Genomic DNA, 45,935 nt, shown 5'->3' on the forward strand with positions numbered 1-45,935 from the left:
GCGGAGGAAGGAATTGTTATGATGAACGATAATATATGAATACATGAACAACTATTCATATATTATCTTTAAAATAAGAAATGGAGATGAAGAGATGTTAGATGTTATTGTGATTGGTGCTGGGCAAGCTGGATTAAGTATGGGGTATTACTTGCAACAAGGCGGATATAATTTTGTAATACTTGATGGAGAAAAAAGACTTGGAGACACATGGAGAAATAGGTATGATTCTTTGGTTCTATTTACACCTAAGTCATATAGTTCCCTGCCAGGGATGAAATTAGAAGGAGATAAAAACGCATTGCCTACAAAGGATGAAATCGCGGATTATCTTGAAGCATATGCTAACCGTTTTTTGTTACCAGTGAGAATGGAGACAACTGTACATAAAGTACAAAAAATAAAGAATACATTTGAAGTCACTACTGATAAGGGGATATTTCATTCCAAACATGTTATTATCGCATCTGGTGCTTTTCAGAAACCGTTCATTCCGTCAATTTCCCAAAGTCTTTCACAAGAGGTGTTTCAAATTCATTCTTCCCAGTATCAATCACCGGAGATGATTCCAGATGGTCCTGTTCTAGTGATTGGAGGAGGAAATTCTGGTACGCAAATTGCGACTGAACTTGCAGAAAATCGTGAAGTAACCATTGCTATTAGCCATTCATTTAAATTTTCACCACTTAGTATTATAGGCAAAAGCATTTTTTACTGGTTAGAAAAGATTGGTCTCTTATATGCAGGAACTGATACAAGGCGCGGATCATGGTTCCGAAAACAAAGTGATCCTATTTTTGGCCTTGAATTAAAGTATCTGATTCGTAAAGAGAAAATTAATATAAAACCAAGAGTCATTCAAACACAAGGAAGAGAAATAACTTTTAGCGATCATAGTAAAAGAAACGTGCAAAATATCATTTGGTCAACAGGATTTGTTCCTGACTACAAATGGATAGACATAGAGGGAATTTTAGATGCAAAAGGTTTTCCTCTTCACAAAAGAGGTGTGAGTCCAACACAAGGGTTATATTATATTGGGCTACCGTGGCAACATCAAAGAGGATCGGCACTTATTTGTGGAGTAGGAAAAGATGCTGAGTTTTTATATTCAGTTCTGAAAAAGATGATTTAAGTTTTTCAATTTCGATTGGCGTAATTGATAATTGCTTGTCCACTTTTATTAGCGTGTTATTAATTTCAGCTTGCGCAGGTATTTTTACAATCATTTTTGAAGTTGAAAAAATGAACGATTTGTTTGCTTTAGTGATCCATTTTTATCATGATGTTTCTAGTAGTCTTTTCTATATCTTTATATAACAAGTGGACTGATCATTTTCTAAGTGCAGATTTTCTTGGTGGTTTTTTATTACTCTATTTGTTTGCTTGGATCATAACACTTATTAAGACTAAAAAAGAGGCGAATGAACTTAATGCCTTACTAAAACAGATTAAATGGGATGCATTGGGTCACATTTAGTCTAGTGACCCTTTAATACCCTTGTATACATTATCTTGGTGAAAATTATCCTACAATTATAAAAATCAGAGTAACTTTTGATATACTCTTTACATATATCCACTTTAAATTACAGAGAATCAACTTTGAAAGGAATACATGTCTTAAATGAAGGTTAACATAAAAATTATTGAAAAACTTAAAGAAGAATCATGTACATTTAACATTCACAAAGTAACGTCTTTTATTCAAGATATAGTATCAACTCTTGAAAAAAGCTCTGACAACTATTTACTAGCAAAGTCTACATCAAAAAACGAACAAGAAAAAATTCCTTATTCCAATATATTTTATTTAGAATATCTTGAACGAAAAATATTCATTTATACAAATGATACTATTTTTGAAACAAAAAGCCCTTTATATAAATTGGAGCATGATCTTCCCAATAACTTCATCAGAATCTCAAAAACGATCATGATCAATATTCATTTTTTAAATAAATTTTCGGTTAAACCTAACGGTAATCTTGAAGCAATTCTATCGAATGAAGAGAAAGTAATTGTGTCAAGAAAATATGTATCTTCTTTGAAAAAGACACTAACAAGATATTCCAGAAGTCCACTTATGTATTGATTTTCACCACATATGTTTAGACGTATTTCTTTATTCCCTCTTTGATGCCATTATGAATAACATCAAAGGAGGCAATAAAGAATGAATAACATCATTAGAGAAGTAGTTTTAAGAACGCCATTGTCGGTATGGATATTATTATTTATTTTAATAAAAAGAGGTATCGCTATTTCCCAGGAAAGGCCAATCAATTTGTCTAAAATGTTTTTAGTTCCTTTCATATTTATGGTATGGGGATTTGAAAAAATAATCTCTCAATTTTCACACTTAGAATTTTGTTTAATTAGCTATTTCTTTTTCATATTTCCTGGGACTTTAATTGGTTATTTGTTATATAAAAAATATCAATTTTTTTTCAAACAGGAATCAGTAATCATCAGAAAGAAGTGCAATCTTCCGTTAATCATTATCCTAATAAATTTTTTAGTGAAGTATCTCTTAAATGTAGCTTTAGGCATCTCGCCATCATTTTATAATGACATTTCATTTAATATCATTTATTCTGCCATAAGTGGATTATCTATCGGACTTTTCTTCGGGGGAATTCTTTATACATTTTATGCACAAAAAGAATTAAACAAGCCTATCTTATTTTGAGAGGAAGACATTTCGTTGCAATTAAAAAATAGACTATTTTCAGGTTTAGGCACTGGTGCATTTATTTATATGATCGTTTTACTATCGAGAAAAAATATCATTTCTTCAAAAGCAGAGATTATTAGCGTGTTATTAATTTCAGCTTGTGCAGGTATTTTTACAATCATTTTTGAAGTTAAAAAAATCAACTATTTGTTTGCTTTATTAATCCATTTTATCATGATGTTTCTAGTAGTCTTTTCTATATCTTTATATAACAAGTGGACTGATCATTTTCTAAGTGCAGATTTTCTTGGTGGTTTTTTATTACTCTATTTGTTTGCTTGGATCATAACACTTATTAAGACTAAAAAAGAGGCGAATGAACTTAATGCCTTACTAAAACAGATAAGAAATTTTTAAAAAGGATGCATTGGTTCATACATGTAGAACAAAAGACTGAATCTTTAGGGTCACATTTATCTAGTGACCCTTTAATACTATCATCTTAAAGAATCTCGTAAACGAACTGAAATAAGTAGATAGTGCGTTCAATAAATGTGTCAGTAAATCTATTGAATATATTTCGTTGGTAGCCAAGTAAAATCAAATTTTTCATTTATTAGGTAAATCAAGCTTCATTAAAGCTTTCTTTAATGATTTTTTTCTTATTCGGAACTTTCACCCAATAAGTAAAGCATCGTAATAACAATTCAACGGGTCCCATATTAAAATACTTTAACCATACTATACTAAAAGTAATTAAAATGGCGTGGATTATGAAGCACACTATTAATGAATTAATAGGAGTCATACCAATTAGGAAGCTAAATACAATTAGTAAGGCACTTTGCGCAAGATAATTTGTTAAAGACATTTGGCCATAAAATTTTAAAGGAGATAATAGCATTTTTGCTCTATCCCATTGTAAAACAATAAGAAGACTGCTCATCATCATAAAAGGAACTATATAATCTTCTAGCATTTCAGTTCCTGCAGGAGTAATGTCAATTGACAGCTTTATATAAAATAAAGATACATAAGTACAAATATTAACTATTAAAAAAATCGAAATACACTTTAATTTCCCATGTATATTTTCAAAAAAATTAAATTGCCCCATCGTAAAACCTAGCATCATCGGTGCAAACCATTTACTTATGTTGGATAGTAAATCTAGCCATACTATTCTCTCACCATAATACGGTTGATAAAAAGCTGTAACAATAGATAAGGCTATTAGTGAAATCGTTATTATTAAGTTGTTCCATTTACTTCTTTTAAAAAATATTGCCATAAACAGGCCAAGTACTGCATACACCATTAATACATCGGTAATCCCTGGCGGTGCATATAATGTATGAATCAGTCCTAGTACAAATAAAAAACCTATTCTGCGGAAATACAAAAGGTATCTATTGTTTATTTTTTGTTTGGATCGATTCATAAAAAGATAACACCCAAATCCAAATAAGAAGAATAAAATAGGGTAAAATTCCCTGTTGAATATAGAATATAATACTTCGTGTAATTCATTATAGTTGGACGAATCCATAACCTGAAAGCTATTCACAAGAAGTACCCCCAGCAAGGCAAACCCTCGTAAGTAATCCATAGTGTCTATTCTTTCATACGTATTTAATTTATTCATTCAGAATCTCCTAATAGAAAACTATATTTTTTAGCATTAATACATAAAAAAGCTACTGTTTTTTTCATTTTGCCAGCTCCTTATTTTTTATACTTTAAACATAAACGTTATCTTTAGATAAATGAATGACTGTTCCCTTACAATATGAAATTTAATCTTACTAAATTGTAAAATTACAGATTTTCTGAACGACAAAGCCCACTCCTTCAGGTGGGGTAACCAAGCGATTAAAGACATTAAAAGTGTGTTTAAGAAAGTGAAGAAAAATAAATACAAGGTTGTTCCTGTGTTAAAGAAGCCAGTGTCTTTTCGGAATAACCAAAACTATTCTTTTGATTTCACGCACATTTCAATCAAAGATACCTAACATCTTAGTTTTAATCATAAATAAAAGGAGCTATTTAGTTAGCTCCTTTTTTTTCCCTATTAAAAAGTAAAAAAAGGACCATTTCAGCCCTTTCTATTATAAATCTTCTATATCATATTCAGTATATCCCTCATAATAGTAGCTAATATCAATACCCTTCATGAAAACTTCACGGCTATTAATTTCATCTAATAATGCTTGTTGGAGCAATTGCTTAATTTCAACATCTCTAATCGGACTACGTTCCATCGCCAACAAGTAATCTTCCTTAGCAATCTTATTCCATTCAACAACCCTGTGAAGTTCTTTTTTAAAGATTAAATCTAGCCAAATTCTAGTAGCTCTACCGTTCTCCTCTCTGAAAGGGTGAGCGATATTCATTTCAACATACTTTTCAACGATTTCATCAAAAGTTGTTTGTGGCATCGTATCGATATGCTCTAAAGATGCTCTAAGATACATGATTGGAGCAAATCGGAAATTCCCTTTTGCTATATTGACCTCTCGAACCTTTCCAGCAAAGAAATAAATATCCTCTAATAGATAGTGATGAATTTCAGAAAGACCCTTGAAAGTGCCCACTTCTAGGCTATTTATTTTCCCTGAATCGTATAACTCTTTAGCTTTCTTCTTTGAAAGCCATTCTTCTGTTCGATTCAATTCAAGTTGGTTTGTGATACCTAATATATTTTCAAGCATCGTCATACTCCCCTTAAGTCTTTTTTAATTTTCGCACTTTCTAGAAAAAAGTATAAGTAAATCATGACTGCCTACAATATAGCAATCATAAAAGATATTTCTTAGTGTGATTGATTTGACTATATCATAAATAGCATAGATACCGGCTATAGCACTAAAAACGAAAACTACCCATTACTCATTCATTCTAAAATTTTATGAAGGTAATTGTAAATTTTGTATAGGCATTTTTCTCACTTTCAACTTTTATCAAGGCTTGATGCGCTTCAATAATTGCTTTTGTTAAAGCCAAGCCAATCCCTGTCGAATCATGTTTTTTAGAACTACTTGCTTTGTAGAATCGATTAAAGATATGTGGCAATTCCTCAGCTGCAATCCCCTCTCCAAAGTCTTGAATCACAAGTTCCGTAAAAATGGGTGTATCTTTGAGTTGAAGTGTAATTTTATCACCATGTTTGGAATGCTCAATCGCATTCTTTAGCAAGTTCACCAAAGCTTCTTGCATCCATAATCTATCGTGGAAAACTACTATTTCCTCCGGCTCGTCCCAGTCAATTGACAGATCCTTTTCATTGATCATCGTTTCCAAACGATTCAAAACTTCATTTATGGTCTCCACAAAGTTTAAAGGTTCTTTATCAAATGAAATAGCTCTAGCATCAATTTTCGCTACTTTTAATAAGTTTTGAATCAAGACATTCATTCTGCTGATTTGAACTTCATTATTTTGCAATAATTGAACTTGCTGCTGACGGGGCAAGTCTTCATTCAATAACAATTCATTGTAGATGGATATAGTCGAAAGTGGTGTTTTTAATTGATGGGATATGTCTTGTAATACTTGACCTAAAAACTTCTTTTCTTCAAGCAAATCACTCATGCTTTTTCTAATAATATCTTTCATGGAACGCAAAGAAATTACTAGTTTGGCAATATCGCCTTCTTTATTTTCATTTATTGTAGCCGAGTAATCCCCTTCGATTATTTTTTTGGCAGTCGAAGTAAGTTGTTTGATTTTATTGAAGAAAATAGTGTATTGTATGTAGTTTGCCAAAAACAATAGACCTCCGAAAATAATCAACCCCCAAAAGACTAATTGATTATGGCTAAAAATTTGGTTATTTAAAAGTGGAAAAAGCTCTGTCTCCAAATCTTCATATAATCCATATTGTTTAAAGATTTCTCTTCCTTTTTCCTGATACTCATTGGAATCAGAAGAATTGCTTGTTAAGACTTTCATAATTTCTGCTTCATTCTCAGGATTTTGTTCAACCAATCTGGCGGTAATTTCCCCCCAGGCTGTAATAGAATCACTTTTTAAATGATCGTAAAATAGTTGATGTGTCATATACTGATAGATTATAAATAGAAAAAATAAAGCGAACATTACGATCATATAGCCTTTTATCTCAGTATTTTTTATCATGTTACTGTCTGCACACATCCTTATCCCAACGATATCCTAATCCTCTTTGGGTGATGATAAACTGTGGATTTTTTGGGTTATCTTCGATTTTGTCTCTTAAACGCATAATATATACAGATAACGTATTTTCATCAAAAAATACTTCATCACCTTCCGTAATTTCCAGAAGAATTTCATCTCTTTTTAATACTTTGTAAGCATTCTTCATAAAAGTTAACAGAAGCTTATATTCTAAATTCGTTACTGGGACAATTTCTTGATTTTTATAAACCTTGACTTGGTTCATATCAATTTTTATATTCTCAGATGTTAAAATCAATGAAGCTTCTTCTAACTTAGTTTGTTTACGCAATTGCACTCTTACTCTCGACATAAGTTCTCTAACTCGAAAAGGTTTTGTTATATAATCGTCCCCACCAATATCTAGTCCCATTACTACATTCGCTTCTTCGTCAAGGGCGGTTAAGAAAATAATAGACATGGCATCGTTTTGTTTTTTAAAGTGCATGCATAGATCATAGCCATTTCCATCTGGAAGGTTGATATCTAATATAGCCAACTTAAAAATAGTATGATCAAACTGGTTTCTCGCTTCTTTTACACTAGAGGCTCTAATCACCTCATACCCTTCATTTCTTAATGAAAACTCGATGGCTAAACCAAGAGCCTCATCATCTTCAACCAGTAATATTTTATTCAAATATACCCTCTCCTTCCCCTCACTCCATATTAGCAGTTACTGCCAAATCAGAATAGCCTGACTATAAATAGCCAGGCCTTTCGTATTATTCTTCCCTTATCGTATCTATAATATTATCCTGCTGAATTCTTCGGAGCGGTAGCAAAACAGATAAATAACTAATTAACAAAGCGGCAGCAAACGTAATGAAACAAGCCTCATAGGGAATCGTCCATGCAACCTTCAAGACACCGGAAGCAGCCAAATAAATAATATATGAAAGTATGCAACCGAAGAAAATGCCTTGCAAGCTTCCAGAAAAACCGTAAATCAGTGCTTCATAGATAATCATTTTTTTCAAATCCCTTTGAGACATGCCTATGGATTTTAGTGCAGCCAGTTCTTTTCGTCTAATCATGATACTTATAGTAATCGTATTGAGGATATTTAAACTCCCAATTAAAGCAATGACCACAATAAAAGCATAGACAAGAATTTTGGTCACGAGAACGGTTTCCTTCTTGTCTTTATTCTCTTCAAAGTGATTAACCACTGTAATGGAGTGTTTATTTCCAAAAGTCTTCCGGATGTCCTCAACAGTCGCGACAGATTGAGCTGGATCCTTCAATACAATTTTAAAAATTAAGTTCTGTTCGTAAACTTCGGATACATTCTGAATTAACTTTAACTGATCCATAATTTGCAGGTTCTCAGAAGATGCTTGATTGTCATTTGGCAGATAGATTGTAAGATCCGATTTAGTGGAAGGATCGTTCATAAATTTGGATGAAAATGCGATATCCATCAACGATGAAAAAGTAATAAACAATACACTGCTTATAATAATTGATAAAATGGTAACCATATAACGATTTTTATTTCTTTTTACATTTTTCAAAGCCATGCTTAAGGGAAAAGATAAAGGCTTTTTCAGAACGGTATTCTTTTGTTTTCTGATTGCCTCTTTTTTAATTGACAGTCTGCTGCTGATTGCCAGCAATGGAGATATTTTGCCTGCAAAAAAAGCAGGGTAATAACTAGACGCTAAAACAGCTGTCAGGGTAAGAATCGAACTGATTAATATTATCTTCCAATCGACATTGAATATCGAAATATTCTGACCATCTTCTAATAAAATCAAGAACATAGTTTGGAGAATAGCAAGTGCCAATAAGCTACATACAATCCCAATTGGTATAGCGATGACAGCCAGCACAACAGCTTCTTTCATAACAATTTGTCTAATTTGCTTTCGCGTAGCGCCGATGCTTCTCAACAAGCCAAACTGCTTCATCCGCTCTACGACACTGATTTGAAATGCGTTATAAATGACAACAATTGTAGAAATGACAACTATACTGACAACAATAACAAGAATGGCCAGAACCGATTGATCCGATTCCGGTTTCAAAGCTCGAATCAATTGAGTATTAATATCAATGTTATTGCCTTCAGTCATTGATTTTAGTTCGTCTATAACCTCGTTAAAGTCTGCTTTCTCGTTAATTTCAATTAATATCCTTCCTTCTCCAATAGCAAACTCACTTTTATATGTTAATAATCGGCCCTCTTTACTTTTCTGTGTAAACTCACTATTATTCAGTAAACCAACCAGTTGATATGTTTTTCCATCCAGTTCAAATGAATCACCGATTTGAAGATCTTTTTTTATATAAGGAAGTACCCAGGAATCTACAGCTGCCTCATGGTCATTGGTTGGTAATTTGCCATCAAGAAGGCTATAGGTTAAAAATTTCAAGGCGTGATGATCCGAGAAATTCATTTTCACAGAAACATCTCCAACAGGAACGATGTCTCCCTGAGACATTAAACCAAACGATTCAATTTTGGGATTAAATTTGATTTTATTTAATAGCTCTTCATCATAATCTGAAATACCTACATGAAAAGAAACTCCGCTTAACTTCTTGGTATTCTCAATATGGGTAAGTTGTGATCCTTTCATAAAGAGGCCAATCGTTGAAATTAACGCTACAGAGAGTATGATGCCAACCAAGGTCAAAATGGTTCGTTTCATATTCTTCTTTAAATACCTGGTACCTAATTGCTGATAACTATGAATCAAAATCATTGTCCTCCAGTCTGTAACTTTTTCTCAGTCAGTCGCTGATCAGAAATGATTTTACCGTCTTGTATTGTGATGATCCGATCAGTAGCCGATGCTATCGTTAAATCGTGAGTAATCATGACAATGGTTTGATTGTATTTTTTTGCCGTGAATCTTAATAAATCCATAACTTCTTTCGTATTTCGAGTATCCAAATTACCAGTTGGCTCATCTGCAAGAATCAAATGCGGACGATTAATAAGCGCCCTACCAATTGAAACCCGTTGCTGTTGCCCTCCAGATAGTTCGGAAGGCAAGTGATTCATGCGTTCTTGTAGCCCAAGGATATTAATAATTTCATTTAGATACTCCATATCTATAGATTCACTATCTAATAACGTAGGCAACGCAATATTTTCCTGAACATTTAATACTGGTATCAAATTAAAGAATTGAAAAATAAATCCGACTTTTCTTCTTCTAAATATGGAAAGCTCATTATCTGTATATTTATAAATATCATTGTCCCCAATGAATACCTTTCCCGAACTAGGGTGATCCAATCCACCTAAAATATGTAGCAGTGTACTTTTTCCAGAACCAGAAGCACCGACAATTGAGACAAACTCGCCTTGCTGAATAGAAAGATCGATCCCCTTTAATGCATTTACCCTGTTATTACCTTCTCCATAACTTTTCACTACATTTTCCATTCGTACAACTTCCATATAATCCATCCTCTCCTCAATCAATTATGCCTCGGCATAATTGCGTCCAGAATCGGCTTTGTGCTTAGGCCTGCACGAGGGCCGACACGATGTCGGTCATTTCGGTAATGCCACAGGACGTGGCGCTTTTACCGATGCAGGTCAGTTAGCCGTTATCGCATGGATGCGATGATTTTAGGCTAACATCCTTTATTAACTCCTTTCCGATTCTGTGACATCCGCCGGAGGCTTTAACTTCTTTCAGTAGCTGACGCTTTGCTTTCGCTACCAAAACATTTGTAGCTGACGCTTCGCTTTCGCTACCAAAACATTTGCTGAAAGAAGTTAATCTTGTATGTCTACAAAATTTACTTTGTCTTCGCTATCTGGATAGACGCTCTCTATTTCTTTGAAAACTTGGTTTATCTTTTCTTTATCTTTATAATCGAATTTACTACCACTATTTAACTGAAACAATGTGAGCATAGACTCAGAATCAGTTAATTCATCATAAGTTTGGTCATTTAGAATAACAAGATCCTTGGGAATATATCCGATCCACGCTTGATGTTTAAGATAATGTACAGGTATCATCTGTCCATTCAAGTCTATTTGGTGAAATTCCATATCCCCATCGCTAAAAGAATAGAACAAATTCAGTGAACCGGGTAATTCTTTAATTTCATGAACAGGTTCTGAGATGATAGACGCACTGTTTGGATCTTTTCTTGCCCTAATAATTCCTTTCTTAACTAATTGTTCAGCAGTAGTTTTGTTAATAACTGCATACTTTAAATTTGATTCACCTTTTTTTGTTACTATGAACTTCATTTTGTAGTCAACTGTTTGTTTAGTTATATTTTTATACAACTGCTTAACTTTATTGACATCCTTTTCTGTGCCGATCACTAAAATTCCATTGACTGATTGTGGTGGACCTTCAATAAGACGTTTTACTCCAAATCCTATACCAATAAAAATGGCGATAACTAAAACTAAGCCTATAATTTTTTTCATTTTATTTCTCCTTATTTACTTGATGTCTAAATTATAGACTAGATATTCTTTATAATTGAATAACTGTTGTCTAACTATTTATCCACTACTCTTACTCATTTGTAAGAATACACATTTTCTATATATATATTAGTGTTTATTTACTTTTTGCAGGAGGAATTAAGATTGAAAGTGCTTTGTAGATACTAACACCTTAAGCAGCTAAAAAGTATTACTATTAACGGAACGGCAAATGGAAAAACTCCATTTTAATTTTAATCAAAATGGAGTTTTTATAAGATTTTTATAAGCAGACTTTATTTTCAATTCATGGGATTTTTAAAATGTCCTCAATGATTTATAGCATTCTAATTAGAATTCGTTAATGGTAAAAAGCTACGGCAATTTCAAGTGCTTTTAGTGGCTCTTTGATTGAATCAAGTGTATAGACAAGCTTTTCGTCCTGCCAAACAATTAAATTTCCTGATTTATAAACATCTAAGCGCGCAAAACCATTTTGTTTTGGAATAGGAAGCATATTTGTTTCTAAAAACTGGACTACCTGTTTAGCAAGCTTCACACCTGCTTCTGGATTATCTGTTCGTGTATGTGTCGCTAATGCCCATCTTCCCTCATTCCAACCAGTCCATAACGAACCAGCTCCAGCATCCTGATAACCTTTAATGTTATAGCCAAGATCAACCTTTTGACCAACATTTTGACTAAATTTCTCAAATGAAATTTGCTCATTTGCTTCTTTAGCATTCGGATATTGCTTTACTACTAGTCTTGCAATAATCGTAGCTGTCTGTGAATTTTTAAGCTTCCTATCATTGATTGGCAAATACTCTTTACTTTCAAAAAATAGTACTTCAACTTGGTTAGCTTTTGCCTGCGTTGTTGCAGTTAAAAATGTACCTTTTGTTATCGGAAGCCCTTTTGGTAAAATTATAGGTAAATTCGTTTTAAGCTGGTCCTTAATATTTTTTAGTGCCCCAGCCTGTGTATTAGATGCTACTGTGTTTCCCTTATTTGTTTTGGGCGGTTCCTGTTGATTTTCATGTGATTGACGTTCTTCTTCTTTTGGCTTGTTTGTCATGTTAGGTTGTTGTTGTTCTTCTTGTGACTTGTTCGGCACAGGTTCATCTTTATCAGAGCATGCACTTATTAAACTGAAACTTAAAAGCATGAAAGTGAACAGTATCTTTTTCATGGCATTAGCCCCCTTCAATTTTTCCCTATCCTTAATCAACTAAAACTTTTTGTTATTTTAAACTTTTGGCCAAGCATATCGTAATACTTATCCTTTGCGGTAAGAAAACTAAGCTTACCTTTTATTTTCAAGCCACGAAAAGCAGCTTTGTCATCAATTAATCTATTAAACACTGAAGTTGTTAGATTTTTTTAATTCACATTTTTACCTCCTAAAATTATGATTCGGTTAGTAGACGCGAATTATTACAATAAGTTTCATCGTTTTTCAAAATAATCCAATTTAAGGATAATCACTGATACCTCGGCATATTGCGTCCGGAATCGGCTTTGTACTTAAGCCAGCAAATGTTTTTTGTGCGAAAGCGTAGTGCTAACGTAGCGACAGCAACAGAAGTTTTTTGTGCGGAAGCGAAGCCTCAGCAACAACACGATGCAGATCAGTTAGTTAAAACTAAATCTATAATTTTTTTCATTTGATTTCTCTTCTAATACTTTGATGTCTGAATTATAGACAAGTTTTCCTTTACAGGTGAATGACTATTGTCTAACTATTTATTATTCTATTCTAACTATTTCGTAAGAGTAGAGATTTACGGCTTACCTTTAGATTTAACTGAATTTCCCCATGATAATCAGCGAGCAGTTGAAGTCGTTAGGTAAATAAACAAGGTTGTAAAAAAATTTAGAAAAAGTCGATCCTTGCTCCATGTAAACAATTGATATTGAACTATTCAAATAGCCATTAAGATTGAATGACTATACCCTGTTACGATATCTCCTTCACCCAAACAAAAAGGTCGCAACCGTGTAGGGAATGTCTCCCTTCACCATGTTGCGACCTTGCAAGAAATTTATTTAGTCAATGAAAATGGAAATACGTTCGCCCTTTGACAATATTGTACTAGGTTTAATGATTTGATTATTTAATTGAATCGTTCCATTTTCAATTTTCTTTATGATCTGTGATCGACTCCAATCCTCAATTTGGATTGCAAGCACTTTATCAATTCGATGTTTTCCAATCACAACATCTAATACAATGTGTATCACCTTTATTCCTCGTTCTACTAAGCTGATTATCGGAATCGTTGATAATATTGAAGATTCTTCTTTCTGCTCCTCAACTTCAGCAACATGCTCTGAGAACGTTTTATAAATAGCTAACTTTTTATTCCACGTATGATTTTTTTCGCATTTATATATTGCAAATTGGTATATATTTTTTCCGTTTGCGTTATGCCTTCGTACATTTGTATCCATAAAAACAGATAATTTCCCACACATTTTGCAGTGCTTCTTGACAGTTCGTTCTGGTATTTGAGAAAGCCTCCAACGGAATGTAATATTTAACATTAATCCTTCACCTCTTAAGATAAAGGTACGCAAGCATCTATTTGGATATCTCGCAGTACAATGTAAAATTTATTGTATAAATAAAAAAGGAGATCCTACACAAGGACCTCCTGACGCATTGAGACTACAGGGTTGCTCGGTTCCTTTGTAATGAGAAAAATGGGCACACTACCCCCTTGAAAAAAACATTGTTTTTTTGAGGGCAATGCTATCCAGTTTATTGATCATCACAAAGTAAATGTTGGCATACGTGTTCTCCTGTATCCTTTCCATCCAAATAGATTTATCCTATATTACCATATAATTACATAAAAATACAAATGGAATACCCTATTTCATTATCAATTACTTAAGGCTTTAACAAAATTCGCCCAACCGAGTTTCTATCTTCCATTTTAGAATGTGCCTTAGCTACATCTTTTAAGGCATACACATGGTCTATTTTTATTGAAAAATCGTCATTTGCTACCCACTTTTGGAAATTCTCCATATATTCGGGCCAATATTTCATATACGGAAGTCCATTTGTTCTTGTTAAAAACAGAGATCCTTTTTCTTGAAGTTTCATTATATCAAGTGGCGGAACATATCCACTTGACTGACCATACATCACTAGATAACCTCCTAAACCAAGACTGTTCAAATTTGATTCAAAGGTATCCTTTCCAACCCCATCATAAACTACACGGACACCCTCTCCATTTGTTATTTCTCTTACTCTCTCAGGAATGTTCTCTTTTGAGGAAATCAAAACGATATCTGCACCAGCTTCAAGCACAAATTTCGCCTTTTCTTCTTTTGATGTTACACCAATTACTTTTCCTCCTCGAAGCTTCGCCATTTGACATATTAAACTTCCAAGTCCGCCAGCTGCTGCTTGAATTAAACACCATTCTCCTTCTTGAATAGGATAAGCTTTATGTGTAAAGGCATAGGCCAAAAATCCCTGTGTCAGTCCGGCTGCTGCTTGTTGATCAGGAATATCTATATTTATTGGAATCATTCTCTTTGCTGAAGAAATTACATGGGTTGCATAGGTTCCCGCGCCTCCACAGATTACCCTATCTCCAGGTTTTAAATGGTCAACATTTTCACCTACCGCTTCAACAACACCCATACATTGACTACCAATTGTAATCGGCAGGTTACTATTGAAACCTGCTTCCTTTCCGTAAAATTTTTGCTTTATCAGGTCACCCCGTCGCATCTGAATATCAAGGAAATTCACAGAGGCAAACTTTACTTTGACGAGCGCCTCATCTTTACCTATTTCAGGGATATCAAGCCATTCTAATTGCATTTTTTCGGGACCGCCATATTCATAAATACGAACAACTTGCATCTTTTCTTGATCTCTCATTTTATCCTCTCCCCCCATATTGTTTCCTAGAAACTATATTACCACTTTATGAATTAATGTCAATATTGTTTCCAGGAAACTTTGTGAGATTGCTTTTTTCTTGTATACTATAGAAACAGGCTTATTTCTTAATAAATTTATGAAAAGGTGAATAAACGATGTACGATAACACAGAAAAGGATGCTCTTGTTTTTCAAATCATTAAATTAACAGAGCAAATTTCGAAAAGATTTGCAGACGGAGATGACGAGGAAAAACAATGGATGGCCCAAAAGATTAAAAATCCAATTTTAAGACAACTTTTGCCGAATATAACTATAATGATGTTACATGTTTTAGAAGCAGTTGGAAAATTCGGGCCTGTCAATGGCATTACGATCTCCAAAGAAATGGAAATTCCAAAAGGAACCGTTTCAAAAATTACGCGCAAGTTAGAGAGTTTGAACCTCATAAAAAAAGAGCAGTTGCCCGATAATAAAAAGGAAATTCTCTTTTCTATTACGCCACTCGGATATGAATTGTTTGAGGTTCACAAGGACCTCCATGAGCATATAGAAAAGAATGTATTTCATTTTTTAAATAAATACCAATCTAATGAATTGGATTTTTTAACTAGAGTATTAGAAGATATCTTAAAACAGTCATTGGTTCAAATAGAGGAGTAAACTCCCCTGACTTCCCTTCCTTATGGCTACCAGAAACGATTAAGCGGCTTGAGTCCTTTAGAATTAGGACTCAAGCCGTTTAAAACATTTTTATTATTCTCGTTGTCTAATGAAACAGTTCAGTGCCTGGTTATGTTGATAGAAAATTCCTCTATTTACGTTTTAATCTTTACAATCGTAATAAGGTATATGAACTAAAAATTGAACGCCATTTTCTATATTACTTACTGAATAGGTAACAGATATGGATTCAAAAATTTGTTTTACAATATATAGACCTAGCCCACTTCCACCTGTATTTCGATTTCTTGATTTTTCGATTCGATAAAATGGCTCGAATAATTGTTGGATTTCTTCTTCTTTAATTTTAACACCTGTATTAATCACTTTTATTTCAATCTGACTTTCTTTTGGAAGCTCAGTTACCTCGATAAATACTGTTTCTCCTTGTGGTGAATACATAATCGCATTATGTATTATGTTTTTAAAGGCTTTTTCTAATAAGTCACGATCTGAACGTACATTCATGAAAGAAGAAATTTGTTTTATTATCTGAATATCTTTTTTAGAAGCAAAAAAACCGAGATCTTTCGTTATTGTATCAATTAATTCTGAAAGATCAACATCTTCCAATTGCTGTTTAAAGGTATCTTGTTCTAGTTTAGACATACTCAAAATTTCTCGAACCAATTGCTCCATTCTTTCGATTATTTCGTGGTTTTTTTCTAAATAGAAGTCACGATTTTGATAAGGGCCGATATTATAAATCATCCCTTCTAAATATCCCTTCATCACAGTGAGAGGAGTTTTCAATTCATGTGCAACAGTTGCGAAAAACTCTCTACGTTTTGTTTCGATTTTTCTTTCTCTTTCAATATCATCTTTTAATTGCTCATTTGCTATTTGTAAATCGATCATTGTTTGTTGCAAATTATTCGACATCTCATTCAAGCTATTGGATAGTTCCTCTAATTCGTCATTTGAACGAACTACGATGTTTTCGGAAAAATCTAGGTTTGCCATCTTTTGCGCACCCTCATTTATATAAATGAGCGGTTTTGTAATGAACCTTGAATAAAAATAGGCACTACCCAATCCAATACACACTACAATAATACTTATATAAGGAAGAAAACGTACTAAAACCTGTGACGCTTCATCAATAGGTTGAAATGTCGCGAATACAGTAACCGTTAAATTACCTTCATCTAGAAATTGGATCGGCAAAGTAACAAAAAATGCATTCCTAGGAGTTTCTTCATTCTGTATTAATGCTGTTTTTGCCGTAACATTTGGTGGTTGCGTAATTCCCTGCATCATAAAATTAGGCGAATATATAATAGTTCCTTCTTTAGTTTGTAGGTAAATGAAGGCATTGTTATTTTTGATGTAATCGTCAAAAAGCGGTATCGCATTTGTTAATGTTAAATTCTTAGAATTATGGATTATTTCCTCTATTCCCGATTGGAGCTGATTGGTTTTATATTGTTCATAAAATGTTGGAAGGAAGAAGTATAAAGTTAAATAAATCAAGACGGCAAAAGATAACAATATGAGAGACGTGATCATAAAGAGCTTATAGGTTATTTTTTTCATCTTCATAATGTTGACAATCCTATTCATCGATTTTGTATCCAATACCCTTCACTGTTTTAATGTAAGGTATATTTAATTTTTTTCTTAAATTTTTTATATGTGTATCAATCATTCGTGTTTCTCCTGCATAATCATATCCCCAAATTTTTTCAATGATGATTTCTCTAGTAAGCACTTTTTTTTGATTATGAAGTAGTAGCTGTAGAATTTCGAATTCTTTTGTTGTTAATGGTATTTCAATCTCATTTACATAAGCTTTATATCCATCACGATCGACATTTAATTCATTAAAACTTAAATGATTCTCCTTATTATTACAATAACTTCTTCTTAGAACGGCTTGTACTCGCCTAATTAACACATGAAATGAAAATGGTTTTGTTATATAATCGTCAATACCGAGATCAAAGCCTTTCATTTGATCTTGTTCTTCTTCTAAAGCGGTTAACATAATAATTGGTATACTTGACTGACTACGGATCATTTTAGCAACTTCAAACCCGTTAAGGTTCGGCATCATTACATCAAGAAGAATTAGATCAAAGGCTTGTGTATTAAATCGCTTCATTCCCTCTAATCCATCTGATGCAACCTCTATCGTATAATTTTGTGTCATCAAAAACTGTTTAATTAATTCTTGAATTTCTAAATCGTCTTCTACTACAAGAATATGATAGTTCATCGATATATCCCCCTCGTAGCCATTATAACCGTTCAATTTGTAGTTTATGTGAAGATACCTCATATTCCCTTTAAAGCCTCTACTATCCTCACATTCATAAAGAAAATTTTCATTCTCACATGGAATCGAAATAACTATATTTCCTTTTATAAAAGGAATTTTACAAATGTTTTGTTTGGTAACCCCAATGAGAGCACAATACTGGAAGGAAAGCTTTTGGGTTCAACTTCTCTACATAAACACCTCAATATCTCCACACAGATACCATATTGGTCATATACATTAGTTGTTAGGAAGAAAATTAATTCTATTATATGTGTCCTTTCAATAGAATGAAGCGTCTAGATTTATATGTCTATACAGCAGTTTTCTTTCAACTTACTCAACTAAGGAGAAGCTTTTATGTATAAAATTAATCTACGTCCATTGTTGTTATTGGTCGTATTTACGTTGATATTGTGTTCGTGTTTAACATACGTATCGCTTAAAGCATTAGGAGCAGAGGATATCTTCTTTAAGTGTATGAAGTCACTTGTTAATATGGCAATGATTAAAATTTCTTAGAAATATTTTTCAATATGATTAATAATAAGAATCCATTTTGAAAAAAAGATGGATTCTTATTTTGTCGTTTAAAGATTTATTTGTAAAATTAGTATTTTCTACTTATGATGGATAACAATTTCATCCTTTAGCATAAGATTTTTATACATCCTCCTTCATTACTTTCCTATCAATAAGGATATAGTCTTTTTAAGAGCTTCAATTCTAAAAATTTCTACTGATATTTTTTACATAAAATTTTAATTAAGACACAAAGCTCCCCCTAAGATAAACATGTTGTAATTTTCACCTGTTTATCCTAAGGGGAACGTATGTTATTCATAACTAATATTTAGGGTATAGTTCATTTCTGCTTGAAGGTAAATTTGTCGAGCAATAGTATCATAGAATTTATTTAATGCATGAAAGAATTTCAATTAGGAGATGTAGAACCTTGTATCATATCTTCTTCTGAATTAGATGAGTAAGGATCCCACTGTTCTGGTGTCCGTTCACCTGGTTTTGATGTGAATTCCTCCCACTGCTCTGGCGTCATTTCTCCTCTTGGATTTGGAGATTCCCACTGCTGCTGGTCGGGAATCTTTTCTTCTGAATACGTATTATTATCTTGGTCCATATTGGTTTCACTTTGATCCAGGTTTCCACCTAAATTAATCAAATTCGCAAATAAACCAATTGCTATTCCGATAGATACTAAGCCGATGGATGCTGCTATTTTCGTCCACATCTTTTTCACTCCAATTTTACATTTTTATAAAAGAGTTTCGATAAAATTTTATTCCCGTTTCTTCTTCAAATGTTTACAAACCAAATTTCGTTCTTCAAGATAAACTACCTTATCAGACTGTTTAGCGACTTCCTGGGAATGAGTGACAACGATGATACATTTATTTTCTTTATGAGCTAGTTCTTTGAACAATTTTACAATTTCATCCGAAGTTTTCTCGTCTAGATTACCAGTTGGTTCATCCGCAATTAATAAATCTACTTCACAAGATAATGCACGAGCTATGGCTACACGCTGTTGTTGACCGCCACTAAGCTGTAAAACCTTTCTTTTTGCTTCGATTTCCGACAAACCAACCATTTCTAATAAATCAAGAGCTCTTCTCTTTTTATCTTTTATGTTAACCCCTGTAATTTCCATTGCAGTGACGACATTTTGAAGAGCCGTCATATACGTAATGAGATTATAAGATTGAAAGATTATCGAAACATATTTATTTCTATATTTATCTAAACCAATTTTTCGTATATCATTTCCTTTGTAGAGCACATGTCCTTCTTTTGGGTTATCTAATCCACTTGCTAAACTAAGTGCTGTTGTTTTTCCTGATCCTGAAGGACCTAAAATGCTATAGAAACAACCTGTTTCAAAGGTAAAGTTAACATTCTCTAATAAAGTATTCTTCCCATTATTACTTTGATAATAGTAATTTAGATTTTTAAATTGTAATATGATGTCCATATGACTCCTCCTACTCATCTTTTAATAGTATTTCTTTTGGATTTAAGCGAAGTATTGATATTGCTGGAAGAAGTGTTGATAAAATCGCAATTAATAACCCTAGCCCGCCTAAATTCAACACATCTTGGCTTGATATACTTACATCAATATTGTCGATAGGTTCCACATCTTTATCTTGTTTATTCATCATTCCAAACGAGAATCCTAAAGTATTTGATTCTTGTTGTTGATCTTCGGCAGCAATAACTTCTTGCTGTAATAAACTGTCTCCCATTTTTTGAGACACTGTTTTACCTGTAATGATAGAAATGCCAAATGCTAATACAGCTATACATAGTACTTCTACTAACAGTTGTCCTATTAATTTCCTCTTTTTTTCACCGATGGCCAGTAGAATACCTAATTCCTTCCGTCGTTCTTTTATGGTCAACATAATAATAAGACCTAATATAACTGATCCTGCAATGGATACTAAATAGACAATCCATTTGGAAGTAGCGGCAATATTCTCGATAGGGCCAACCATTTTTTGATATAATGCATCATGCGCATCTAACTTAAATGAATCGAAATCAATATTTGTTTTCTTTGCCTCTGCTTTAAAATCCTCAATACTTTCTGGATCATTTAAATAGTAAATTGCTTCGTTAATAGATACACCCTTGTCATCACTTTCTTCATACATTTCTTTCGTTGAATCATAAGTAGTGTATATTTTGTTAGACGGATGCATCATAGCTGGTAAGTTTTCCTCGAAGTCAGTTATCCCGGAATTTTTGTATATCCCTATTATTTCTAACTCAACCTTCGATGTTTCATCAGTTGATTTAATCTTTAACTTATCACCAACTTGAAGCTCGTTTTGTTCGGCTAGCCGTTTTTCAATCAGAGCTACTTTCTTATTCGCGTCCTCTGATGTAATTGGACGACCATCAATAATTTCATTCGTTCCATCTGTAAAATCTTGCAATAAATCAGAACTTCTTACACCTTGGATAAATGTATTAGGCATTTTCATATTTCCAGGGTTACTACCACCTACTGTTCCAATTACCCCTTCATCATCTTTTTCACTATTAATAGGTGCAAAATCATCTGCTACAAGCATGTCACTTTTTAGATAGTTATAGTCTATTACATAGGGTGATTTAGCTAACTGGTCTGCTTCTTCTACCAAAAGTTCCGGATGTTTTATTTTTCCATTTGGATTCTCTTCTCGCTGTTTCGCCACATTTTCCATAAGCTTCTCTTCATCGATTCTAAGACTCACGTCTACACCTAATGTTTGTCTAGCATGATCATTCGCCTTTTGTGCGACATTTTGGATTGCAAACCCCGCTAATACTAAATTGGAAACTACTAAAAATACAGTAAATAATATTAGCGATTTTCCCTTCCTTGCTTTAACACTTAAAAATGCACGTTTGATAAAATTCATTTTTATTACCTCCTTGATAGTTCAACTATAGAAGGATAATCTGTAGTTTATATGGAGATACTGCGAAGTTTATCTAGAGAAATACGGGAGTTTACGTGAATCAATTTCCGAGCTATATTTTGGGAGAAACGATTATATATAATAAAAAAGTAGCAATTCGATTTTATTAAAAGTCAATAGTTAACGTATTATCTATACACCAGTATTCTTCATAAAATGTGTAACATTATAATAGGTATTTTTAGGCTGAATTAATTCAAACAAATTAGTTCAGCTTTTTTATGAGCAAAAATGAAAATTGGAATATTGTTTATAATAAAGATTGATAATTTTAATAAAGTTTGATAAAAATTACCTCTTTAGTTGTTCTCAGAGGTGATTCATTACTGGATATTTATGTTAAAGTTAATGTAAATATCGTGAAGAAATGTACTTAAACTAACGGCGCAGTTTAGTTGAACACGGAGGTAATACTTTTGCTGTTTTGAACATCTCTTAATATGGAGGGATATTTAAAAGATGGAGGTTGTTGTGATTTTGAAACTGTTTCAATTTAACTGGCAAGTTCAGATGATTGGTTTACATGGTGCTAAGACATACCTGATGAAGAACTATTAAAGTGTCGGTGGGTTCGGTGAGGTCGACTAAATATTAATACATATCGAAGTCTTTTATAATCGAGGGAGTGGTTTGTACTGAAACCTTTAACAGAATCAAAAAGTACATTAACAAATCTAAAAGGAATTTTAAAATCCCATCCATTAACTTCATTCTTTGTTATGGCATATTTGTTCTCGTGGATTGTATTAATTCCATATATCTTATCTCAATGGAATATCATCCCCAAAACTAAAATTTTTGATGTTTTCTTTGCACTTAATGCTTTCGTTGGTCCTATGTTATCTGCATATATTATGATTCGGACTCTCGAAGGAAAAGAAGCATGGAAAGGTTTCAGAAAAGGAATATGGAAACTTAAAGTAGGTTTAAAATGGTACTTATTTGCACTTATCGTCATTCCTACTGTGATCTATTTGGGATTTGTAATTTTAAACGGAGGGATTCCAACTTTTAAAGGTCTTACAACTCAATTTTACGTGACATACCCTATTTATCTTGTTGTAGTCTTCTTTGGTGGTGGTCCGTTTCCAGAAGAAATCGGTTGGCGTGGTTTTGCTTTACCTCGAATGCAATCTAAGTTTGGGTCATTAAAGGCAACGCTATTGCTTGGAATTCTTTGGGCCCTTTGGCATTTACCTCATTTTTTAACCGCAGCACAAAGAGGTGGTCCAGATTCAAACATTTCTCTTCTTTATTATAATCTACCTATTTTTATAGTGCTATGCCTAGCTGTTTCTATCATTTTAACTTGGGTGTTCAACTCTAAACAAGGAAATTTGTTTATTGTTATGTTGGTTCACGCTAGTTTGAATACTTTTGGTTTAATACAACCTTATCTTACTAACCCTGCTTTGAAAGAATCTGATTTATCTGTTGGTATAGGATTAGGTCTTTTCGCTTTGATAATTCTGATTTTTACAAAGGGTAATTTGGGATATAAGCAATCTTCTCTTGAAGTGGAATTAGATAACTAAGGGAATCTTAAACAAACGGTCGCGATTGTTTAATAAACTTCACTTTCCTTCTTCAACTTACGGGTAGCTTTACTTCAATAAGGAGTAGTGCCTTTTTCTACTTAAACTAAAGAAGCAGTATAGCTCAAGAAGGTTTTACAAAAGAGAAAGGCGAAATAGTTTTATCTAAGAAGTGAGGAGATGATTAAATAGAAATTGTTTGGAAAAGAGAAGATTTTATCTTTGACACTATTAGAGAATCTGAAGTATGGGCAGACTCTATTTCGAACGAAATGTTCGGACGAACAATATCGGGATACATTACACCTGATTATAAAATAGCTTATTCTCTAGCGTTTTTCTTAGCTCAAATAGATGAATTTCAAGTTCATACAAAAAATTTTTATGAAAAGGAATCTGGATTAGATTTATATAAGATTTGGGTATCATATAAAACGTGAAAACTTATCAATTAATAGTTTTCACATTAAATAGCTAAAAGGTGCTTTACTTGAAGAACATTGAGCTGTTTAGACAGCTCTTATTTTTTTAAACTAAACTCCGTTAGCACAACAAGAAAAAAGATGCTGCCGCTGCAACACCTTGTTTAACTCTTGCACCCCGTTAGTTAAGTAAGAAATAATGAAATGGATACAAAAAATAGAACCCTACTAAAAGAAAAGGAACAAATGCCTTTCTTATTTCTTCTGAGTTTTCAGCTTTTTTAATCTTCTTTCTGTAATCCGGATTCGGCTTTGTGCTTTGACCTGCAGGAGGGTCGACACGATGTCGGTCATTTCGGTAAAGCCACAAGACGTGGCGTTTTTTACCGATGACAGGTCAAGTTAGCAGTTATCGCAATCAATGCGAATGCCTTTACAGCAGGCGTTAACAGACCTACGTGTTATCGTGAATATAGGTGTTGTTGCGTAAGTGAATGTAACGACGTAATCTGCCTCAGGATTGATTAATTGTATTGTTTGTGCGGGCTGGTCTGGAGGGAACAATGTCCATAGCGTACCATTGATGTCCGTAAACGTTTCAAACGGCGGAATGATTACCGTGGCACCAATAAAACTGTTAATAATGGTTGAATGTATCACATGGGCGGGGTTATTGAACTCTACAAAGTTTACTGTTACGATTTTCACCGGCTTAACATAGTTGATGTCGTAATTGTTATAAGCATTTAGAAAAGACCATACCAACGGTGGCGGCGTCTGATTTGGGATGAAAGTGCTGAAATGCTCTGTAAATATATGCGTCTTATATATATCGCTGTCACCCCCGCTTGTGATAGCCCAATACGCATATGTTTGCGCAAGGTTTCCACTGAATATAACGGAGGCAAATACCGTTACATTGGCGAGCTCATCCGTAAATATACCTCCGCCGTCCCCACCGGCGGTATTATTTGTTATTTCAGCGCCGGCAATTGAAACGAGCGAACCCATGGCAATGATGCCGCCGCCATCCGTTAATGCGGTGTTATTCGTAATTATGCCGCCGGTTATCGTTAAGGTAGGTGTGAATCCTGGAACGGCGCCCATGGAGATGCCACCGCCAAAATTTGCTGTATTATTTTCAATCGTCCCGCCCGTAATGGTAACAGTTGAGATGGGAGTGAATGTCGGAAAAGTCCAAATTGCTCCGCCGTAGCTTAAAGATGAGTTGCCGCTGAAGGTCGCATTCGCATTTACCGTAAGTGTCGACGCAAAAAGCGCAATCCCTCCGCCGCCACGGGTAGCATTTTGGGGATCCCCGTTGCTGTTTGCGTGGTTATTGATAACTCTTGCGTTTCCTTCGATGGTAACGGAAGAGCCGGAAAATGCATCAATGCCGCCACCTTCAAGGCCCGCCTGGTTTCCGCTTACCTCAGCGATCCCTGTAAGGACAAGGATAGAGCCATCATTTACAAAAATCCCGCCTCCTCCTGTTCCCGCTGTGTTTCCGGTCACCTGGCCGTCGCTCAGGGTAAGGGTGGAACCACTGGAGAAGTAAATGCCACCGCCTTGATTTGAGCCGGCTATAACACTGACTGCCTTATTTTCAGTAATTAAGCAGTTTGTAATTGAAAATTCGCCTAGAACACCCTGTACCCTAATACCTCCGCCGAAATTTCTTATACTGTTGCCAATTATTGTGCTGTTCATGATAACAAGCGCATTTGCATTGCTACCCAAAGATTGTGGCATTGAATAGATGCCGCCGCCATTGCCGTCGGCCGAATTGTTGCTTATTTCACTGTTTTGAATTGTAACGATGGTGTCAAACGCGTTTATACCTCCTGCGTCACCGAAAGCCACCACGGTAGAATTAGCGCTGATTATTCCTCCGTTAATGGTAAGGGTGGAACCCAGACTGTTCCCTCCCGCTATTGTGGTAATACCGCCACCGCTGTTGTTCGCACGGTTGCCTGTTATTTCCCCACCGTTCATCACGATGTCACAGTCAGTACCAAAGACGCCGGCACCACTACCAGCAAAACAGTTTTCTATGAGCGCGGCGTTCATGATCAAACTACTTCTACTGATATTGCCCTGAACCAGGAGACCGCCACCGTTGCCACTACTCCTGCAATTGGTAATTGTGCTGCCATCAAGCGTTAGGGAACAATTGGAACCGAAAATTAATATACCTCCGCCCGTCCCTCCGCCATCAAGGATGATACCTACACCTACATTCATCGACACTCCGGTTAAACTGCCGTTTGTTAACGTTGAAAAGTGACGAAAGCTTCCTCCACTTGTAATCGCAAGTGTAACACTACTACTGCCGCTGCTATTTATCAGGTTAATTGTGATATTTTTTTGTATCAAAACAACACTACTGAAATTGATATCATTTATTATAAAAAAATTGAATACATCTCCGTCTTGTGCGCTCACTAATGCTGCTGTAATATCTGTAAAGTTGAAAACATTAACATCTACAATCATATATATATATATCCCCTTTATATTGTTTTTTATAAAATAACCTTATTAAAATTATATGCCAGAGTGGAAAAACGTGGCTGGGTTAAGGGGACGGTTCTTGTCGTTGGGGTTGGAACAAGGGGCTCTAGCGATTTACTTTGTATAATCCGCCTTGGGGTACAATGTCCCTCCGGAAATTAACTTCTCTTATTAAGCTAATGGGTGCTTTACTTAAAGATGGGATTCCATAGAGATCCCATCTTTTTCTAATTCAACTAACAATGCAGGATAGTTAAAGAACATTTAGGGTACGTTACTTTTAAAAAGGAGTAACCTAAATGAAAAATCCATTCTTAATTAGTTTGTATATGTTTATTTTTTCGTGCAGTCTTTCCATGTTATTAGGAAATCCTGTTTATTCACAAACTACACCTTCAGATAAAATTGAATATTTATATCCTGCAAATAAGGAAAAAGATTTTGATGAAACTGTAGATGAATTTTACCAGGCATTAAGAGACCTAAAGTATCCTGTACATCAGGAGCTTTATCAAAGACATAAGCAGGAGCAAAGACAATTGGATACTGTTCTTTTTAAAGAAATGTCTGATGCATCTGTAAATATTAGAAAAAAGTTATTGTTTAATGAGGTAGAAGGATTAAATTATGTAACTTTTGATGGAAATATTCTTCGTCCCTACCCAGATATAGATATTAACTACCATCAGACTGTTAGCCCTAATAGGCAAGTTTATTTCTTTTATTCCTTTAAAGACACAGAAAAAGAATTTAGAGGTAGATATGCAATTTATGATGTTGAAACAAAAGAAACGGTAGCAGGCGGATATACTTATATGCCAAAGTCTCCTACTTTCAAGGAACACTTACTTCCTAATGGGCCTATCCAGGCAAAAATGCCTCTGAACCAGCAGCCATTGCCAATTGCATTATTAACAGATTAGTCTAAGATTTGGTAGCTAACTCAAAGTACCAAAGCAAATAAAAAGCCCAGCAAATTATGCTAGGCAGCCACCATTTATTCTTCCGCTTCAAGTAAAATAACACTTTCCAGATTATTTACAAATCTTCTTAATTCTTTTGCTAATTCATTATTTATATCACCAGCCTGATACCATTCATTTATAAGATTTCTTTGTGCTTCAATGGCTATAAAGGCTAAGTCTTCTTTTTGTTCTTCCTGTTCTGAAGAATCCATTTTATAAGATGAATATTGTAAGTGACGATAGTACATTTCCACTTTTTGCGCAATATCTAAAGAATATTCATTCGTTTCTTGAACATGCTTGATAATTGATGATGTCACATAATCTTTTAAATCTTTTTTTACTTTATTAATTTGTTCTACAACATTGGCTGGTAGTTTGCTCATCTTCCGTTCACGTAAAAAATGACGTAAACGACGTTTTAGCAATGTAAATGTTCGATTATTTAACATATCTTTTCTTTCTTTAAGAATATAATCAATTTCCTGTTGTATTGATTCGTTTAATCCAAGTTCAGTCATATATTGCTTCGTATAAATTATTTCTAATTCCATCCCAATTTTTCTAGCTTCCAACATTTGTTGCCTATATGCTTGAAATGATTCTTCTGACTGTTTTCGCTCAACATTCATTAACATTGCGTTATATTGATTCATTAACTTTAGAGCTATAGCAGCATTTTTTTCAACTGTTTCACGTTGAATACTACGAATCGCATGTTTTAACATTTCTCTTTTTTCATTCATTATATTTGGCTGTTGGGCTTTTTCTTGATCATTTAATAAAGGTAAAAATATGGTTGCCATTATCAAGGTGAATAAAATAACACCTGCAGCTAAAAAGATAAGTAATTGACGATCCGGAAATAATTCTCCTAGATCAGTTACTAGAGGTAATGATAATATACCTACCATCGTGATCGTACCTCGAACGCCAACAAGCGTTGTCACAATATGATCTTTCATTGTCACTGTATCTTCGTTCTTAAATATTTTTTTATCTACTACATTAAAGAACATCACCCAAATAAAACGGATGACTAACACCAACAAGCCAATTGCTAGCACATATAAAATAAGGATACTATTGTGAATTTCCTCGCTTACTAGTATAGAATTTGTGGCAGAAGGTAGCATTAGCCCAAGCAGGAGGAAAATAACCCCATTTAATGTAAAAGTCACAATTGACCAAACATGTTCTGTTACCACCTGTTCCTGTGCAATGAAACTTTCGGTCTTTTCTTTAACAATTGCCGCTATAATTCCACCTGTTACAACTGTAATTACCCCTGATGCATGAAATACTTCTTCTGCTATCAAATATAAAATAAATGGTGTTAGAACTTGTAGCAAGACGTAAAATGTTGAATCCACTATTCCTATACGGCGAAGATGAAGTCGAATCCAATATATTGCTAATGCACCTAAAATCCCTATAAGTAAACCAACAAAAAACATATAAAGAAAATCACTTGTTGCTGTTTTCAATGAAAAATAACCGGTTACAATCGCCGCTACTGAATATTTAAACGCGATTAACCCCGATGCATCATTGATTAAAGATTCCCCGCGAACTAAATTCATTATACGATCTGGAATATGAACTCTTTTGGCGATGCCATTTACCGCCACTGGGTCAGTAGGTGATAAAATAGCCATTAAAGCAAAGGCAGCCGCTAAAGGAATCGACGGAATCATCCAGTGCACAAACAGACCACCAACAATAGTCGTTAATAATACTAATACAATAGCGTTGCCTAAAATCGGTAATCGCATTTTCCATAATTGTTCACGAGGAAAATGTGCGCCATCATAATAAAGTAACGGTGCAATGAACAATAGCAAAAACCATTCCGCTTCAATTTCAATGGTAAAATTCTTTGCTACTAAAGCAACTATAATTCCAACTGCAATTTGAATTAAAGCAATCGGGATGAAAGAAATATAATGTGCCAGTACATTTGTCACTAATAATAATACAAGTAGAATTAATATCGATATTAAGAGCCCCATGTACGACCTCCTTTTCTAAGAAATATTGTTTCTTAAGGTCAACCAAATTTTACTCTACTAATTGTAAATAAATAAGGTTTGCTGTTCAATAAAATACAGCCTTTTCACAGTTAGTATTTGTTCACTGACTCAATTTACCCCTTATTTCATCAACAAGTGAAAGATTACATGGGTGGGACGCTAACAGGCGCCGGTTTTATATGGCTGGGTTTAAGCCTGCTGATTTCCTACAAGTGTTTTGAAGCAACTAGAAATACTGCTGTCTATCAAAGATAAAATTATTCCTATAGAATAATCTCCTTCCAAACAGACCTTGTTTTTATTGGATAACGGAAAGAAATTATTTTCACATGGGGTATCCCATTACCCCTCCCTATCCAGTGCTTATTATTACAAAATAGAGAGCGCTTGTTTTGTCTGTTATTTTGACGAAGTGTGCACTTTAAATAAAATACGGGTACCACTATTTTGAATTTTCACAAAAATCCGTTTATTGTGTTATACTTTTCCTTAGTAAAAAAAGGAGGTACAGTCCAATGGTAAAAAAGTAAAATGAGAAAATCTTAAATTATGTTTTAGTTTTTTACAACAAACATGTAGATTTTCTCTTTCATAGAATTAATATCTAACGTAGAGGAGAAATAACATGTTAAATAAATTAAGTGATACTATTTATTATTTACCAAATCAAGATGATAACGAACGACCAACATTAGGATTGGTATGTGGTGACCAATGTAGTCTAATTATAGATTCTGGAAATTCAACTCAACATGCTAAAGATTTTTTACTAGAAATCGAGAAACTAAATGTACCACCTATTAAATATTTGGTAATTACACATGCTCATTGGGATCACTTCCTTGGTATGAATGAATTTGAAGCAACTGTTATAGTTAATAGTCGAACAAACGAAATGCTAAAAGAATGGCAAAGTTATAGGTTTGATGATAATTCACTGCAAAAGTATGTGAAAACTAATCAGATGAGCGCTAAGTGTATAGAGATTATAAAAGCTGATATACCTAACAGAGGTAGTTTTAAATTGAATTCTCCAGATGTAATTTTTGAAAATACATTAACTATTGATTTAGGTAATAAAGTTTGCCTAATTGAAAGAATCAGAAGTACTCATACAGACGACTCTACAATTATTAATATTCCTGACGAAAAAGTTGTTTTTTTAGGTGATTCTGCATATTGTACAACTACAAATTCCCTATTTCATTTCAAGCAATCATTGTTATTACCTATGATTAATGACATTAAAAAATATGATGCTGAAATGTTCTTACTTGGTCATGAATCGATCTGTGATTCCAATGAAATGACTATATATTGGGAAGAGTTAACAACAGCAAGTCGAGCTGTAAAATCCACCTCACTAGAAAATGCTATTAAGTGCTTTAAAGTAGAAAATAAAAGAGACCCCAATGATAATGAATTATTTTTCTTAAAAGCATTTGTCAATGATCGTATAATTCAATCACAATAATTGATTAATAGCCACTTCCTTCAGCCTTTTGGTATACCAGTTTCCTCACCATACTAAATTGTTGCTGATTTGATACCTTTGTCACCAATTCTTTTTATTGTTGCTTTAAAATAAAGTTTGTTCAAAAAACCTCATAATCCAGTATTTTACGATAAATAAAAGAATCCATTTTGAAAAAAGATTGATCAAAATGGATTCTTCTCTATATATTTATGTTTAGGTCTTCACAAAGAAGTTGATTATTTTATCTACGTTCTTCAACTAATGCACCATAGTTTAATGCCTGATTAACTGATTATATCTTCAGTTCTTCACCTACATAGAAATAGTTTTGGTTGCGATTGTTTGTTGAAATACCTGATCATGCTCAACAATCACCATTGTGGGATTAAATCTTTGAATAAGCTCTTCTATCTGCATGCGCGAATAAATATCAATAAAATTTAATGGTTCATCCCAAATATATAGATGGGCTTTTTCACATAAACTTTTGGCTATAAGCAGTTTTTTCTTTTGTCCACCAGAATAATGAGCTATATCTTTCTCAAATTGAATTCGGTCAAAATCCATCTTACGTAGAATGGATTTAAATAACGTTTCATCAATCTGATGCTCTTCAATAAAGTCAGATAACAGTCCCTTCAAATGAGAAGTATCTTGTTGAACATAGGAAATAATAAGGCCTGAACCTAAATTCATTGAGCCAGTATGCAGTATCGAATTTCCTAGAATTAGTTTTAGGATACTACTTTTTCCACTTCCATTCTTTCCATCAAGTACAATTCGGTCACCTTGTTCCACTTTAAAGCTTATTGGTTTATTCACTATTTGGCCATCGTACTTAACCGATACATCAGCCAAAACAATCAATTCCTTTGACTGAAATTCCAATGGTTGTAATTTTAACGACTCCGTTTTTTCCACATTTTTTAGCAATTTTGACTTTTCCTCAATAGCTTTTTGCTGCCTTGATTCAAGGTTCTTTGCTCTCTTCATCATCTTAGCCGCTTTATGCCCTACAAAACCCTTATCCAACTTAGAACCCGAATTCGTCGTCCCATTTTTGGAAGCTTCCACTTGATTAGACCAACCTGTTGAACGCTTTGAAGACTGTTTTAATCTCCCTATGTCTTTTTGTAGACGCTGATTTGTTGCCTCTTCATGTCCCTGCTGTCTATCAAAATTTAACTTCCAAGAAGAATAGTTACCACTTTGAACTTCAATATTTGCTCTATTTATAGATAAAATATGGTCAACGCATCCATCTAAAAAGATTCTGTCATGTGAAATTAAAATAAACCCTTTTTTCTTCCTTAAATAATCAGAGACAATCTTTCGTGCATCAGTGTCTAGATGATTGGTTGGCTCATCAATTAATAGAAATTGACCCTCAGTCAAAAAAAGTGCAGCAAGTAACACCTTTGTTTGTTCTCCATTTGATAATGTTGTAAATGGTCGGTACATGACCTCGGCATCTACATTTAAGTAGGATATTTCACGAAGGTATTCCCAATCTTCTGCTTGAGGACAAATTTCTTCAAAAATTTCATAAGTATACTTGTTTTTATCCGCAACTGGATAAGGGAAATAATTAAATTCTACTGAAGAAATAATTTTTCCACTATACTCATAATTCCCTAATAATAAATTAAAGAATGTTGTTTTACCTCGCCCATTTCTACCGATAAATCCAAGTTTCCAATCCGTATCTATTTGAAAGTCAACACCTTCAAAAATATTGTCAAAGCTACCTGGATAAGAAAAAGTTAAATCTTGAACTTTTATCATTGACATAATAATTCCTCCTTTGTATACCTACACTTTTTACTTTTCATACAAAGTCGGCACATCCATCTATTCTAAATTTCTCCGCATAAGTTTGATGGATATTAACGACTTATCCGGAGTATTACATGCGTAACAATAGTGTCTGAATCGCTCATTTTTCACTCTCCTATATTTTATTAGATTGAAGTTACGGAAAAAAATTTTAACCATGAGAGAATAAAAAACCCTCCCAATTTGTAAATTGGAAGGATTAGTCTTTCACTTATATTAAATAAGCTCTTTATTTGTCATTGGAACCATGACAAATAAAGTGTAAACTGATTTATAAAAATGGACAGACTAATCCTATATTTTGTAGTTTGAAGTTTTTCATTTCAAATAAAAATACAGATTAGTTAATCATTGTCCATCCATCAGTCCTCTCATCATTGTAATTTTATATTAACAAATTTTTTCCTGGAATACAATTCAAGCATCATCTTCACTTCAAATTAAAAAAATTATAGTATAAATTCGATAGTTTTAGCTGTTCGTTTAGCTGCAGATTCCTCCATAATTTTCTCAACAAGATATAAAGCCATATTAATACCTGGAGAAACCCCCTTAGAAGTTATAAGATTGAAACTTCGTTGCTAAATCTTGAGGCAACAATTTTACTATACAATTTGCCCTTTTCTCTTATCAACTTCAAATTTTCTATTACGAAACATAAAAGCGACTAAACTACAGAGCAAAATAATTGGTACACTCACTTTATATAAATCAGTAAAACTTTTTGCCATCTCTTTTTCAGCGTAATGACTAATATCATCCGAGAATGTATTAATTTCTCTATTTATGTTCTCTATTTTTTCTTCAACCGCTTTCGTTACTTGATTTGTTATTTCTACCCGTTTTATTTCTCTGTATTCTACAGGAACTTCATTTAAAGCATTGTTTACTTTCTCTTTAATCATGCTTTCCTTTTGTTGTTGACTTATGCCAATATAATTAGTTCCCTGTTTCTTTTCTATATTCGACTCTAAGCCTTTGTTTTGTATTTTTTCCTTTGTTACTATTAATATTTGCTCTTGCTCCGCTGGATCAACATGAAGATCATGCACTTTTTTTTCCGCATAGTGATAAACATTTTCTTTATTTATGGATAAATTATGAGTCAAGGAGCGAGACAGACGAGACCCCGCACGAAGCGAAGCGTAGGAGGAGGCTCGGCGCTCGCCCACGGAAAGCGAGCGGAATGCTTCGGAAAACAACAGTAGAGTCACAGTGCCAAATGAAAAAAGCGAGGTATTCAACGATTTAATCGTTGAATACCTCGCAATGTGAGAAGATATGGACTTTTTCAGTGCCCTTACCAATATTCAGTCTTTTTTTACTTCATTAAAATGTGTAATCATTTTATAATCTTATTGCATGAACAATCATAGATTAACTATTGCCTTTTAATAAAATGGATTTTAGTAATGATTTCATATGTCACATATAACCAAAAACAGCAGAACTTCCTTGACACAGAGAAAACATACGGTATTTTGAATAATGATCAAATTTGAACTTTGGTGCCTAAAATTTATTCAATATGCCAAACGGCGGTTTTGATTAGTCAATATCGTCGTTTTTCTTTTTTAATTATGAGAAGGAGAATATCTCATTAAAATAAACTAAATTTTATTCAACAAGATTTGGGGTGAATTCTTATGTTTGCAATACTGCTAGCTATAAGCATTGGAGCGGTTTTTGCTATGCAAACAGCGATCAATGCTCAATTACGAAAATTCGTGATTTCCCCTTTTTTAGCTTCAATGATCTCATTCACTGTGGGGGTAATCTTTTTAGCGATTACAATATTAGTTAGTGGTTTACCATTAGGTATTCCATTAGATTTATTCTTAAGCCAACCTATTTTTATATGGCTAGGGGGAATTTGTGGTGCAGTTGCCGTAACCACCAATATACTTTTATTCCCTAAATTAGGAAGTGTACAAACGGCGATAATGCCAATCTTGGGAATGACTTTGATGAGTATGCTAATAGACAATTATGGTTGGATTAATTCTATACAATATTCTTTCGGTTTGAACCGAGTTTTTGGAGTATTACTAGTCATCATAGGTGTTTTTTTAGCTGTGGCTATACCGAGTATGAAAACTAACCAATATCCTTCCGAAGCAACTAAAAAAAACATGTTAAATCAATGGATTTGGCGTTTAGTAGGAATAATGTCAGGAATATTACTGGCTACACAAATTGCTATCAATGGTCAGTTAGGAAAAGTTCTGAATTCTTCTTCTCACGCAGCCTTTGTTTCATTTTTTGTAGGTACCATTACGTTAATTATCGTTGTTGGAGTAATAGATCGTTCTTATACAAATATTAAGGAGCCTATTAAGCAGTCAGCTCCTTGGTGGGTATGGATTGGAGGTATTTTAGGGGGGTCTTATGTTCTAATAAATGTATTTCTCGTTGATCAAATCGGAAATGGGCAAACTGTAGTCCTTGTTTTATTTGGTCAAATCACTGGTAGCCTGATGGTAGAGAAATTCGGTTTATTTAACTCTTTAAAAAATCAAATTAAACCAATACAAATATTTGGCTTAATTGTTATGATAGTTGGCGTTTTTTTAATCAGGGTATTTTAAGTCGCCTATCAATATGTACTTGTGGGAAACAACGAATAAGTTCAGAATTTCCACATAAAAATGTCTGCTTTCCCTCATAAGCAGACATTTTTTATATTAATCAATTAATAATACTTTGTTTGAGATATTTATATCCTCTATAGGAAATGGTTTCATTTCACTTCGAAGCAAGTCCTTAAAGACAGCGGTTACTTTTTAACTTATTCCAAATGTTGTTGTTTAGTTTCCCTCCCGCAAAAATGTATATATTCTCCAATCCCATCGCCCTCTCCCACTCCGCTCATTTACTTTATTGAATTTATAAAACAAACAACAAATACAGAACAATCAGTATATTCATTTTACTAGAATGTTTTTGTTTAGTAATATTGAACTGTGAGGAGTCATTAGTTAATGTGTTTTTTAAAAAAGTGGAAAGTAAGAAAGGTATGTGATGTTAATGTTGGAGTCAATTATTATCGCAATTATACTGATTTTATTAATATTTGCTATTTATTTATCAATTAAATTCATAATAACTAAAATAAGAGATATAGAGCAATTAAAACGAAAAGTAGAGAACTTGGAAAGAAAAGATACTAATCATAACGAGTGAAAATTTCTTTATCCTTATTATAGTTATAACTATTAATGAGCCCTTTATCCTGCACTTGACTTAGCAGATTCTGGATATTATCATAAAATAAAATCAAAACGGTAACCTGATAAAATGTAAAAAAGGATTGTATATGGAGGTGTTATCAGGATAAATAAACCTTTTTAGTCGTGTTTCATTTGCAAGTTTATACAGAGCTCGAGTATAACTGAAATAATTTGAATTTTCGTGGGTGATAATATGAAAATTTCAATAGAAGAAATAAGCCAGAAATTAGAAGAAGAGATCCTAATTAGGTGTCATGAGGTTGATGACGAAATATATGAAATTATAAACAAGCTGAAAACTGAAAACCTTATTTTACTCGGACATCAAAATGATTGTATTCACCGCATTAAGCTTAGTGATATCTATTATTTCGAGGCAGTCGAGGGAAAAGTTTTTATGTACTGCAGGGACAACGTTTTTGAGGTAAAACAAAAACTATACGAGTTAGAGGAATTATGTAAAGGGAAAAATTGTTTACGCGCATCGAAATCAACTATTTTGAACATCACCAAAATTTCATCTGTTTATCCGACTATAAGTGGTCGATTCGAAGCTGTCCTGGATAACGGAGAACGTACTGTTATATCAAGGCAGTATGTACCTGTCCTTAAAAATATGCTTGGTTTGTAAAGAGGGATACGTATGAATTTTTTTGAACTTGTACAAAAGATAATAAAAAATTTCTTCATCATCTTCGCATCCATAATCATGATGATTACTATGTTGCGACAAATATATAATCCTGACATAGTCTTTGATTTGAAATCGATTTATATCATTATGGCATTTTCATTTTTAAGTGCCTTAACGGGATTTATTTTATGTTCTCTTAATGATCTAAGTGAGAAGAGTATGCGTAAAAGGATTATTATTCATTTCTTCACTTTGGAGGTTTTATTGATTGTCCTTGGCAGAGCTATTAATCTTGTAAATGATGCAACAGGTGTAATCATGCTAGCACTGCAAATTGCGGTAATCTATATCATTGTTCGTCTACTGTCATGGCAAAATGATAAAAAAGATGCAAAAAAAATCAATGAAAAACTAAAGACATTTAAGAAAGACCTTGGTGAGTAGTCAAGAAAATTAATAAGCAGTAGTTATCTTCAACAGATGATTTTACGGTAAGCATTAGAGCTTACCGTTTTTTTGCATCTTATTTGCTTGTGAATACAACTTACCGTTTTTCCATATACATCCTTCCATCCGTTTATTATGATAATTTCATAAAAATTTTTCCAATGAGGTGGAGGAACGACTATGGGAATTTTACTATTATTAATGGCTTTGAATTTCGAGATTGTTTTTGCAATCTACTGCATGGCAACTAAGCAAAACCATAAAAAAATAAAGAATTGGATTAGAATTGCTGTATTTATTGTATTTGTAATACTTACTGTTTCATCGGTGATTGTCTGGAGTTTTCGCTGGGTAATGCTTGCTATACTACTTTTCTTATTAGCCGTAAATGGGACAGTTTCTCTTATCCTTAAAAAAACGAATATCAAACAATACAAAACTTCTAACATTGTGTGGAAGTCCATTATGATGATATTGACATTTGTTTTTGTACTTTCACCTGTTATTATTTTTCCACAGCATCAATCACCAAAAGTGACAGGAGAATATGAAGTCGCAACCGCTACTGACACATATATTGACAAGAATCGTATTGAAGAATTTACTGACAAGGGGGACAACAGAATTGTTAATGTGGAATTTTGGTATCCCAAAAACGCAGATGGACCATACCCTCTATTAGTGTTCTCACATGGGGCATATGGTATCAAGACAAGCAACAGATCTACTTATACTGAGCTGGCAAGCCACGGTTATGTAGTCGTTTCCATCGATCATCCTTATCATTCCTTCTATACTCGTTCAGAGGATGGAACAGTAGCTATGATCAATTCAGATTTTAGAAATGAATTCGAAAATACGAATAAAGGTGTTTACTCAAATGAAGAACGGTACAATATCATACAAAAATGGATGAAACTGCGAACAGATGATATGAATTTTGTCATTGATACAATACTTACAAAAGCCAAAAGTGACAATGACCCTATTTATCAACATATCAATACAGAGAAAATTGGTGTGTTTGGGCACTCAATGGGAGGTGCTGCAAGTGTGTGGCTAGGCAGAGCGCGCGATGATGTAAGTGCAGTAGTAAATATCGATGCCCCTTTCTTTAGTGAACTTGTTTATAACAAAGCAGATGATAATTTTGTGGCAAGCAGCAAAGCCTACACAACCCCACTTTTTAACATTTATTCGGACGATGTTTGGGACCAACTGGATAGTACTCCTATTTATGTAGCGAACAAACTCAACAATAAACAGTTCGAAGGAGCATATACAACTCATTTTAAAGGGGCAAAACATTTAAGCTTGACCGATTTATCGCTTTTTTCTCCTATACTGGCAAATATTCTACAAGGAGGAAAAGCCGATATTGATAAATATTACTGCATTGAAACTGAAAATGAACTAATTCTTAAATTTTTTGACTTTGCATTAAAGGGAATCGGCCATTTCACTCCCAAAGAAACATATTGAACACAAAGCTTTTTGTCGTCGTTATTTAGGATACGGCCCCCTATCAAATACTTGTATAAATTTTAATAGAGGAAGCCCATTAACTTTAAAAACAAAGACTTATTGAGCATCCTCTATTAAATAACTTTTCTTTCATTGAAACATCTAAAACCCTAAGCCTTCAATCTTTCTATTGTGTAATGCTTGATTTGAAATCGTCTAAAGTTGGTAAAGTAGTTATCAATCCTTATTTCAATCTGTCGAGTTAGTTATTTCTTTTGTTGCTTTATCAGATAATACTCTTTTACAAGACTTAGAAGAAACTGCAAATTTTAAACCTATTTCTTACCGATGTCCCTTTTTTGAATCAAGAATAAACATAGAAGCATCTTGTCCCATAAATATTTTATTTCCTGTATAAAAAGTTTTGAATTGAATATCTCTATACCCTATTTTTGTCATAATGTCGGTTAGCTCTTCTGGATTAAATCCGTTATGAACAATATCTGAAACTATTTTTTCATTTTTATTAAAATCTACGATCAGTAGATGTCCTCCTTCATTAAGAACATCAAATAATCTTGATAAAACTAATTCAACATCATGAATATGAAGTAGAACCTGTGCCATAAAAATATAGTCGGCATGTAAATCCGTTATACTTTCCTTTTCAATATCAAAGCATAATGTATCTACTCTCTGAATATTAAAATTAGTTACTTTTTGTTTTATTTGATTAACCATGTTTTGTGATGTATCCAGAAAAAGCATAGAATTAAACTCGTTTAACAAGTTCATTCCAACAAGACCCGTTCCACACCCAAAATCAATAGCATTCTTGCTTTTAGCGTCAACTAAATAATTTCTGATCGCATCTGATGATACCTTTGCGATTTGGATTCTTTCAGGAGTGTCATATATATTAGCAATCATTTCAAACTTATCAGTATTTCCCATTATTATCTCTCCAATCAGGCGGCTTAATTAACAAACTTAAATACTAAAAAAACGTGTCATTATTTAAGATACGATTCTGCAAATAATAATTCAACTAATTGCTTCGTTATTAACAGTCGTAAACTTTAAAATTCGACGCCTTTACATGCGGAGCCAATCATTCTTTTGGGATTATAAAGATGAGACTCATTAAAATAACCCACCTATCAGTTATTAGTATTGGCCATAATTGTTATAAGTCCTTAGCACATTGTTAATCTTCTACTTTTTTAGTTTATTACGGAATACATGGACATAAATACCATAATGTTCACGTTTATGTCTGGATTACCATTTAAATACTTTTTGATAAAGTAGTTAAAGAACTAGAAATCATCTCAATTGCATTTAGAGAGCTGTATAATAAGGCTCGTTCGATGGTGGGACGTTGTATATCGATCAAAAAATAAAATTCGCCATTAAATTATGATTGTTGATTACGACTTCATTTCTACGAATAATAAAGCATCTTCTGTACAGACTAATTTCAGGAGGTGAAATCCATGAATAACAACAACCAAAATTTTAACCAAAAAAACCCAAATGCAATGAACTCAATGAACGAAGAATTCGGGAATGAGACTGATGTTAATCAAATTAGACAACAAATCCAACAAGCAGAAGCTAACAAAAAACAAGCTTCTGGTCAATTTGCAAACAAAAACAGTACAAAATAAGTTGATTATCCCCAACCGGCTACCTTTTTTCTTCCCTCAAAAAAAGGCTGGGATAAAACTGGTCAAAACCTTAAAAAGCGCGAGAAATCAATTTTAGATACATTGATTTCTCGCGCTTTTCTGATGTGGAATTTTCCAATTTCACTTGAAAAATTTACTTATCTTTGGAGTAATTATACTTAGAACGATCAACTGGAGTATAACCTGTTGGCGTATAGAATCTCAATAAGTCACCATTCACGACTTTATCAGATAATTCCAATTTACGATCTACTTTATTTTTCATAGTTTTCGCAAACTCTAATTGACTATCATCTAGTAGTAAACCTGTTTCATTATCATAAAATTTCCCATTAATTGAATAAATCGTTGGACTGACAAAACCGCCATTTCTAAATGGTACAATTTCATCATGCTCTTTTGATAATAAGTCTGAACCAAATTGAACAAATTTTTGCGTATCAATCCCCAGTAAATGTAATAGTGTTGGGAGAAGGTCTGTTTGGCCACCATAAGTATGGTTCGTTCCACCTTGCATTCCTGGAACATGTATAAATAATGGTACGCGTTGTAAATTAGCACTTTCATATGGTGTAATTTCTTTTCCTATGACTTGTTCCATCGCTGCATTATGATTATCTGAAATACCGTAATGGTCACCATAAAGAACAATCATCGAATTATCATATAAGCCTAATTCTTTTAATTGATTGAAGACTTGTTCGATTGCTTCATCTGCATAACGTGCTGTTTGGAAATAATTATCTACACTTGCATCTCCAGTATCAGCTTTATTAATTGTTACTAAGTTTTGATCCATTTTATATGGAAAGTGGTTCCCTACCGTAATCAATTTCGTATAGAAAGGTTGTGGTAACGAACTTAAAAGACTTTCAGATTGTTTAAAGAATGGTTTATCTAACAAACCATATTCAGCCATGTTTTCTGAAGAACCAGTGTCATAATAACTAGCATCAAAGAAATGCTCGAATCCAAATGATTTATAAATCTCATTTCGATTCCAGAAGCTTCCGTTGTTACCATGGAATACAGCCGATGTATAACCATAATCTTTTAAAATACTAGGAGCTGCTTGGTACGTATTTTGTGCTTTTGTAATATAAGCAGATCCTTGTGGTAACCCAAATAAAGAATTTTCCAGCATAAATTCTGCATCGGAAGTTTTACCTTGACCTGTTTGATGGAAGAAATTATCAAAATACATTGTATTCTTATCTTTTGTTAATGAATTTAAAAATGGTGTAACTTCTTCACCGTTTAATTTATAGTTGATCAGGAAGTTTTGGAATGATTCTAAATGTAAATAGATGACGTTCATTCCTTTTGCTTTACCAAAATATTCTGCATTAGGTTTGGCGTAGTTGGATTTTGTATAGTTCATTACTTCTGTAATATCACTACTATCCGCCAAAGCTCTCTGTGAAGATGCTTTCATCGTTTCTACTGAATCATAAATCGTATAGTTATACATTCCTAGATATTTCACAATATAGTTTCTATCAAAACCTCGAGATAATAGTTGCGGACGATCAGCTTCAGCTAGTCCTAAATTTAGGATTGATACTGCTAATGCAAAAGTAATGATTGCCGTTGCTTTTTTATATCCAAAACGATTGGTCTCTTTTTGTATTTTTCTTGAGAATCGTAGGTAAAACATTACAAATACATCCACAAAGAACAAGAGATCATAAGGCTTTAGTAAAGAAAGAACACTACCACCTAAATCTCCGAAGTTCTGCGTTTGGGTAACTGTAGGTAATGTAATGAAATCACTAAAAAATCGGTAATAAACAATATTGGCATATAAAACAATAGACATCAGAGTATAAACTACAACTAGTGATGTATATTTTCTCTTTCCTCTAAATAAAAAGGCAATTCCTAGAAATAGCATTGCTGAACCTAGTGGATTTATTAGTAAAAGGAAATGTTGAAGGAATCCTTCTACTCCTAGTTTAAATTGTGCTGTTTGAGCGATGTATGTTTTAATCCATAACATTAAAACAGCTATTATATATATCCCTAAAAAGTTGTTTAATAGGTTATCTTTTTTACTTAATAAATTTTTCATTTTTGCACCTACCTTTTACTTAATCAATTATGCCTCGGCATAATTGCGTCCGGAATCGGCTTTTTGCTTAGGCCTGCACGAGGGCCGACACGATGTCGGTCATTTCGGTAATGCCACAGGACGTGGCGTTTTTACCGATGCAGGTCAGTTAGCCGTTATCGCATGGATGCGATGATTTTAGGCTAACATCCTTTATTAAGTTCTTTCCGATTTCCGTGACATCCGCCGGAGGCTTTAGGCCAACAGATGTTTTTTGCGCGAAAGCGAAGCGTCAGCGGCAGATGTTTTTTGCGCGAAAGCGTAGTGCTAACGCAGCGTCAGCAACGTGTTTTGTCTGTGCGAAAGCGAAGCGACAGCAAAAGGGTTTTATCTGCGCGAAAGCGAAGCGGCAGCGGCAACAGCACGATGTTGGTTACTCAGTCGTTGCCACACGACGTGGCGTACTTAGAGTGAGTTCCTCTTTTTCAGCGGATGTTTGGACACCTGCTGAAAAGTGACTTAAAACCGCATTCATCTCACCAGCTGTAGAGGTGGGAGACTTCTGTAGCTGACGCTTTGCTTTCGCTACAATAAACATCTGTACCTGTCACTACGCTTTCGGTACAAAAGACATTTGCTGAAAAAAGTTAAACTTAAATCTCGATGTATATTAACTTATATTATAAGTATTGCATTTTAAAAAATGTTATTTCACAGTAGCTTTTTTCGCAGCTATTGTATATTACTCCCCATATAGACTTCTGTCAAGTTGTAAATATAATTGAAGACAGTTAGTACAATTCTTCCTATATTATAAATCTATTTCCTAAAAACTCCCCCGCAAATGTTAGTTTTTTAAAAAAACTAACATTTACTGGGTATTTTAAGCCATAACTCTTTCTTTTATATCTCCGTTAAGTTCAATCACGCAACCGTTTCACAATGTGGTGAGTGTTGATGGTGTACAAAGTTTTAGATGTAGTAGGTCACCAAAATATAAAAATTCGCTTTCCTCTATTAACAATTTATCATGCAAAACGTTTATTCTTTTGCTACTCTCTTTGTAACTCATTATCTCTCTGCTCTTGAATATACTTTTCTAATTTAACTTCTACTTTAACTGCCCATTGGACAATAGATAAAATCACTATGATTTTTCAAAGATGAAATCATAGGTAGATACTTACTTAAGCTTTCAGCATAAGAACCTGACCACATGGTTACTTCGAAACCTCCCCAAACGTTGTTGCTTTGTTACCATTTTACAAATTATAATAAATTCTTCTGCTGTGGCACTTTAGTAGTCTCTTACCTGTAACTTTCATTTCATTAAAAAAGGCTTTGGAATAACGCCTAAGCCATTCTGCTTTAAACCTTATTTAATAGCTAATTTACATTTTGAAAAATGATCGATCAAAATGGAGTTTATCTTTTTAACTTAGTACGAAATTTTTATAAAAAAGTTTCATTACATTATTTTTGTACTCCTAATTCCACTGAAGCCCCCGTTAGCCATCCATGAAGCGCAAAAAACAGCTCTTCACCACAGAAAATGAAAGATGATTAAGTTCTTTCATGGGAGTTTAACAATTCGTTATTTATATCGTTTAAATTCAATTGATTTTACTTGATACATTTTATCTCTGAACATATACATAATTTGAATATCGCCTATATATCCACCTGATGGTGAAATTTGACCTCCGATTTTTGCAATAAGTTGATTGTCTTTTATTTCAAAGTTGATAATATTACCAAAGTAAATATCCGTAAATAAATGCTCAGGTTTAATACCTAAAGGTTTAATATCAATTGTATATTTCTTGTCGCCTATACTAATATTAGCCTTGTTGAGTAATAACTCGGTCTTTACGTTTTTTAATACTATTGCAATTGGGTCATCAACAAGTACTTCAACTGGAACTTCAACAAGCTTTTTATTTAATAGTTGATTTTGTATATGGAAAACGTGAACTTCTCGTTCTAATATTCCTGTACCATAGCCCTTGGTCAATATTATGATTAACTCATTCTTTCCGTCTTTATTAATGTCCTCGTAGATAATTTGAGGAGACCAACTAGGATTTGTTGTACTTATCCAATAAGGTTTTGAAAGGACGTTACCTTGCAAATCAATTTTAAAATCTGAATATACTTTATTCATCTTTTTCGCAAATATGGAAACATTCACTTTATCAGACTTTGCAATTTCATCATATTCATCTGTCATTGCTTTAGTTTTCATTAAAACGGCAAAAAGAGAAATGACAAAAATTAAAATAAGTTTTTTTTTCATAAGAAAACACCTCATATTTAGTGTTCTCTATAACTCACTGTTTATTCCATATGCACCGTTAGTACAAAAAGTGGTTGCTTTAATTGAACAATCGCACCAGTTATTTTTTATCACCAGGAAACACTATAATTTAGGAATCAAACATTGCTTGGAAACTAATATAAAAAACCACTCGACACTTTTCAGAAGTACTTGGTTTAGGTAAAACGTACAAGAAACATAATTCTGTTTACATATAGTATCAATATAATATGATAGAAAGGTTGTGCAGTGTGAGGAAAGAACATAACAATTTTAAAAAGTTCAAGTTTAAATCAAATCCAAGTTGTCGTTGTCATTGTTGTGGTTTTTGTTGTCCTTGTCGTTGTAAGCCACCATTTATACCTGTACCACCAACTCCACCTTGTCATTTTTTAGTGTACGTTACAGACGCTGGTCAGTTAGTTACTCCTGATAATAGAGTATCAGTGATCGATACAGCTACAAATACTATAGTCGCTACCATTCCAGTAGGAAATGGCCCTCTAGAAGTAGCGATTTCACCTGATGGAGAATTTGGTTATGTTACAGCTTTTTTATCGAATAATGTAACGGTTTTTAGTACTGAAACAAACAATCCAATCACTACCATTCCAGTAGGAGTTAATCCTCTTGGTATAGCAGTTTCACCAAATGGAGCGCTTGTTTATGTTGCAAATCACGGATCAAACACAGTATCAGTTATAAGTACAGCTACAAATACTGTAACCGCTACTATTTCAGTAGGGATAGGGCTTCAACCTCAGGGCATAGCTTTTACTCCGAATGGTGCGTTTGCTTACGTTGCAAACGAAAATTCAAGTTCAGTATCTGTAATAAATACAACAACAAATGCCGTGGTTGCTACGATCGGCGTGGGAATTCGCCCTAGATCAATCGTTTTCACACCGAGCGGACAATTTGCTTACGTTACAAATGAAAATAGTGGCACAGTATCTGTAATTGAAGCAGCAACAAATACGGTAGTTGCTACAATCCCTGTGGAAACAGGACCTGTTGGAACAGCAATTACACCTGATGGAACACTTGTTTACATTGTAGATAAAGGTAGTAATGCTGTATCTGTCATAAGTACAGCAACAAATATGGTGATTGCTACAATCCCTGTAGGATTATCCCCTGACCAAGTAACCATCTTGCCGGATGGAACACTTGCTTATGTCACAAATCAGGCTGACCAAACTGTGTCTGTCATCGATATAGCAACAAATACGGTAATCGATACAATTCCAGGATTTAACGGTCCTACTGGTATAAAAACCGGGACAATTTGCCAAACAGGCACCTCTCTAGATTCGGTATAATGGTAGCGACCAAACAACCAAAACCGAATGGAGTGAATGCCCCTTGACTAATGTAAAACAAATAAGTCTATATATCTATTTTTACAGTTAACTTAATTGTTAGCTGTTCTTTTTATTGTCTAAAAACCATGACTAAATATAACTTGAAAAACTAACGCTAAATAGAGGAATTGATATTTGGACAGCCTATTAATGGTACATCTTTATATCAAGATATTCCCACAAAAAAACGTCTGCTCTGAAGTGACCCCTAAAAGTTAGACACGGTTATTTCATTAGGCAGCTTGGGTAAAACGAGTTCGGTATTGCACCGGACTCGTTTTTAATTTTGCC

40 protein-coding genes and 1 pseudogene are annotated in these 45,935 nt (G+C 33.7%); 18 read left to right on the forward strand and 23 right to left on the reverse strand.

Annotation, left to right across the window (positions count from 1 at the left end; translation table 11 throughout):
- The first annotated feature begins 94 nt into the window (after positions 1 to 94).
- From ABH968_RS16925 to ABH968_RS16945, 5 genes are all read left to right on the forward strand, one after another.
- Positions 95 to 1,135 carry a flavin-containing monooxygenase gene (locus tag ABH968_RS16925; RefSeq protein WP_370045779.1) on the forward strand — a complete coding sequence of 347 codons (1,041 nt, stop codon included), beginning with the start codon at positions 95 to 97 and terminating at the stop codon, positions 1,133 to 1,135.
- A gap of 150 nt (positions 1,136 to 1,285) precedes the next feature.
- A complete protein-coding gene (locus ABH968_RS16930; RefSeq protein WP_370045848.1) occupies positions 1,286 to 1,480 on the forward strand; it encodes a DUF3021 family protein in 195 nt (64 codons plus the stop codon).
- Positions 1,481 to 1,627: 147 nt separating this feature from the next.
- Positions 1,628 to 2,095: a LytTR family DNA-binding domain-containing protein gene (locus ABH968_RS16935; protein WP_370045781.1), complete on the forward strand. Its 468-nt coding sequence runs from the start codon at positions 1,628 to 1,630 to the stop codon at positions 2,093 to 2,095.
- 81 nt (positions 2,096 to 2,176) lie between these two features.
- Entirely contained in the window at positions 2,177 to 2,692 is a 516-nt protein-coding gene (locus ABH968_RS16940; RefSeq protein WP_370045783.1) for a hypothetical protein, read from the forward strand.
- Between the two features lie 15 nt (positions 2,693 to 2,707).
- A complete protein-coding gene (locus ABH968_RS16945; RefSeq protein ID WP_370045785.1) occupies positions 2,708 to 3,094 on the forward strand; it encodes a DUF3021 family protein in 387 nt (128 codons plus the stop codon).
- Positions 3,095 to 3,302: 208 nt separating this feature from the next.
- Here ABH968_RS16945 and ABH968_RS16950 read toward each other — a convergent pair whose 3' ends face one another.
- Positions 3,303 to 4,322, reverse strand: a complete 1,020-nt coding sequence (locus ABH968_RS16950; RefSeq protein ID WP_370045787.1) for a DUF418 domain-containing protein — start codon at positions 4,320 to 4,322, stop codon at positions 3,303 to 3,305.
- A gap of 217 nt (positions 4,323 to 4,539) precedes the next feature.
- Here ABH968_RS16950 and ABH968_RS16955 point away from each other — a divergent pair.
- Positions 4,540 to 4,677 (forward strand): annotated as a pseudogene (locus ABH968_RS16955) (RNA-guided endonuclease TnpB family protein); the annotation flags it as partial.
- A 108-nt stretch (positions 4,678 to 4,785) separates the two neighbouring features.
- Here ABH968_RS16955 and fic read toward each other — a convergent pair.
- From fic to ABH968_RS17000, 9 genes are all read right to left on the reverse strand, one after another.
- A complete protein-coding gene (gene fic, locus ABH968_RS16960; protein WP_370045789.1) occupies positions 4,786 to 5,388 on the reverse strand; it encodes a protein adenylyltransferase Fic in 603 nt (200 codons plus the stop codon).
- A gap of 187 nt (positions 5,389 to 5,575) precedes the next feature.
- Positions 5,576 to 6,814, reverse strand: a complete 1,239-nt coding sequence (locus ABH968_RS16965) for a HAMP domain-containing sensor histidine kinase (protein WP_370045791.1) — start codon at positions 6,812 to 6,814, stop codon at positions 5,576 to 5,578.
- Position 6,815: 1 nt separating this feature from the next.
- Positions 6,816 to 7,514, reverse strand: coding sequence for a response regulator transcription factor (locus ABH968_RS16970; RefSeq protein WP_370045793.1), 699 nt, complete (start codon positions 7,512 to 7,514; stop codon positions 6,816 to 6,818).
- Between the two features lie 85 nt (positions 7,515 to 7,599).
- Positions 7,600 to 9,579 carry an ABC transporter permease gene (locus tag ABH968_RS16975; protein WP_370045795.1) on the reverse strand — a complete coding sequence of 660 codons (1,980 nt, stop codon included), beginning with the start codon at positions 9,577 to 9,579 and terminating at the stop codon, positions 7,600 to 7,602.
- A gap of 2 nt (positions 9,580 to 9,581) precedes the next feature.
- Entirely contained in the window at positions 9,582 to 10,289 is a 708-nt protein-coding gene (locus tag ABH968_RS16980; protein WP_370045796.1) for an ABC transporter ATP-binding protein, read from the reverse strand.
- Positions 10,290 to 10,613: 324 nt separating this feature from the next.
- Positions 10,614 to 11,285: a lipoprotein BA_5634 family protein gene (locus ABH968_RS16985; protein ID WP_370045798.1), complete on the reverse strand. Its 672-nt coding sequence runs from the start codon at positions 11,283 to 11,285 to the stop codon at positions 10,614 to 10,616.
- Between the two features lie 361 nt (positions 11,286 to 11,646).
- Complete coding sequence (locus ABH968_RS16990) at positions 11,647 to 12,477, reverse strand: hypothetical protein (protein WP_370045800.1); 831 nt, start codon at positions 12,475 to 12,477, stop codon at positions 11,647 to 11,649.
- An 857-nt stretch (positions 12,478 to 13,334) separates the two neighbouring features.
- Positions 13,335 to 13,832, reverse strand: a complete 498-nt coding sequence (locus ABH968_RS16995; protein ID WP_370045802.1) for a S4 domain-containing protein — start codon at positions 13,830 to 13,832, stop codon at positions 13,335 to 13,337.
- A 349-nt stretch (positions 13,833 to 14,181) separates the two neighbouring features.
- Entirely contained in the window at positions 14,182 to 15,192 is a 1,011-nt protein-coding gene (locus ABH968_RS17000; protein ID WP_370045803.1) for a quinone oxidoreductase family protein, read from the reverse strand.
- A gap of 158 nt (positions 15,193 to 15,350) precedes the next feature.
- Here ABH968_RS17000 and ABH968_RS17005 point away from each other — a divergent pair, with 158 nt between their 5' ends.
- Positions 15,351 to 15,857, forward strand: a complete 507-nt coding sequence (locus tag ABH968_RS17005) for a MarR family winged helix-turn-helix transcriptional regulator (RefSeq protein ID WP_370045805.1) — start codon at positions 15,351 to 15,353, stop codon at positions 15,855 to 15,857.
- A 162-nt stretch (positions 15,858 to 16,019) separates the two neighbouring features.
- Here ABH968_RS17005 and ABH968_RS17010 read toward each other — a convergent pair whose 3' ends face one another.
- A complete protein-coding gene (locus ABH968_RS17010) occupies positions 16,020 to 17,480 on the reverse strand; it encodes a sensor histidine kinase (protein ID WP_370045807.1) in 1,461 nt (486 codons plus the stop codon).
- Positions 17,473 to 18,135, reverse strand: a complete 663-nt coding sequence (locus ABH968_RS17015; protein WP_370045809.1) for a response regulator transcription factor — start codon at positions 18,133 to 18,135, stop codon at positions 17,473 to 17,475. Before ABH968_RS17015 ends, ABH968_RS17010 begins: the two co-directional genes overlap by 8 nt.
- Positions 18,136 to 18,537: 402 nt before the next feature.
- Here ABH968_RS17015 and ABH968_RS17020 point away from each other — a divergent pair, with 402 nt between their 5' ends.
- The gene (locus ABH968_RS17020; protein ID WP_370045811.1) at positions 18,538 to 18,699 is read left to right on the forward strand and encodes a hypothetical protein; all 162 of its coding nucleotides are present in this window, start codon (positions 18,538 to 18,540) and stop codon (positions 18,697 to 18,699) included.
- 412 nt (positions 18,700 to 19,111) lie between these two features.
- Here the strand turns inward: ABH968_RS17020 and ABH968_RS17025 are convergent, their stop codons facing one another.
- From ABH968_RS17025 to ABH968_RS17035, 3 genes are read right to left on the reverse strand one after another with little or no spacing between them, the layout of a single operon-like run.
- The gene (locus tag ABH968_RS17025; RefSeq protein ID WP_370045813.1) at positions 19,112 to 19,426 is read right to left on the reverse strand and encodes a hypothetical protein; all 315 of its coding nucleotides are present in this window, start codon (positions 19,424 to 19,426) and stop codon (positions 19,112 to 19,114) included.
- Positions 19,427 to 19,474: 48 nt separating this feature from the next.
- Complete coding sequence (locus ABH968_RS17030) at positions 19,475 to 20,167, reverse strand: ABC transporter ATP-binding protein (RefSeq protein ID WP_370045814.1); 693 nt, start codon at positions 20,165 to 20,167, stop codon at positions 19,475 to 19,477.
- Positions 20,168 to 20,177: 10 nt separating this feature from the next.
- Positions 20,178 to 21,605, reverse strand: coding sequence for an ABC transporter permease (locus ABH968_RS17035; protein ID WP_370045816.1), 1,428 nt, complete (start codon positions 21,603 to 21,605; stop codon positions 20,178 to 20,180).
- A gap of 779 nt (positions 21,606 to 22,384) precedes the next feature.
- Between ABH968_RS17035 and ABH968_RS17040 the strand changes: the two genes are divergently transcribed.
- Both ABH968_RS17040 and ABH968_RS17045 read left to right on the forward strand, forming a co-directional pair.
- Positions 22,385 to 23,200 carry a CPBP family glutamic-type intramembrane protease gene (locus ABH968_RS17040; RefSeq protein WP_370045817.1) on the forward strand — a complete coding sequence of 272 codons (816 nt, stop codon included), beginning with the start codon at positions 22,385 to 22,387 and terminating at the stop codon, positions 23,198 to 23,200.
- Between the two features lie 188 nt (positions 23,201 to 23,388).
- Positions 23,389 to 23,640, forward strand: a complete 252-nt coding sequence (locus ABH968_RS17045) for a hypothetical protein (protein WP_370045850.1) — start codon at positions 23,389 to 23,391, stop codon at positions 23,638 to 23,640.
- Between the two features lie 384 nt (positions 23,641 to 24,024).
- On the opposite strand, the gene ABH968_RS17050 is transcribed toward ABH968_RS17045, so the two are convergent.
- Positions 24,025 to 26,118, reverse strand: a complete 2,094-nt coding sequence (locus ABH968_RS17050; protein ID WP_370045819.1) for a beta strand repeat-containing protein — start codon at positions 26,116 to 26,118, stop codon at positions 24,025 to 24,027.
- Between the two features lie 317 nt (positions 26,119 to 26,435).
- Here ABH968_RS17050 and ABH968_RS17055 point away from each other — a divergent pair, with 317 nt between their 5' ends.
- Positions 26,436 to 27,059: a hypothetical protein gene (locus ABH968_RS17055; RefSeq protein WP_370045821.1), complete on the forward strand. Its 624-nt coding sequence runs from the start codon at positions 26,436 to 26,438 to the stop codon at positions 27,057 to 27,059.
- Positions 27,060 to 27,133: 74 nt separating this feature from the next.
- Here ABH968_RS17055 and ABH968_RS17060 read toward each other — a convergent pair whose 3' ends face one another.
- On the reverse strand, positions 27,134 to 29,113 hold the full coding sequence (locus ABH968_RS17060; RefSeq protein ID WP_370045822.1) for a cation:proton antiporter: 1,980 nt from the start codon (positions 29,111 to 29,113) through the stop codon (positions 27,134 to 27,136).
- 646 nt (positions 29,114 to 29,759) lie between these two features.
- Between ABH968_RS17060 and ABH968_RS17065 the strand changes: the two genes are divergently transcribed.
- The gene (locus tag ABH968_RS17065) at positions 29,760 to 30,608 is read left to right on the forward strand and encodes an MBL fold metallo-hydrolase (protein ID WP_370045824.1); all 849 of its coding nucleotides are present in this window, start codon (positions 29,760 to 29,762) and stop codon (positions 30,606 to 30,608) included.
- 315 nt (positions 30,609 to 30,923) lie between these two features.
- Here the strand turns inward: ABH968_RS17065 and ABH968_RS17070 are convergent, their stop codons facing one another.
- Positions 30,924 to 32,402 carry an Lsa family ABC-F type ribosomal protection protein gene (locus tag ABH968_RS17070; protein ID WP_370045825.1) on the reverse strand — a complete coding sequence of 493 codons (1,479 nt, stop codon included), beginning with the start codon at positions 32,400 to 32,402 and terminating at the stop codon, positions 30,924 to 30,926.
- 650 nt (positions 32,403 to 33,052) lie between these two features.
- A complete protein-coding gene (locus ABH968_RS17075) occupies positions 33,053 to 33,691 on the reverse strand; it encodes an MFS transporter (RefSeq protein ID WP_370045827.1) in 639 nt (212 codons plus the stop codon).
- A gap of 402 nt (positions 33,692 to 34,093) precedes the next feature.
- On the opposite strand from ABH968_RS17075, the gene ABH968_RS17080 reads away from it, so the two are divergent.
- The 4 genes from ABH968_RS17080 (at position 34,094) to ABH968_RS17095 (ending at position 38,240) form a co-directional block, all read left to right on the forward strand.
- Positions 34,094 to 35,035, forward strand: coding sequence for a DMT family transporter (locus ABH968_RS17080; RefSeq protein WP_370045829.1), 942 nt, complete (start codon positions 34,094 to 34,096; stop codon positions 35,033 to 35,035).
- Between the two features lie 835 nt (positions 35,036 to 35,870).
- Entirely contained in the window at positions 35,871 to 36,308 is a 438-nt protein-coding gene (locus tag ABH968_RS17085; protein ID WP_370045830.1) for a LytTR family DNA-binding domain-containing protein, read from the forward strand.
- A gap of 12 nt (positions 36,309 to 36,320) precedes the next feature.
- A complete protein-coding gene (locus ABH968_RS17090; protein ID WP_370045832.1) occupies positions 36,321 to 36,755 on the forward strand; it encodes a DUF3021 family protein in 435 nt (144 codons plus the stop codon).
- A gap of 183 nt (positions 36,756 to 36,938) precedes the next feature.
- Entirely contained in the window at positions 36,939 to 38,240 is a 1,302-nt protein-coding gene (locus tag ABH968_RS17095; RefSeq protein ID WP_370045834.1) for an alpha/beta hydrolase family protein, read from the forward strand.
- A 324-nt stretch (positions 38,241 to 38,564) separates the two neighbouring features.
- On the opposite strand, the gene ABH968_RS17100 is transcribed toward ABH968_RS17095, so the two are convergent.
- Positions 38,565 to 39,176, reverse strand: a complete 612-nt coding sequence (locus ABH968_RS17100) for a class I SAM-dependent methyltransferase (protein WP_370045836.1) — start codon at positions 39,174 to 39,176, stop codon at positions 38,565 to 38,567.
- Positions 39,177 to 39,709: 533 nt separating this feature from the next.
- Between ABH968_RS17100 and ABH968_RS17105 the strand changes: the two genes are divergently transcribed.
- Positions 39,710 to 39,892: a gamma-type small acid-soluble spore protein gene (locus tag ABH968_RS17105; protein WP_370045838.1), complete on the forward strand. Its 183-nt coding sequence runs from the start codon at positions 39,710 to 39,712 to the stop codon at positions 39,890 to 39,892.
- Positions 39,893 to 40,046: 154 nt separating this feature from the next.
- Here ABH968_RS17105 and ltaS read toward each other — a convergent pair whose 3' ends face one another.
- From ltaS to ABH968_RS17120, 3 genes are all read right to left on the reverse strand, one after another.
- Positions 40,047 to 41,984 carry a lipoteichoic acid synthase gene (ltaS, locus tag ABH968_RS17110; RefSeq protein ID WP_370045839.1) on the reverse strand — a complete coding sequence of 646 codons (1,938 nt, stop codon included), beginning with the start codon at positions 41,982 to 41,984 and terminating at the stop codon, positions 40,047 to 40,049.
- A gap of 412 nt (positions 41,985 to 42,396) precedes the next feature.
- Complete coding sequence (locus ABH968_RS17115) at positions 42,397 to 42,561, reverse strand: hypothetical protein (RefSeq protein ID WP_370045841.1); 165 nt, start codon at positions 42,559 to 42,561, stop codon at positions 42,397 to 42,399.
- Positions 42,562 to 43,557: 996 nt separating this feature from the next.
- Positions 43,558 to 44,259, reverse strand: coding sequence for a hypothetical protein (locus ABH968_RS17120; RefSeq protein ID WP_370045843.1), 702 nt, complete (start codon positions 44,257 to 44,259; stop codon positions 43,558 to 43,560).
- Between the two features lie 272 nt (positions 44,260 to 44,531).
- On the opposite strand from ABH968_RS17120, the gene ABH968_RS17125 reads away from it, so the two are divergent.
- Positions 44,532 to 45,602: a beta-propeller fold lactonase family protein gene (locus tag ABH968_RS17125; RefSeq protein WP_370045845.1), complete on the forward strand. Its 1,071-nt coding sequence runs from the start codon at positions 44,532 to 44,534 to the stop codon at positions 45,600 to 45,602.
- Positions 45,603 to 45,935 lie beyond the last annotated feature (333 nt).

The sequence above is a fragment of the Lysinibacillus sp. RC79 genome, assembly GCF_041262405.1.
Classification (GTDB): Bacteria; Bacillota; Bacilli; order Bacillales_A; family Planococcaceae; genus Lysinibacillus.

What these genes read in the sequence shown, in the direction of transcription:
- ABH968_RS16925 (WP_370045779.1), top strand. Translation starts at nt 95, where the DNA reads ATGTTAGATGTTATTGTGATTGGTGCTGGGCAAGCTGGATTAAGTATG.
- ABH968_RS16930 (WP_370045848.1), top strand. Translation starts at nt 1,286, where the DNA reads ATGTTTCTAGTAGTCTTTTCTATATCTTTATATAACAAGTGGACTGAT.
- ABH968_RS16935 (WP_370045781.1), top strand. Translation starts at nt 1,628, where the DNA reads ATGAAGGTTAACATAAAAATTATTGAAAAACTTAAAGAAGAATCATGT.
- ABH968_RS16940 (WP_370045783.1), top strand. Translation starts at nt 2,177, where the DNA reads ATGAATAACATCATTAGAGAAGTAGTTTTAAGAACGCCATTGTCGGTA.
- ABH968_RS16950 (WP_370045787.1), bottom strand. Translation starts at nt 4,322, where the DNA reads ATGAATAAATTAAATACGTATGAAAGAATAGACACTATGGATTACTTA.
- fic (WP_370045789.1), bottom strand. Translation starts at nt 5,388, where the DNA reads ATGCTTGAAAATATATTAGGTATCACAAACCAACTTGAATTGAATCGA.
- ABH968_RS16965 (WP_370045791.1), bottom strand. Translation starts at nt 6,814, where the DNA reads ATGATAAAAAATACTGAGATAAAAGGCTATATGATCGTAATGTTCGCT.
- ABH968_RS16980 (WP_370045796.1), bottom strand. Translation starts at nt 10,289, where the DNA reads ATGGAAGTTGTACGAATGGAAAATGTAGTGAAAAGTTATGGAGAAGGT.
- ABH968_RS16985 (WP_370045798.1), bottom strand. Translation starts at nt 11,285, where the DNA reads ATGAAAAAAATTATAGGCTTAGTTTTAGTTATCGCCATTTTTATTGGT.
- ABH968_RS16990 (WP_370045800.1), bottom strand. Translation starts at nt 12,477, where the DNA reads ATGAAAAAGATACTGTTCACTTTCATGCTTTTAAGTTTCAGTTTAATA.
- ABH968_RS16995 (WP_370045802.1), bottom strand. Translation starts at nt 13,832, where the DNA reads ATGTTAAATATTACATTCCGTTGGAGGCTTTCTCAAATACCAGAACGA.
- ABH968_RS17000 (WP_370045803.1), bottom strand. Translation starts at nt 15,192, where the DNA reads ATGAGAGATCAAGAAAAGATGCAAGTTGTTCGTATTTATGAATATGGC.
- ABH968_RS17005 (WP_370045805.1), top strand. Translation starts at nt 15,351, where the DNA reads ATGTACGATAACACAGAAAAGGATGCTCTTGTTTTTCAAATCATTAAA.
- ABH968_RS17010 (WP_370045807.1), bottom strand. Translation starts at nt 17,480, where the DNA reads ATGAATAGGATTGTCAACATTATGAAGATGAAAAAAATAACCTATAAG.
- ABH968_RS17015 (WP_370045809.1), bottom strand. Translation starts at nt 18,135, where the DNA reads ATGAACTATCATATTCTTGTAGTAGAAGACGATTTAGAAATTCAAGAA.
- ABH968_RS17020 (WP_370045811.1), top strand. Translation starts at nt 18,538, where the DNA reads ATGTATAAAATTAATCTACGTCCATTGTTGTTATTGGTCGTATTTACG.
- ABH968_RS17025 (WP_370045813.1), bottom strand. Translation starts at nt 19,426, where the DNA reads ATGTGGACGAAAATAGCAGCATCCATCGGCTTAGTATCTATCGGAATA.
- ABH968_RS17030 (WP_370045814.1), bottom strand. Translation starts at nt 20,167, where the DNA reads ATGGACATCATATTACAATTTAAAAATCTAAATTACTATTATCAAAGT.
- ABH968_RS17035 (WP_370045816.1), bottom strand. Translation starts at nt 21,605, where the DNA reads ATGAATTTTATCAAACGTGCATTTTTAAGTGTTAAAGCAAGGAAGGGA.
- ABH968_RS17040 (WP_370045817.1), top strand. Translation starts at nt 22,385, where the DNA reads ATGGCATATTTGTTCTCGTGGATTGTATTAATTCCATATATCTTATCT.
- ABH968_RS17050 (WP_370045819.1), bottom strand. Translation starts at nt 26,118, where the DNA reads ATGATTGTAGATGTTAATGTTTTCAACTTTACAGATATTACAGCAGCA.
- ABH968_RS17055 (WP_370045821.1), top strand. Translation starts at nt 26,436, where the DNA reads ATGAAAAATCCATTCTTAATTAGTTTGTATATGTTTATTTTTTCGTGC.
- ABH968_RS17060 (WP_370045822.1), bottom strand. Translation starts at nt 29,113, where the DNA reads ATGGGGCTCTTAATATCGATATTAATTCTACTTGTATTATTATTAGTG.
- ABH968_RS17065 (WP_370045824.1), top strand. Translation starts at nt 29,760, where the DNA reads ATGTTAAATAAATTAAGTGATACTATTTATTATTTACCAAATCAAGAT.
- ABH968_RS17070 (WP_370045825.1), bottom strand. Translation starts at nt 32,402, where the DNA reads ATGTCAATGATAAAAGTTCAAGATTTAACTTTTTCTTATCCAGGTAGC.
- ABH968_RS17080 (WP_370045829.1), top strand. Translation starts at nt 34,094, where the DNA reads ATGTTTGCAATACTGCTAGCTATAAGCATTGGAGCGGTTTTTGCTATG.
- ABH968_RS17085 (WP_370045830.1), top strand. Translation starts at nt 35,871, where the DNA reads ATGAAAATTTCAATAGAAGAAATAAGCCAGAAATTAGAAGAAGAGATC.
- ABH968_RS17090 (WP_370045832.1), top strand. Translation starts at nt 36,321, where the DNA reads ATGAATTTTTTTGAACTTGTACAAAAGATAATAAAAAATTTCTTCATC.
- ABH968_RS17095 (WP_370045834.1), top strand. Translation starts at nt 36,939, where the DNA reads ATGGGAATTTTACTATTATTAATGGCTTTGAATTTCGAGATTGTTTTT.
- ABH968_RS17100 (WP_370045836.1), bottom strand. Translation starts at nt 39,176, where the DNA reads ATGGGAAATACTGATAAGTTTGAAATGATTGCTAATATATATGACACT.
- ltaS (WP_370045839.1), bottom strand. Translation starts at nt 41,984, where the DNA reads ATGAAAAATTTATTAAGTAAAAAAGATAACCTATTAAACAACTTTTTA.
- ABH968_RS17115 (WP_370045841.1), bottom strand. Translation starts at nt 42,561, where the DNA reads ATGTTTATTGTAGCGAAAGCAAAGCGTCAGCTACAGAAGTCTCCCACC.
- ABH968_RS17120 (WP_370045843.1), bottom strand. Translation starts at nt 44,259, where the DNA reads ATGAAAAAAAAACTTATTTTAATTTTTGTCATTTCTCTTTTTGCCGTT.